The organism is Paenibacillus alba, from assembly GCF_013204855.1.
Classification (GTDB): domain Bacteria; phylum Bacillota; class Bacilli; order Paenibacillales; family NBRC-103111; genus Paenibacillus_E; species Paenibacillus_E alba.
Map to the genome: position 1 here is coordinate 1 of NZ_JABMKZ010000042.1, position 57,671 is coordinate 57,671.

The 57,671-nt window shown below is 48.9% G+C and carries 43 protein-coding genes, 2 pseudogenes and 2 riboswitches (1 of these 47 running past the window's edge); of the genes and pseudogenes, 35 read left to right on the forward strand and 10 right to left on the reverse strand.

Features of this window, described 5'->3' with window-relative positions; genetic code table 11:
• Positions 1-367: 367 nt before the first annotated feature.
• Positions 368-652: a hypothetical protein gene (locus tag HQN90_RS32180; RefSeq protein WP_079414745.1), complete on the forward strand. Its 285-nt coding sequence runs from the start codon at positions 368-370 to the stop codon at positions 650-652.
• 49 nt (positions 653-701) lie between these two features.
• Here the strand turns inward: HQN90_RS32180 and HQN90_RS32185 are convergent, their stop codons facing one another.
• Complete coding sequence (locus HQN90_RS32185) at positions 702-3,026, reverse strand: helix-turn-helix domain-containing protein (protein WP_173226693.1); 2,325 nt, start codon at positions 3,024-3,026, stop codon at positions 702-704.
• Positions 3,027-3,179: 153 nt separating this feature from the next.
• Here HQN90_RS32185 and HQN90_RS32190 point away from each other — a divergent pair, with 153 nt between their 5' ends.
• The 16 genes from HQN90_RS32190 to HQN90_RS32265 all read left to right on the forward strand — a co-directional run bounded on the left by HQN90_RS32190 (position 3,180) and on the right by HQN90_RS32265 (position 26,131).
• Positions 3,180-4,697, forward strand: a complete 1,518-nt coding sequence (locus HQN90_RS32190) for an extracellular solute-binding protein (protein ID WP_173226695.1) — start codon at positions 3,180-3,182, stop codon at positions 4,695-4,697.
• A 1,192-nt stretch (positions 4,698-5,889) separates the two neighbouring features.
• Positions 5,890-6,618, forward strand: a complete 729-nt coding sequence (locus HQN90_RS32195) for an amino acid ABC transporter ATP-binding protein (RefSeq protein ID WP_173226697.1) — start codon at positions 5,890-5,892, stop codon at positions 6,616-6,618.
• Positions 6,619-6,638: 20 nt separating this feature from the next.
• Entirely contained in the window at positions 6,639-7,517 is an 879-nt protein-coding gene (locus tag HQN90_RS32200; protein WP_246362945.1) for a transporter substrate-binding domain-containing protein, read from the forward strand.
• A gap of 63 nt (positions 7,518-7,580) precedes the next feature.
• Positions 7,581-8,231 carry an amino acid ABC transporter permease gene (locus tag HQN90_RS32205; RefSeq protein WP_173226699.1) on the forward strand — a complete coding sequence of 217 codons (651 nt, stop codon included), beginning with the start codon at positions 7,581-7,583 and terminating at the stop codon, positions 8,229-8,231.
• 4 nt (positions 8,232-8,235) lie between these two features.
• A complete protein-coding gene (locus HQN90_RS32210; protein ID WP_173226701.1) occupies positions 8,236-8,886 on the forward strand; it encodes an amino acid ABC transporter permease in 651 nt (216 codons plus the stop codon).
• Between the two features lie 95 nt (positions 8,887-8,981).
• Positions 8,982-10,235: a sensor histidine kinase gene (locus tag HQN90_RS32215; RefSeq protein WP_173226703.1), complete on the forward strand. Its 1,254-nt coding sequence runs from the start codon at positions 8,982-8,984 to the stop codon at positions 10,233-10,235.
• A 5-nt stretch (positions 10,236-10,240) separates the two neighbouring features.
• Positions 10,241-11,143: a response regulator gene (locus tag HQN90_RS32220; RefSeq protein WP_173226705.1), complete on the forward strand. Its 903-nt coding sequence runs from the start codon at positions 10,241-10,243 to the stop codon at positions 11,141-11,143.
• 243 nt (positions 11,144-11,386) lie between these two features.
• Positions 11,387-12,922 carry an extracellular solute-binding protein gene (locus HQN90_RS32225; RefSeq protein WP_173226707.1) on the forward strand — a complete coding sequence of 512 codons (1,536 nt, stop codon included), beginning with the start codon at positions 11,387-11,389 and terminating at the stop codon, positions 12,920-12,922.
• 106 nt (positions 12,923-13,028) lie between these two features.
• Positions 13,029-13,979 (forward strand): ABC transporter permease, encoded by a 951-nt coding sequence (locus HQN90_RS32230; RefSeq protein WP_079410245.1) that lies wholly within the window; start codon positions 13,029-13,031, stop codon positions 13,977-13,979.
• Between the two features lie 26 nt (positions 13,980-14,005).
• Entirely contained in the window at positions 14,006-14,881 is an 876-nt protein-coding gene (locus HQN90_RS32235) for a carbohydrate ABC transporter permease (protein ID WP_079410247.1), read from the forward strand.
• Positions 14,882-14,891: 10 nt separating this feature from the next.
• A complete protein-coding gene (locus HQN90_RS32240; protein WP_338042415.1) occupies positions 14,892-16,028 on the forward strand; it encodes a hypothetical protein in 1,137 nt (378 codons plus the stop codon).
• Between the two features lie 14 nt (positions 16,029-16,042).
• Positions 16,043-17,245 carry an MFS transporter gene (locus HQN90_RS32245; RefSeq protein ID WP_173226709.1) on the forward strand — a complete coding sequence of 401 codons (1,203 nt, stop codon included), beginning with the start codon at positions 16,043-16,045 and terminating at the stop codon, positions 17,243-17,245.
• Between the two features lie 20 nt (positions 17,246-17,265).
• Positions 17,266-18,360 (forward strand): glycoside hydrolase family 88/105 protein, encoded by a 1,095-nt coding sequence (locus HQN90_RS32250; RefSeq protein WP_173226711.1) that lies wholly within the window; start codon positions 17,266-17,268, stop codon positions 18,358-18,360.
• 92 nt (positions 18,361-18,452) lie between these two features.
• On the forward strand, positions 18,453-23,723 hold the full coding sequence (locus HQN90_RS32255; RefSeq protein ID WP_173226713.1) for a bacterial Ig-like domain-containing protein: 5,271 nt from the start codon (positions 18,453-18,455) through the stop codon (positions 23,721-23,723).
• A 682-nt stretch (positions 23,724-24,405) separates the two neighbouring features.
• Positions 24,406-25,119, forward strand: a complete 714-nt coding sequence (locus HQN90_RS32260) for a metallophosphoesterase family protein (RefSeq protein ID WP_173226715.1) — start codon at positions 24,406-24,408, stop codon at positions 25,117-25,119.
• Positions 25,120-25,210: 91 nt separating this feature from the next.
• Complete coding sequence (locus HQN90_RS32265) at positions 25,211-26,131, forward strand: AraC family transcriptional regulator (protein WP_173226717.1); 921 nt, start codon at positions 25,211-25,213, stop codon at positions 26,129-26,131.
• 226 nt (positions 26,132-26,357) lie between these two features.
• Here HQN90_RS32265 and HQN90_RS32270 read toward each other — a convergent pair whose 3' ends face one another.
• Together HQN90_RS32270 and HQN90_RS32275 are read right to left on the reverse strand one after the other, a co-directional pair.
• A complete protein-coding gene (locus tag HQN90_RS32270; RefSeq protein ID WP_173226719.1) occupies positions 26,358-26,714 on the reverse strand; it encodes a DoxX family protein in 357 nt (118 codons plus the stop codon).
• A 31-nt stretch (positions 26,715-26,745) separates the two neighbouring features.
• The gene (locus HQN90_RS32275; protein WP_173226721.1) at positions 26,746-27,513 is read right to left on the reverse strand and encodes a DODA-type extradiol aromatic ring-opening family dioxygenase; all 768 of its coding nucleotides are present in this window, start codon (positions 27,511-27,513) and stop codon (positions 26,746-26,748) included.
• A 163-nt stretch (positions 27,514-27,676) separates the two neighbouring features.
• Here HQN90_RS32275 and HQN90_RS32280 point away from each other — a divergent pair, with 163 nt between their 5' ends.
• On the forward strand, positions 27,677-28,009 hold the full coding sequence (locus tag HQN90_RS32280; protein ID WP_275942641.1) for a winged helix-turn-helix transcriptional regulator: 333 nt from the start codon (positions 27,677-27,679) through the stop codon (positions 28,007-28,009).
• Positions 28,010-28,068: 59 nt separating this feature from the next.
• On the opposite strand, the gene HQN90_RS32285 is transcribed toward HQN90_RS32280, so the two are convergent.
• The 4 genes from HQN90_RS32285 to HQN90_RS32300 form a co-directional block, all read right to left on the reverse strand.
• Positions 28,069-28,452, reverse strand: a complete 384-nt coding sequence (locus HQN90_RS32285; protein WP_173226723.1) for an ArsR/SmtB family transcription factor — start codon at positions 28,450-28,452, stop codon at positions 28,069-28,071.
• 1 nt (position 28,453) lies between these two features.
• Positions 28,454-28,879 carry an SRPBCC family protein gene (locus HQN90_RS32290; protein WP_173226725.1) on the reverse strand — a complete coding sequence of 142 codons (426 nt, stop codon included), beginning with the start codon at positions 28,877-28,879 and terminating at the stop codon, positions 28,454-28,456.
• 25 nt (positions 28,880-28,904) lie between these two features.
• Entirely contained in the window at positions 28,905-29,285 is a 381-nt protein-coding gene (locus HQN90_RS32295; protein WP_173226726.1) for a VOC family protein, read from the reverse strand.
• A gap of 193 nt (positions 29,286-29,478) precedes the next feature.
• A complete protein-coding gene (locus HQN90_RS32300) occupies positions 29,479-29,811 on the reverse strand; it encodes a histidine phosphatase family protein (RefSeq protein WP_246362946.1) in 333 nt (110 codons plus the stop codon).
• A 253-nt stretch (positions 29,812-30,064) separates the two neighbouring features.
• Between HQN90_RS32300 and HQN90_RS32305 the strand changes: the two genes are divergently transcribed.
• The 9 genes and pseudogenes from HQN90_RS32305 to HQN90_RS32345 form a co-directional block, all read left to right on the forward strand.
• The gene (locus tag HQN90_RS32305) at positions 30,065-31,051 is read left to right on the forward strand and encodes a Gfo/Idh/MocA family protein (RefSeq protein ID WP_173226728.1); all 987 of its coding nucleotides are present in this window, start codon (positions 30,065-30,067) and stop codon (positions 31,049-31,051) included.
• Positions 31,052-31,712: 661 nt separating this feature from the next.
• Complete coding sequence (locus HQN90_RS32310; RefSeq protein ID WP_173226730.1) at positions 31,713-33,014, forward strand: LLM class flavin-dependent oxidoreductase; 1,302 nt, start codon at positions 31,713-31,715, stop codon at positions 33,012-33,014.
• 24 nt (positions 33,015-33,038) lie between these two features.
• The gene (locus tag HQN90_RS32315; RefSeq protein WP_173226732.1) at positions 33,039-33,881 is read left to right on the forward strand and encodes a sulfurtransferase; all 843 of its coding nucleotides are present in this window, start codon (positions 33,039-33,041) and stop codon (positions 33,879-33,881) included.
• A 111-nt stretch (positions 33,882-33,992) separates the two neighbouring features.
• A complete protein-coding gene (locus HQN90_RS32320; RefSeq protein WP_173226734.1) occupies positions 33,993-34,613 on the forward strand; it encodes a thioredoxin family protein in 621 nt (206 codons plus the stop codon).
• Positions 34,614-34,625: 12 nt separating this feature from the next.
• The gene (argH, locus tag HQN90_RS32325) at positions 34,626-36,131 is read left to right on the forward strand and encodes an argininosuccinate lyase (protein ID WP_173226736.1); all 1,506 of its coding nucleotides are present in this window, start codon (positions 34,626-34,628) and stop codon (positions 36,129-36,131) included.
• A gap of 114 nt (positions 36,132-36,245) precedes the next feature.
• Positions 36,246-37,187, forward strand: a complete 942-nt coding sequence (locus tag HQN90_RS32330) for an amidohydrolase family protein (RefSeq protein ID WP_173226738.1) — start codon at positions 36,246-36,248, stop codon at positions 37,185-37,187.
• The gene (locus HQN90_RS32335) at positions 37,184-38,557 is read left to right on the forward strand and encodes an extracellular solute-binding protein (protein ID WP_173226740.1); all 1,374 of its coding nucleotides are present in this window, start codon (positions 37,184-37,186) and stop codon (positions 38,555-38,557) included. Before HQN90_RS32330 ends, HQN90_RS32335 begins: the two co-directional genes overlap by 4 nt.
• On the forward strand, positions 38,557-39,426 hold the full coding sequence (locus HQN90_RS32340; protein ID WP_173226742.1) for a carbohydrate ABC transporter permease: 870 nt from the start codon (positions 38,557-38,559) through the stop codon (positions 39,424-39,426). Before HQN90_RS32335 ends, HQN90_RS32340 begins: the two co-directional genes overlap by 1 nt.
• Before the next feature lie 83 nt (positions 39,427-39,509).
• Positions 39,510-40,166 (forward strand): annotated as a pseudogene (locus HQN90_RS32345) (carbohydrate ABC transporter permease); the annotation flags it as partial.
• Here the strand turns inward: HQN90_RS32345 and HQN90_RS32350 are convergent.
• On the reverse strand, positions 40,103-41,521 hold the full coding sequence (locus tag HQN90_RS32350; protein WP_246362947.1) for an APC family permease: 1,419 nt from the start codon (positions 41,519-41,521) through the stop codon (positions 40,103-40,105). The pseudogene HQN90_RS32345 and the gene HQN90_RS32350 sit on opposite strands and share 64 nt — an antisense overlap.
• Before the next feature lie 88 nt (positions 41,522-41,609).
• A riboswitch (guanidine-I (ykkC/yxkD leader) is annotated at positions 41,610-41,712 on the reverse strand.
• Between the two features lie 160 nt (positions 41,713-41,872).
• A riboswitch (guanidine-I (ykkC/yxkD leader) is annotated at positions 41,873-41,976 on the forward strand.
• A 70-nt stretch (positions 41,977-42,046) separates the two neighbouring features.
• On the opposite strand from HQN90_RS32350, the gene HQN90_RS32355 reads away from it, so the two are divergent.
• From HQN90_RS32355 to HQN90_RS32370, 4 genes and pseudogenes are all read left to right on the forward strand, one after another.
• Complete coding sequence (locus HQN90_RS32355) at positions 42,047-42,766, forward strand: urea amidolyase associated protein UAAP1 (protein WP_173226744.1); 720 nt, start codon at positions 42,047-42,049, stop codon at positions 42,764-42,766.
• Between the two features lie 22 nt (positions 42,767-42,788).
• Positions 42,789-43,439, forward strand: a complete 651-nt coding sequence (locus tag HQN90_RS32360) for an urea amidolyase associated protein UAAP2 (protein WP_173226746.1) — start codon at positions 42,789-42,791, stop codon at positions 43,437-43,439.
• A 31-nt stretch (positions 43,440-43,470) separates the two neighbouring features.
• Complete coding sequence (gene uca / locus HQN90_RS32365) at positions 43,471-47,091, forward strand: urea carboxylase (protein WP_173226748.1); 3,621 nt, start codon at positions 43,471-43,473, stop codon at positions 47,089-47,091.
• 15 nt (positions 47,092-47,106) lie between these two features.
• Positions 47,107-49,216: pseudogene (locus tag HQN90_RS32370) on the forward strand (allophanate hydrolase).
• A 1,749-nt stretch (positions 49,217-50,965) separates the two neighbouring features.
• Here HQN90_RS32370 and HQN90_RS32375 read toward each other — a convergent pair.
• Both HQN90_RS32375 and HQN90_RS32380 read right to left on the reverse strand, forming a co-directional pair.
• Positions 50,966-52,153, reverse strand: coding sequence for an MFS transporter (locus tag HQN90_RS32375; RefSeq protein WP_173226750.1), 1,188 nt, complete (start codon positions 52,151-52,153; stop codon positions 50,966-50,968).
• A 151-nt stretch (positions 52,154-52,304) separates the two neighbouring features.
• Positions 52,305-52,586 carry an ArsR/SmtB family transcription factor gene (locus HQN90_RS32380; protein ID WP_173226752.1) on the reverse strand — a complete coding sequence of 94 codons (282 nt, stop codon included), beginning with the start codon at positions 52,584-52,586 and terminating at the stop codon, positions 52,305-52,307.
• Between the two features lie 370 nt (positions 52,587-52,956).
• On the opposite strand from HQN90_RS32380, the gene HQN90_RS32385 reads away from it, so the two are divergent.
• From HQN90_RS32385 to HQN90_RS32400, 4 genes are all read left to right on the forward strand, one after another.
• On the forward strand, positions 52,957-55,632 hold the full coding sequence (locus HQN90_RS32385) for a YhgE/Pip domain-containing protein (RefSeq protein ID WP_173226754.1): 2,676 nt from the start codon (positions 52,957-52,959) through the stop codon (positions 55,630-55,632).
• Between the two features lie 118 nt (positions 55,633-55,750).
• Complete coding sequence (locus HQN90_RS32390; RefSeq protein WP_173226756.1) at positions 55,751-56,269, forward strand: hypothetical protein; 519 nt, start codon at positions 55,751-55,753, stop codon at positions 56,267-56,269.
• A 495-nt stretch (positions 56,270-56,764) separates the two neighbouring features.
• Positions 56,765-57,445, forward strand: a complete 681-nt coding sequence (locus HQN90_RS32395; RefSeq protein ID WP_173226758.1) for a phosphatase PAP2 family protein — start codon at positions 56,765-56,767, stop codon at positions 57,443-57,445.
• Positions 57,442-57,671, forward strand: partial view of an MGDG synthase family glycosyltransferase gene (locus HQN90_RS32400; protein ID WP_173226760.1) — the start only. The gene runs 952 nt beyond the window's last position; 230 of the gene's 1,182 nt are visible here — the first part of the coding sequence; its start codon is at positions 57,442-57,444; its stop codon lies off the right edge, out of view. The genes HQN90_RS32395 and HQN90_RS32400 overlap by 4 nt, the downstream gene beginning before the upstream one ends.

Genomic DNA, 57,671 nt, shown 5'->3' on the forward strand with positions numbered 1-57,671 from the left:
TTTTTTTGTGCATCGTCCAGATAAATACATCAATTAATCCCATATTTAGGTAGTAATTATAAATTATTTAGACGATACTTTTTTCGGATTTCCATGTTAGGTTTGATGCAAAGCTATTGGCGATAGGGCTGAAAAACAGCCCTAAAGCCGCCGCAGAAGCGCGAGTCCCACCCGTAAGGCCGAAAAACAGCCTTACAGAGGGCTAAGCCCAAGAAATCGCCCGCGAAGCGAGCCTGCTATACGCCCCTGCACACCCCCAAAAAACAAGTCGACAAAACTTCTCATCATTCACCCCCAGCATGTGACAACCTTTGCAGCCAATCTCCGCTACCATTTTGATTAAAAATGATAGAGAGGATACGACATCATGCAAATTAAAAAGAAGAATGATATTGGCTTGATTTTGGACAACTTTTCTTCATTTGCCAAGTGGGATGCATCAGGGAAAAAACTATATTTGGTGTTTGCTGACAACAAACGCGGAGGACAGCTCACCCTTATGAATTATGGGGATGATCGTTTCAGCGTTCATGGACTTGGTGAAGACTATTTGGACCCTAAGGAGTCTTTTTTTGAAGAACGAAACAGCGTGGTTTCCTTCTTATGGAATCATCGTGCAGCGCTGAAAGCGGCGGTACAGCCAACAACCTAACTGTTGTCAGCCATCATCTGGGACAAGCAGGTAAAAAAGGGCAAGGGACCTACGAAGTTGTAGGCTCCTTGCCTTCTTTATGCTTATCCCGATACTGGCCGGGCGTAAGACCCTCCTGTTTGCGGAACGAGCGAATAAAGTTCTGTGAATTGTTGTAGCGCAGCTTGGATGAGATGTCTTTAATCGGCATATCGGATTCCGACAGCCATTTCTTCGCCATGTTGAAGCGGTACGCAGATAGATAGTCGCTGAAGGAACAATTCGTTTCTTTCCGGAAAATACTGCTTAAGTAATTCGCGTTGTAGTGCAAACGGGATGCACAATCTTCTAAAGTCAGGTCTGTATCGTAATATTTTTGAACGAGATCAATAATTTTTTCGGAAATATTGTGGTACTGGGCATCCTGACGATCGCGGTAAATTCGGATTAGAGGATGGATAACCTCGGTCCAGAACCAATCTTCGATTTCGGCCGTCATATGCAGATTCAGGAGCTCCTCGAATAGGGAGCCTTTGTTCGGATGAATCTGATTGAGGCCAATGCCCGATTCCTGCATCACCATCAGCAGATTATTGAGCAGGCGTGCCAGTGGAATTTGGTACTCCTGCGGCGTAAGCGGAGCTGCGAATACGGCTTGCAGCAGCTGGCGCAGCAGCTCTTTGGTTTTATCCTTTTCAGCTAGCTTGATGGCGTCTATCAGTTCATTTTCGATTGGCTTTGGATAGTTTAAATTCAAATAATGCTTGCCGGAATTAATATTTTCATATTGAATAATGATGCCTTCACCCAGCTTGATGCGGTGTCTTAAAGCCTCCAAACCTTCTCTGTAGGCAATAGCGATCTGGCTGAAGGTATGGATGGGAAGACTGATCCCAATGCTGACATGCAATTTCAAATAGTTGAAAATGTGCTGCTGCAGCTGCTCTGTCAACGCATAAACCGTATTGCGGAAAGCGTCCGCCTCACCATCAGCGCTGCCGATCAAGGTAACGACCGTCTGATCCATGATGATCGGCGCAAGCCGCTGATCGGAAGGGATAAGCTCCTCGATAATATTATGCACAGCGAAGAGAAGCAGCTCCATGTCGCGTTTCTCATAACGCGTATTGTCAATCGAGTCAATCTGCATGGTGATGACGGACATCGTTTTCCATGTCTCAATATGCTTCGTGTAGCCGAATTGTTTCAGCTTCTCAAGCAGCTCGCTTTGCTTAATGTGCCCCTGAAATGCCTTGATCAAGAAAAACGTCCGCACCTGCCCGATGTGCTGATGAACCTCTCGTTCCAGCTGAGACTTAGATTGAAATAACGTATGGACGTGCTCGCCGATCATTTGGAATTCGTTGGCTTTGCGCTTCTGATTCACGGTTACGAGGCCGCCGATTTGGTTCAAAAGGAGCTGAATCGGCGAGTACATTTTACGCGAACCCAGCCAAGCCAGCAGCATGGAGAGAAGCAGCATCAGTACGCAGACATAAATGGTATAGGTCCCGATTTTGCCGGACTCTTTGGTCAAGCTATCGATTGAAGTTAGTGATAAATAGGTCCAGTTATTCAAATTCGAGTGCAGGAAGCTTACCGCATAGCGTTTATCACGAATATCTGTCGTGAATTGGCCCGTGGGCGTGGCAAACTGGCCCATATCGGTCAATCCCGCCTCTGTGATAGGCTTGCCTATCAGATCAGGATCCGGATGCATAATGATCTGGTTGTGCTCATCCATAATCAAGATGTCATCCAGGTACTCCGTATCGTTGCGGAACAGATCCTGCAGGCTGCAAGCCGGGATATTCGCTATCGCCATACCATATTTCTCAAGACCAGTGGTCGGCAGCTTTTTCACCAAGGAAATGCTATAATCGCAGCTTACGCTCCGCGAGTTTTCTTCGGTGTAGAACCATTTGGACGGATTCATGACCCAAGTGCTGTTCTCCTGCGTGTTCATTTGGTTCAGAAGCTTATCGTAAAACGGATAACTGTCAAAACGATACAAGCCTGAATTCTTAATCATCCAGTTCTGCCTAGCATTAATCAGGATGACATCCTCCAGCTTCGTGTCGAAAGATTGCATATACCGGATCTCGCTGCGCAGGTCGTCATACATCATGAAATCGTTTACAGTTAAGGGCATGTCCATCGCTTTTTTGAGCACGGTCGAATTAATAACCTGATTAAGTGTATGGTTGACAGTCGTTAATTTCTGCTCTACATTGGAATTGATTTGGGTGATGAGTTGCATTTTGCCTTCGTTGACATTTTTTTGGATCTCGCTCGACGAGGTTACGAAAGCAAAAGCGCCGATAAAAATAACCGGAAGCGTGCTGAGCAGAAATCCGAAGATGGTCATTTTGCTAAGAAAACTTAAAGAGCGCATCGCATCCAACACCTTATCTGCCTAGGATGGTCGTGATAGACTATCTATGTATTGTAGTCAAGACTTACGATTAGAGCAATAATCATCTGAAGAAGGGATAATCATTATCTCTGATTTCCATGACAAACATGGCTGCAGCAAGGGGGAGTTCATATGAGAGAAGCTAGACATAGCAAGGGTTTCAAGGTTTATGTGCTTGTGTTTGTGGGGCTGTTGATGATAATGCTGCTAGGTGCTTGTCAGAAGAGTACTGCAACGAAGGCAACGGAAGTCAACGACAGCCGTCCTGTTGTTTCGATTATGGCGCCGCTGCATTTTCCGCACCCGCCTATCCCTGAGCTCATTGGAGAAATTGAGAAGCTTACGCAAACGAAGCTGGAATTGAATTGGGTTCCTGACGGTATCTACACCGACAAAATGAACACAGCACTAACCACCAACTCATTGAAAAAAGCCACCTACGTGAAATATACCGACTATATGCTGATGAAAAATTCGATCCGTTCCGGCGCATTCTGGGATATCGGACCTTATTTGGATGCCTATCCGAATTTGAAGCAGCTGAATAAAGAGATTTTGGGACAGGCAGCGGTGGATGGCAAAATATATGGCTTGTACACCGAGCGGCCGTCCTCCCGTCAGGGGATTATTATTCGCGAAGATTGGCTGAACAATCTGAAGCTGGCCAAGCCAACGAATCTGGATGAGCTGTATCAAGTTTTAAAAGCGTTTACTTACGGTGACCCCGATCGCAACGGGAAGGACGATACCATCGGTTTGACGGACCGAAATGATTTGGTTTTTGGCGCTTTCAAAACAATCAGCTCCTACTTCGGCACGCCGAATAATTGGGGCTTAATAGACGGCAAGCTTGTTCCCGAATTCGAAACTGAGGCTTATGTGGACACCATGAATTACATGAAAAAGCTGTATGAGGAGAAGCTGATCAACTCCGATTTTGCGGTAACGAGCAAGGACGTGCAGCGGGACAAAATAATTCGTGGCGTTGCCGGAGCCTACATCGGCAGCATGCAGGATGTGCAGCGGCTTTCCGACGAGGTTCAGCTGGCGAATCCGCAGGCGAAACTTACGCTTATCAACCATATTGAGGGGCCGAAGGGCTTTCAAATCTGGTCAATTCCCAACTACAGCGCCCTCTATCTGTTTTCCAAAAAGGCGATTCGCACGGAGGCTGAGATGAAGCAGATGCTGCAGTTTTTTGACCGGACGATGGATAAGGATATTGCCAATTTGATGAAATACGGGCTGGAAGGACGGCATTACACGACCATTGGCGGCAAAGTGCAGTTAACAGAAGAGACGTCCAAGCTTCGTGTAAATGAAGTGAATGCGCTGTACGCGCTAATGATTGCGGATTTAAATAATCCGCAGGTGAAACAGCTCGCGGAGAGCGAGTCCTTGTCCCAGTTTGCGGATAAACTGAGCCTGGACAATGAGAAATACGTGGTCAAGGACCCGACCTTAGGTCTGGAGTCAAAAACGTATGACGAGCGCGGCGTTGAATTGTATAAAATAATATCCGACGCAACGTACAATTATATGCTCGGCAAGCTGGACAAAGCAGCCTTCCGGCAAGAAATCGAACGGTGGAAACGCAGCGGCGGCAGCCAGATTATTGTCGAGTACAATGAGGCATATGGGAAGAAGTAGCGTTGCGTTGGTACCACGAAAAAGAGTATAAGTTTAGGGTGAGGTTGCACAGCTCCTTTTGCCAAAAGTTGATGCACTGCGATAAGGTGTGCGGAGGTAGCTGGTGCTGGCGGTGACGGCTGAAGCCGGCTGCCAGCTCAACCAAGGGAATAAGAGCCCCCAGGGGCTTCTATTCCCGCTGAAAGCAGCGGAAATGGAGAGATAAGAGTCCTTCGGGACTCTTATTTGTTGTTCAAGGTGGCGGAGGCGGCTCCATGAGTAGAATAAGAGCCGCTAGGGGCTTCTATTCCCGCTGAAAGCAGCGGAAATGGAGAGATAAGAGTCCTTCGGAACTCTTATTTGTTGTCCAAGGTGGCGGAGGTGGCCCCATGAGTAGAATAAGTGCTCCCAAGGGCTCCAATTTCCGCCGAAAGCAGCTGAAGCGGAACTGGGTTCCGCTATTTGGGTGAAATAGCGACAATTCCTGTGCAAGCGGAACTACGATACGCTATTTGCTTCGTTTCCCGTCGGGAACGTGCATTTTGGAAGGAATAGTGGAGCATAGTTCCTTTTCGCTGCTATTTTGCTCCTTTTGCTGGAAATAGCGGACTGTAGTTCCGTTTCGAGTTTGTGTGTGGAATGCCCCTTAGAAAAGTGAGGGAACAGGGTGCGAGGGTGTAAATGAGGAGGGGGCTGCCCGACGATGAATAGCAAGGACTCTGACTCCTTACCAGTGGGCTCTTACTCCCTGCCAGTGGCGGCGGGGGGAGGCTCTACCAGCAGAATAAGACGCCCAAGGGCTCCAATTTCCGCCGAAAGCAGCTGAAGCGGAACTGGGTTACGCTATTTAGACGAAAATAGCGACTATTCCTGTGCAAGCGGAACTACGGCAAGCTATTTGCTTCGTTTCTCGTCGGGAACGTGCATTTTAGACAGAATAGCGGACCATTGCTCCCTACCTCTAAGCCTCACACTACAATCGCATACGAACACGAACAGATCACCTTATTCCGCGGTTCCCCCCTCCATAGCAGGGATGCCCAAATAAAAGCAGGTGAATACAGCGCCTTAACAAAATTTTAATTATTTTTTCCGGCTGCATGTCGGATTTCATAAGATTACATAGTTTTATGGTAAGATTTAAATACATAAAATGTTAGTTAACATGACAAATAGTTAACATTGTTAATAAGTGGGCGAAGGGGGGGTTCGATTGATCTCATTCCAACAAGTAGAGAAGCATTATGGCGATTTTCATGTTCTCAAGGGCATTAGCCTCAGCATTAAGCAGGGGGAAGTGGTTGTTGTCGTCGGCCCGTCAGGTTCTGGCAAAAGCACGCTGCTCAGATGCATAAATCGTCTGGAAACGATCACCAGCGGCGAGCTTACCGTGAACGAGTGCAAAGTCAGCAATAAGAAGGCGGATATTAACAAGCTGCGTCGGGATATCGGAATGGTTTTCCAGCATTTTAATCTGTATCCGCATAAAAAGGTCATCGATAACATCACGCTTGCGCCGGTGAAGGTACTTGGCCTCTCGAAGAAAGAAGCGGAAGAGACGGCAATGTACTATCTGGAGAAGGTGGGCATTCCGGACAAAGCCAGTAGCTATCCCTCGCAATTATCAGGCGGCCAGCAGCAGCGGGTAGCCATAGCCAGAGGGTTGGCTATGAAGCCGAAAATCATGCTGTTTGATGAACCCACATCAGCCTTGGACCCCGAAATGGTTGGCGAGGTTCTGGATGTCATGAAGGCACTTGCCCATGAAGGAATGACGATGGTTGTTGTCACGCACGAAATGGGTTTTGCCCGTGAGGTGGCGGATCGGGTTGTTTTTATGGACAAAGGGCAAATCGTCGAAGAATCGCCTCCGGAGGCATTTTTCGTCAATCCGAGAGAAGAGCGTGCACGGCTATTTCTTAAGCGTGTGCTTCACCATTAAAAATGAGGAGATGAATGAATATGATATCAAAAAAGTGGAATTTTGTGGTTATGATGGCAGCCGTATTCGCATTGGCAGGATGTGCATCCACATCTACAACATCCACAGGCGGAGCATCGAGCTCGCCAGCTAGCTCTACAGCAGCAAGCAGCGCACCGAGCACGGCCAAGCCGGCAGGCGGTTCATCGGTTCTCGATGAGATCAAGAGCAGAGGCAAGCTGGTGGTAGGTGTTAAATATGATACGAAGCTGTTCGGTTTGAAAAATCCGGCCGGCGGCGAAGTAGAAGGCTTCGATGTGGATATGGCCAAAGCGCTTGCCAAAGAAATTCTCGGCGATGAGAAGAAAATCGAGCTCAAGGAAGTCACGTCCAAAACACGTATCCCGATGCTTGACAACAAGGAAATCGACATGATTGTGGCAACCATGACGATAACGGAAGAGCGTAAGAAGCAAGTTGAATTCTCCGATGTTTATTTCAAAGCGGGACAGTCTCTGCTCGTTAAGAAGGGCAGTTCGATCAAGAGCGTAGCGGATGTTAAAAAAGGCACCAAGGTTTTGGCGGTAAAAGGCGCCACTTCGGTTGCCAACATCAAAGCCAAAGTGCCGGAAGCCACAGTTCTGGAGTTCGATAACTACCAGGATGCATTCAGCGCACTGAAGGCGGGGCAAGGAGACACGCTAACTACCGATAATGCGATCCTTTACGGCATGATGGCGCAGGACCCGAACTTTGTCGTCGTCGGGGAGCCGTTCACGGATGAGCCTTATGGAATCGCGATGAAAAAAGGCGAAACGGCCCTTCAAACAGCGGTCAATGACAGTCTGAAAAAGCTGCAGTCGAGCGGTGAGTACGCCAAGATTTATAAGAAATGGATCGGCGAGGCGCCATCCAAATAACAAGGAGAAGATGGGTAGCCGCAAGCTGCCCATCTTCTGTCTATGAGGGAGGAGCATAAGGCGATGCCGGATTTCTCGATTTTTACCGATTATTTCGATATCTACATGAAGGGCTTTGTTAACACGATCTGGGCCAGCCTCATCGCATTAGTCGGCAGCTTTATTCTGGGAACGATCATCGCCATTTTCCGTATCTCTACCGTAAAGCCCTTGCAGTGGATAGGTACGGCTTATGTGGAATTTATTCGGAACATCCCGCTTTTGCTCGTCGTCTTTGTATTCTTTTACGGCCTGCCGTCGCTGGGGATTACCTTGAGCGGCTTCGTCTGCGGAACTTTGGGTTTAACGGTGTATACGGCTTCCTTTATCGCTGAAGCGATTCGCGCCGGCATTATGTCGGTCCCGGTGGGCCAGTCAGAGGCGGCAAGATCCTCAGGTCTGTCCTATCTGCAAACGATGCAGCATGTCGTGCTTCCACAAGCGCTTAAAATCGTCATACCTCCGCTAAGCAACCAGTTTATTAATCTGGTTAAGAATTCGTCGGTGCTGGGCGTATTTGCCGGCTTCGATCTGATGTATTTTGGGGATCAGGTTGCCAGTGAGACGTATGCGACATTCGATACGTATATTTTCATCGCTGTGCTTTATTTGATTTTAACACTGCCGCTGAGCTACGGCGCTCTGCGTCTAGAACGTAAGCTGGCAAGGGGGTGAACGAATGGATATCGTGCATGCTTTTTCCATAGATAATATAAAATTTATTATTGAAGGCTTTTATATGACGCTCAAAGTTGCCCTGATTTCTATTATTCTAAGCTTTATCGTCGGCTGTGTCGTGGGTACGCTTCGATATACGAAAATGCCTGTCATTTCCCCTATTTTGGGCATAGGGGTAGAGCTAATCCGCAACTTGCCTTTATTGCTCATCATTTTTTTTGCCCGGTTTGCTTTGCCGGATATCGGCATTAAGCTGGGGTCTATGAATGCGACAATTGTGGCGCTTACGCTTTTTGAAGGAGCGATGATTGCGGAAATTGTGCGAAGCGGGCTCCTTTCGATTGACAAAGGGCAGATTGAAGCGGCTCGTTCTTCCGGACTGGGCTATGTCCAAACCCTATGGCATATCGTGATTCCACAGGGGCTGCGCCGCATGATGCCACCGCTGGTGAGCCAGTTTATCTCCCTGCTCAAGGACACCTCTCTTGCTATTGTTATTTCCTTGCCTGAGTTGATGCATCATGCGAAAATAGTAATTGGACAAAGCTATAGCTATACCATGCCGATTCTGTTTCTCGTGGCTGTGCTCTATTTCGCAGTCAACTATGCATTGTCGTTAGCAGCGCGTAGGATGGAAGCGAGAATAGTATAGTGAAGTGCGATGTGCATACTCCTTATTGGCAAGCAGATATAGGATTTATTGTAGGGGGTGATCGGCTGCGACGCTTAAAAAACGAAGGATTACAAATGATTCTCATCGCCATTGTGACGGCAATCGCCGGCGAGTTCAAAATCACGCCCTTCAGTGGCGAAGTATTTCGGATCGGTCTAGGCAGCAGCGCCTTCCTCTTATGCCTGCTTTTACTCAAACATTTGCCTTATATCTACACAGGCATTGTCACCGGAATTACCGTTTTGCTGTTTCGTTCCTTAGGGGACGGGATCATGACGCATGGAGTTGTGTCTCTCGGCTGGAGCATGCAGACCCATTTGCCCGCGATGCTGTATTACATGGCTTTTGCGGTAGGCATGAGCTTGATGAAACAGAAATCGGGAAAATTCCATCCCCTTGTGCTTGGTTTATTCCTGTCGCTCACCGATCTCATGTCCAATGAGATTGAACTGCTGGCGCGCAGCTTCATTTTCGATACACCCTACAAATTTTCGCAGCAATTAGTGTTTATTGCCTTGACCGCACTTGTGAGGAGCTATTTTGTGGTCGGCATCTACAGCAGTGTCACCATTCATCAGATGCGGGTCCTCCACAGTGAGCAGCAGAAGAGTATGGAACAGATGTTGAATACGAACAGCGGGCTGTATGGCGAAGTATTTTATTTGCGCAAGTCCATGGAAACGATTGAGCAGCTAACGGCCAAAAGTCACGATTTATACGAAAGAGTGAACGGTACGGGGCTGAAAAGCTATGCCCGAACGATTTTGGAAATTACGCAACAAATTCATGAGGTGAAAAAGGATTCGCAGCGCATCCTAGCCGGTTTATTGAAGCTGTTCGATCGGGAATTCGCTACGGATATGAGGCTGGCGGAAATCGTAGAGCTCGCGATCAAGTCCAATCTCGGGTACAGCGCGATGCTAGGCAAACACATTCAATTCTCCACTGATCTGCGAATCGATTATGATTCGGATCATTACCTTCCTTTGCTAACCGTCATGAATAATCTGTTGTCCAATAGCGTGGAGGCTATCGAAGATCAGGGGGCGATTCACGTCAGTGCGAGCGAGCATGGCGCAGAAACAATTCTGACTGTATCAGATACGGGGACGGGGATATCCGAGCTGGAGAAGGCGATGATTTTCGAACCTGGGTTCACGACCAAATTCAATCAAGAAGGCTTTGCCGCAACCGGAATCGGACTATCCCACGTGCGGGATATTGTTCATTCCTTGGGCGGAGACATCCATTTGCGCTCTGACGAGATGAGCTCCCGGACAACTTTTGTGATTACCTTATTGACCGATACGGTGAAAAAAGGAGCGTAGAGATCATGCTGTCTTTTGGCATTGTGGACGATGATGCGGTGAGCAGGCTGATGCTGCACATGATTATTGAAAAAGGCGGGCTAGGCGAAGTCGTAGGAACAGCAGGCAGCGGGAGCGAAGGGGAAAAAGTGCTGCTCGAAACGACTCCTGATGTCGTTGTTATCGATCTGCTGATGCCGGATCAGGATGGTATTGAGACGATTATTCGGCTCAAGGAGCAAGGATTTCAAGGGAAGTACGTCATGATTTCGCAGATTGAAAATAAAGAGATGATCGGCAAAGCATACCAGGCCGGCGTCGAATACTATATTCAAAAGCCGATTAACAAAATCGAAGTGGAGGCAGTGCTTTCCAAGGTCAACGAGCAGTGGAAAATCAGCCGTTCCCTGAAGGAGATTCAGGACTCTTTAACCAAACTGAGCCTGTTGAACATTAGTCCGGAAAACACTCGCAAAAAGCGCAGCGTTCGCGAGATTCTGCAGCCCATTCTCATGGATATGGGGATTGTCGGGGAGAGCGGGAGCCGCGATGTGACGGACATTATGGAGCATCTAACGAAGCACCACAGAGGTGACGGCATACCGCAGCTGAAGGAGTTATATGAAACGGCAGCCCGCTGCCACAAGCTGAAAGAAGCTGATGTGGAAAAAGAAGGAAAAGCTGTCGAGCAGCGGATTCGTCGGACCGTCATAGCTGCCCTAACCCATTTGGCGAGCATCGGTTTGACAGATTACTGCAATCCGAAATTCGAGCATTATGCGCCGCTCTATTTTGAATTCCAGGATGTCCGGTTGAAAATGAAAGAAATCGATGAGAATTTGAAGTCGGAGAAAAGCAAGATCAATATAAAAAAATTTCTCCAGGTTCTGTATCTGGAAGTTACGGATAAAATGCGGAGCGAGCATTGAGTCTGGATAGTGGCGGTTTCTGGTTCTTTAAGGTCGTCTCCCGTATAGGTGAGTGTGGCCTTTTTTTGTTTTTCGTTTTTGCGGAACAACACCTCCCGATAATCATCTACTGACCCGATAATCATCATCTCAGAACCCTTGTCCAGCAAGGCCGAAATGAGCAAATGATTATTTCGGTACCTCCCTCCGCCCCTGTAATGTGGAAGTTGTAGCACACCACAAATTTACGGAGGTCTATCCCATATGAAGAGAAAGTTAGTTTCGATTCCGCTTAGCGTCCTGTTAGTTTCCAGCTTTGCTCTGGCAGCATGCTCGGATGGAGGCAAGGCTACTCCTGCCGCTACGACCGGTACAGCTGGAACGGCAGCGCCGAAAGCAACAGCCGATAACACGCCAACGGCGATTACGATCATGGCTCCGCTCAACACGGCACAAACGCCGCCAGATACGATTATTAAGGAGCTGGAGAAATTAACGAATACGAAGCTGACGTATCAATTTTTCCCGGCAGATACGTATGAAGAGAAATTGAACACAACATTTGCGACAGGCGCACTGCCGCAGGTGACGTACCTGAAAAACCAAGCGACCTTCATTCAGATGAAGTCAGCGATTCGTGATGGACAATTCTGGGAGATCGGGCCGCTGCTCAAGGACTTCCCGAATCTTAGCAAATTGAAATCCACAACCAATGACAACACCAAAGTGGATGGAAAGCTGTACACGCTGTATCGCGGTGTCGATATTGCGCGTCAAGGTCTTATTTATCGCAAAGACTGGGCTGACAAGCTGGGATTGAAGCCGCCGGCTACGACCGAAGATCTATATGCCATGATGAAGGCATTCACCGAGAATGACCCTGACGGCAATGGGAAAAAGGATACGATCGGCTTAACGGATCGGAATGATCTGATCTATGGTGCTTTCAAAACCGTAGCGACTTGGTTAGGCGTGCCGAACAACTGGGGCGAGAAAGACGGCAAGCTGCAGCCGGAGTTCATGTTCCCGGAATATGTAGCGACGATGGATTATTTTAAAAAGCTGCGCAACGAAGGGCTGATCAACAAAGATTTTGCCGCAACGAGCAAAACAGACCAGCAAAAGCTCTTCACCAACGGGACTGCCGGGATGTATATCGGAGCAATGACGGATGTATCTTCACTTAATAAAGATTTGATCAAAAACGTTCCGACAGCCGTCGTCGATGTACACAGCATGGTGGCAGGACCAAACGGCAAATTCGCTTCATGGGCGCTTCCAGGCTTTGCGAACGTGGTGCTCTTCCCGAAATCCGCAATCAAAACAGAAGCTGAATTGAAGAAAGTTCTAGCTTTCTTTGACAAGATGATGACGCCTGAAGTGGCTAACCTCGCAAACTGGGGCATCAAAGATGCGAACTACAGCGTCATCGATAACAAAGCGAAGAAGCTGGATGAGGAGAAATGGACGCGTGAAGTGAAGCCGTTCACGGATGCCGCGATTGGCGATGAAGATACGACGGGAAGATACTTGGGCATTCCTACGATTCCGGCGCAAGGCAAAGCAGATGAGCTGAAGATCGCTAACCTGAAGTTCGCTGTGCAGGATCCGGTAGCTGCGTTGGATTCCAAAACTTATTTGGAAAAAGGGGTTCAATTGCAAGAAGTCATTAAAGACGCAACAAACAAATATATCTACGGAACAATCGATAAAGCTGGATTTGACAAAGCGATTGAGGATTGGAAAAGCCGTGGAGGCAGCAAAATTATGGAAGAATACAACGCTTTGTACAAAAAATAAAAAAATGAGCAGTCCGTCACACTGGTTGAGGTTGAATGTTGGGAGGGCTGCTGCACGAGCAGCAGTCTTCTCGTTGGTATGAATGACCCGGAAAGGAAGAAGTGATATGCAAGAAGTGAATGTGGCTAGGCGTGTGGTGGCGAGGAAACAAAGCAGTGAGCTGAGCAGGCGGCTTTGGAAAAATAAATGGATTTACGTCATGCTGCTGCCGGGCGTGTTGTATTTTCTGATTTTCAAATATATTCCGATGTACGGACTCATCATTTCGTTTCAGAATTATAAGCCGTTCAAAGGGATTAGTGGAAGTGAGTGGGTTGGGTTTGAGCATTTCCATCGGCTGTTCACCGAACCGGATTTCTTCAACATTTTAAGCAATACACTGATCTTGTTTGTGATGAATCTTGTGTTTTATTTCCCGATTCCGATCATTATGGCGCTGATGCTGAATGAAGTGAAATCGGATTTTTTCAAAAAAACGTTTCAAACGGTTGTTTATTTGCCTCACTTTATGTCCTGGGTAATTATTGTTTCGATTAGTTTTGTCATGTTTACGATGGATGGCGGGATTATCAACGATTTGATTGAGTATTTCGGATTCGAGAAGATTAACTTCTTGCTGGCTCCTGAATGGTTCAGACCTATGTATATTCTGCAAGTCATTTGGCGGGAAGCTGGCTGGGGAACGATTATTTATTTGGCGGCGATTGCTTCCATTGACCCTCAACTCTATGAGGCTGCGCGTATGGATGGTGCGGGACGAATCAGACAGATGTGGCACATTACGCTGCCGGCGATTCGCAGTGTCATTATTGTTTTATTAATTTTGAAAATTGGTGCGGTTCTCGAACTCGGTTTTGAACATGTCTACTTGCTCCTTAACTCCATGAACCGAAATGTTGCGGAGATCATTGATACTTATGTATATACGGCTGGTTTGAAACAAGGTCAATTCAGTTACAGCGCGGCAATCGGACTGTTCAAATCGTTTATTGGACTGGCGCTAGTCATGCTGGTGAACCGAATTGCCAAGAAGATGGGCGAAGAGGGCGTTTATTAAATGGTAACGCTTAGGAGGTTAACACCATGGTTGAAGATAAAACATTAGGCGGCAGGATGTTCGGGATCATCAATTATTTGTTATTAACGATTATTGGTCTCGTTACGGTGATCCCTTTCGTACACGTTGTTGCAGGTTCGTTTACGACCAGCGCGGAAATGGCAGCTAAAAAGTTCGTCATCATTCCGACCGAGTGGAGCATTGAGGCTTATCGCTTCATTTTCTCAACGAATACGATTTTCAAAGCGATGGGCGTCTCGATTGGTACTACGCTTGCTGGGACGATCATCAGTATGTTTATCACGGCTTTGATGGCTTACGGCCTTTCCCGAAGAGACGTGGATGGCAGGAAAGTGATTATGTTTCTGGTCGTGTTCACGATGTTGTTTCACGGCGGCTTGGTTCCGACCTTCTTGGTGGTCAAGGAATTAGGCATGATTGATACCTATGCGGCGCTTATTCTGCCTTCGGCGATCAGTGCGTTTAACTTAATTATTCTGAAAAATTTCTTCCAGAACATCCCCGAGGGATTAGAAGAGTCGGCGAAAATTGACGGCTGCAGCGACTTTGGCATCTTGTTCCGGATCGTGCTGCCTTTATCCATGCCGGCGATCGCAACGATTTCGTTGTTCTACGCCGTAACGTATTGGAATACGTACCTTAGCGCAATTCTGTACTTGAATGAGAGCGCCAAATGGCCGATTCAAGTTCTTCTGAGACAGATTGTTGTGCTCGCCAGCGGGATGGACCACAGCGTTGATTTGGATAGTGTGACGCCGCCGCCGGCACAATCGATCAAGATGGCGGTTATCGTCGTGGCGACGCTGCCGATTTTGGCGGTGTATCCTTTCTTGCAAAAGCATTTTGCTAAGGGAGCTATGATCGGTTCGATTAAGGGATAGAGGGAAGGAAATGAACATGCAGACACAGCAGACAGACAGTACGGAGATTCGCCGGCTTCTCACTGAAATGGATGGTTTGTTTGATGGTTATATAGCTTGGCTGGGCGGTCAGTATGACGCGGCGAGCGGCGGATTTTATTATGCCGCCAGTTCAAGAGGTCTTGCGAACGCCGAGCCGGACATCGAATCTACGGCTCAGGCTTTAAATATCCTTGAGCGATTCGGCTTGCTGGGCAATCTGCCAGGCGAGATGCGACAAGGATTGGTCCGTTTCTTTCAGCAGAAGCAGGACGCGGCTTCGGGCTATTTCTATGACGCTAATCCGCTGATGCGAAATGATGAAGTGATGGTGGCGCGGGCGATCAGCTACAGCCGCAACGCGCTGAGGAAGCTAGGCGGCCAGCCGCTCTATCCGCTGCCTTATGAGGCGCAGCAAGCGCCCGCTTACATGAGCTCGCCGGAATCCTATCTGGCGTGGCTGCAATCCATCCCGCTGGTGAACAGCTGGCGCGGCTGTGATCGATTATCTACGTCCAGTGTGTACGTAGAGCAGGTTGAGCCTGCTGAGCGCAGAGCGGACTTCGCGCGGACTGCGTTTGATTTCTTTGCACGGAGTCAGGATATCCACTCGGGTTTATGGGGCGAGGGCTCCCATTATGTCCGGATTTCCGGCACGTTCAAGCTGCACATGTTCTATGACCGCTTCCACGTGCCCCTGCCGAAAGAGGACCGCATCTATCAGAGCATCCTCTATGCGCTCAGGCATGAAGAAGCGGCGGATATGTGCTATATCCGCAATCCGATTCACTTATTATCCTATATGAAATTGGATATTCCATCCCATGAGCTGCGCGAAATCATTGAGATTACGCTGGTGAATATGAAACGTCTTCTGCGCGCAGACGGCGGATTCTCCCGGGAGCTCGCCCACTCGCCGACAGCGCCGAATGTGGCGCAGGTCAAGCCGGGCGAGTACTACCCGGAGATGCCGCAGGCCGTTCATATCGGCGGCGGCAAGGTGGAGGGCGATATGAATGCAGGGACGCAGGCGCTGCTCATTCGTTCCGTCTGCTACCAGCTAGCTGGCATTGAAGCGCCGAGTTTGGAGGCGAGCCAGCATGTTTGGTACGCGAACACGAAGCTGTAAGCCGGTGGTTTAGGATGCCAGGGACAGCATCTTCCACGCCTAGAAAGTTATCCACAGAAGCCAAGAACACGCTATGGAATCATGGCATTTATCAGTTTGGCAATGCCTTGGCCGGCGTCTTCATCAGCCTTTATTTATGGAAGCTGACGAACGACCTCTGGATCAATGGCGCGTTCCAATTGATTATGCTGCTGTCTGCGCCGATTGCAACGGTGTATATCGGCAGAATCGCCAAAATCAAAGATCGCTTATACGCCTATCGGGCAGGCATTTATTTAACGGCCTTATTTTATGTGCTCATCTTGATTGTGCAGGAACGCATGGTGGATTACTATATCTGGTTTGCCTGCTTGAAGGGGGTTTCTACAGCTTTCTACTGGCTGGGCAACTTCACGATGATTTCCGATGTGACAAATAATGAGAACAGGCATAAGTATTTAGGCTGGAATGCCATGGTCACGCATGTAGCGAATTTGTCAGGACCTGCCTTGGCGGGTCTGATCATCGCAAGCTTTTCGGAGATGAAGGGGTATATCCTTGTGTTTGGTTTATCCTCATTGATGTTTGTTTTGGCCTCTGTACTTAGCTTGCATATCAAGAAAAAGCCAACACACCACACGGCTTATTATCTCAAATATACGCGCTTAATTTTGAAAAAACGCCCGGACTTCACAAGGTCGCTGGTGGGATGGTTCATTATTGGGCTTCCGCAAGGCATCATGATGTATGTGCCGGCTATCTTGCTTTTTCAAGTGCTGCCCCAAGAGTCGTGGGTCGGATATTTGAACGCTTTTTTCCTCAGCTTATCCATTATTTCGAGTTATATCTTGTCTGTCAAAGGAAACGAAGCGTCAACGAATGCCTATTTATCCTTGGCGGCTTGGGGTTTTGTTGGTTCTGCGATGGTTTTATTATGGGACATCTCCCTATGGACTGTTATCGTGTTTATGTGTGTTTCGTCCTTGTTCAAGCCGCTGCAAGCGAATACGTACACAGCCCATTATTATCAACTGATCGGCGATATGCCGCTCAAAGAGAACTTTCGGATCGAATCCATCGTTATTCGTGAGTCCGTTATCAACTGCGGCCGTGCTGCAGGCGTACTGCTTTTCATGCTGACAGCGGGGCAAATTGATCATGTGTGGCTGCCTTGGATCCTCGTATTTATCATGCTTATGCAAGTGTTTATAAGACCGTTGATTCATAAAACAATTTAAGGATAGAGAGGGAATTCATTATGACGCAACACGATGTAAAATCACCTATCGAATGGGCCCAAGCTGCCTGCGATTCCATTATGAGCACCTACACACCTATGGAGCTGCCGCCTGCGGGGCGCTGGCATTACCATCAAGGTGTATTTTTGTGCGGTATGGAAATGTTGTGGGAAGCTCAGCAGGACGATCGTTATGATGCCTATATTCAGGCGTACGTTGATGGCTTAATTGATGAGAACGGCAATCTTTACTTCGCACGGGATGAGCTCGATGCGGTGCAAGCGGGACTGCTTTTGTTCCGATTAGAGAAGAAGACAGGCCGCAAGAAATATCGGCTTGCTGCTGATAAGCTAAGAAGCTTGCTGAACACGCTGAATCTGACGTCTGAAGGTGGATACTGGCATAAAGACAAGTATGCCTACAACATGTGGCTGGATGGTTTGTATATGGCAGGCGTGTTCTCTTTGAAATATGCAAACGCCTACGGAGACCCTGCTTTGCGGGAAACTGTGCTGCATCAGGAAGCCTTGATGCGCAAATATATGAAAGACGAAGAGACGGGGCTGTACTACCATGCCTGGGACGAAAGCCGAGCGATGCCTTGGGCGAACCAAGAAACCGGATGCTCGCCGGAATTCTGGGGACGTTCGCTTGGCTGGTATGGTCTGGCTGTGGCGCAATTTCTCGATGAGCTGGCAGCGGATGACCCAGGCCGCGAAACCTTAGTGAACTCGCTGCATGATTTCGTTCATGCGTTGATTCGTTATCAGGATGCGGAGAGTGGACTGTGGTATCAAGTCGTCGATAAAGGGGATCAGCCTGATAACTGGCTCGAAACCTCCTGTACGAGTCTTTTCGTCTACACGATTGCCAAAGCGATTAAGCATGGCGTTGTCGGTCAAGAGTGTGCGGCTGCTGCTGTGAAGGGATACGAAGGACTAATCCGCACGTTGCAATTCGATGAGCAGGAGCGGGTGATATTGCCGCTGATCTGCATCGGAACGTCGGCTGGGGACTACGAGAACTATGTGACGCGTCCGACCAGTGAGAACGATCTGCATGGCGTGGGAGCTTTCGTTATGGCGTGTGTAGAAGTGCAATCATTAGTCGATTAAAGCTTTCAAGAAACGAACAGACGCAACAACTGATCACACAGCTGTTAGTCGTCTGTTCTTTTTTAAATAAAAATAAGAAGGAGCAATGAGACTTGATTAAGCAAAAACGGTGGATGGCATTTCTAATGTCAATGGTATTGTTGTGTTCGATGCTTCCAATGGCAGTGTTTGCTGCTGGACCAGCGATAAGCATTCCAAGCGGCAGCAGCTGGCTGGGAAGCGTGTTTGGCGATCTTGGCGGAGCGCCGACCGATACGAATTTTGCAATTACAGAAGATGCGGCCAAGGGAACGGTAGTCCTGAAAAGCACTGGCGATAAAGGTAAAATTGCCACTAGTACAAGCGCCTCCGAAGGAATGGCGTATTATTATCAAGGCATTAGCCAAACGGATAACTTCGAGCTGTCGGCCAAAGCTACAGTCAATACGTGGACAGCCAACGGTCAAGTTTCCTTCGGTATCATGCTGCGCAGCAATAAGCTGGATAATGCCTCTCAGTCATCCTACACGGGTGATTATGTCGCCGTAGGCGCACTGGACCAGAAGATGGAAGCTTTTTATAAACAAGGCGTTTTCAATAGCTCGACGAATCCGGTGAAGAAGATCACCAATTTCAGCGCAACTGCTCCGGGAGTAGGCATTGGCTATGAACTCAGCATCAAAAAATCCGGCAATGTCTTCGTCGTGAGGATTGATAACGAAACAAGGGTTATCGACAATTTTACGGGAAGCCTTGCGTATGCGGGTCTTTATGTAGCCAGAAATACGACGGTTACCTTCAGTGATGTCACGTTCACCAAGGATACGAGGTCTCCAATCCAATTAAAACTTGATTATTCCGCAATGAAAACCGATTATTTCGTAAGTGACAGCCTGGATCTAACCGGATTAAAAGTTACGGCGGTATACCCGGATAACCTTGAGAAGGAGCTTACGGCAAATGATTATATTGTCTCTGGATTTGATAATACCAAGGTAGGAACCAGTTCCATTCTTGTCCATTTCAATGGACAAACGGCGGCTGTTCCCTTACAGGTTAAGCCTTTAATCGTTACGGCTTTGGACATTCAATATCTCCCTGCCAAAACGGATTATTACCTTAACGAGGCTTTTGATCCGCAAGGCCTGACGGTGCTTGGACAGTATAACTATGGCAATGAGTGGGTGGTGCTGGGAAGCGGCCAATACGCTTTTTCCATTCCGGCTCAAGATGCAACCGTTTTCAATTCTACGTATCAATTCAAAACGGCTGGTCTAAAAACGGTAACAGCGAGATCCACCGTCACTTCAACCACCTATAAGACGTTCGATGTTACGGTTAGAAATGCACAATTAACAGGTTTGGATATCCAGCCTCCGCATAAGACGATGTATTTTGTCGGGGATTCCTTTGTACAAGACGGTTTAGCCGTAACGGGGAATTATAGCGACAATTCCAAGGAAAGGCTTCTGCGAAGCGAATATACGCTGACAGCGCCTGATATGAGTTCAGCAGGAACGAAAGTTATCGAAGTTTCTACCTATAAAGGTGCGCCCAAAGGCACTTTCAGCATCACAGTAAATCCCCAAGCGATCGTAGGCAGCCAAGTTACAGCGTATCCGAAAACGACCTATCTGATTGGCGAAGCTTTTGACCCAGCGGGCTTGGAGATATCAACGGTGTACAGCAGTAAGCTGGAGAAGCTGCCAGTTGGCCAATATACGCTAAATCTCGATGCTTTCGACAATACGAAGGCTGGTGTATACGAGATCCCGATTGTTCCTGTTCATACAGCGATTCCGCCAACCGTGCTTAAAGTAACCGTGGCTGAACCAAAGGAGTATGCGTGGAAATCGATCCGGTTTGGTCAATCCACGTCGAGTACGAATAACACGGTCACATTGAATGAAGATGGTTCTGTCAAGCTGGTGGCCTTAGATGGGGGCGGTAAAATAACCGGCGATCACGACGGTATCACCTTCTACTACACAGAGCTGGACGCGGTAGAAGATAACTTTGAATTATCGGCAGATATTAAAGTAATCGCTTATGCCAAAGAACCGCATGACGGTCAAGAATCCTTTGGAATTATGGCGAGGGATGCCATTGGTATGCCTGGGGACTCCAGTGTATTCGCTTCGAACATAGCGGCTATCGGCGGCTATAGTGGTGGCACGACTAAACCGAACGGGACGCAGTTGTTCGTCAGAACAGGCGTTACCGCTCCGAATGGCGGCAGCCAAGGGATACAAAACAGCATGCTAAGCTCAGTTAAACCAGCCTTAAGCAACACCTATCCCGCAGCCAATTATAAGCTCACGCTGATCAAAACGAACAATGGTTTCACGGGCCGTTTAAATAATGGGACTGAGGACAGCTTCTATGTGCCGGATATTATGACGGTGCAAGATGGCAGCAAGATGTATGTTGGCTTCTATACAGCACGTCTTGCGACGATTGAGGTAAGCAATAAGCAATTGAAGGTGACGGCTGCTGAGACTGATGCTCCGAGAAAAGAACCGGCTAAATCAGCGGTCACACCTGATGTTAACTTTGAAGGGCTAACGCGGACTTCCTTGACGGCCTACTCGTTAGGGCTTAAGTCGAATGTAGACGGCAAGGTTACAATCAAAAGAGGATCGAGCTTTATCGCGCAAGAAGCGGCTATGCAGGCAGGGAAGACGTTAGCCTTGGATACAACGGTTACCGCCAATACGTATACGAACTTTAGCGCGGTTTTTGTACCTGACGATACGCAGTCTCTGACTTCCTATGATAAAATCGTCAAAAACCTCACGGTGGATATGAAATCCTTCGATAACGGTGACATTTATGTTTCGCCGGCAGCAACCTCCACAAGCGGTGGTGATGGTACAATGGGCAACCCGCTTGATCTGGATACGGCGATTGATTACGTCAAGGCAGGCCAACACATTCTCCTGTTGGATGGGCATTACGTGCGAAGCACCAAAATCAACATCCAAAAAGGCAACGACGGGACAGCCGAAGCGAGGAAGTACTTGATCGCAGCCCCAGGTGCGAAGCCAATCATTGATTTTGACAAAAAATCAGAGGGTGTTGTGCTGAGCGGCCATTACTGGCACGTAAAAGGTATTGATTTTACCCGTTCAGCGGCTAATACCAAAGGCTTTACCGTTGGCGGCAGCAACAATATCGTGGAAGGCAGCAGATTTTATGACAATGGAGACACAGGTCTGCAAATTAGCCGTACAGATGAGTCGGAGTCGAACAAGGCGCTGTGGCCTTCCAACAATCTTATTCTTAACTGCGAATCCTTCGATAACGTGGATCCCTCCAATAATAATGCGGATGGCTTTGCTGCCAAGCTGACATCGGGTACGGGCAACATTTTCAGAGGCGATATTTCGCATAATAATATTGACGATGGCTGGGACTTGTACACGAAGGCAGGTACGGGCGCTATTGGCTCCGTTCTCATCGAGAACAGCATTGCCTATCAGAATGGCACTTTAACGAACGGCCGTGTCGGTGAAGGTGACAAAAACGGCTTTAAACTTGGAGGTGAAGGCATCCATGTACCGCATGTTATTCGTAACAGTCTGGCTTTCGGCAATGGCGCATATGGCTTTGCGAGCAACAGCAACCCGGGTGTTAGAGCGGAGAGTACGAACATTGCGTTCAACAATGCCAAAGGGAATCTGAATTTTACAACGTACTCGGGCATTCAGACCGATTTTAGAATTGATGGCTTTATTTCTTATCAGAAAGATTACACAGCCAAAGATAACTATCCAGCACAATTAAACTCAGCTGCGAATTACTTCTTTAATGGAACAAAATCACTCAATCAATTAGGGGATCAGCTAACCGATGCTAACTTTGCGAGCTTGGTGCCGGTGCTGCCATATTTGAGAGATGTTGACGGCAGCATTATTCGGGGGGATTTCCTTAAATTACTGACAGGCAAGCCAGATACGCCGGATACGCCGGATACGCCGGATACGCCAAACACGCCAGACACACCGGATACACCGGATACACCGGATAAACCAGACACACCGGATACACCGGATACACCGGATAAACCAGACACACCAGACACACCGGACACACCAAGTACCACAAACACCTCTTCGGGATCATCAGGTGGAGGCGCGGGTTCGGGTTCTGTGGGTACAGTGGAAATTGTGCCTGGCGGAGTGTCTATCACAAGGCAGGCGATCAACATGGTAATAGCTGGGAAAACCGTAGCTACCGTTGTGATTGACAGTGAAGCTTTGACCAAAGCTATCAAGGCGCTGGAGAACAATGAGGTTGCGAACCGGACTGTCTTTATTGAAGTGAACAGCACCGAATCAGCAGCCCGGGTGGAAGTTCCGGCAAGTGTCTTGCGCGGAGCAGCGGTGACACTCTCGATAAGAGCGAATGGTGTCGCGTACCATCTGCCTTCCCAAGTGATCGATGTCGATGCTTTAGCCAAACTGCTGGGAATCGATGCGGCGGGCGTGACTTTGGCTGTTGAAATCGAGCGAGATGCAGCCTCGGATTCATTACTTGCGAAGATCAAAGATCAGGGTGTTGCCCTTCTTTCCAACCCAGTTGCCTTTCATCTTTCGGCTGAAGGCAATGGCAAGGCGATTGCGGTGAACGATTTTGGGCGTACCTATGTAGCCCGCAGCCTGATGTTGGATCGAACCGTTGACGCTGATCAAGCGACGGCGGTACTGATTCATCCGGAAACAGGGGAATTGACGTTTGTTCCAGCTATTTTCCGCGAGGCAAACGGCAAAACAGAAGTGACCCTGAAGCGCCCTGGCAACAGTCTGTATGCGGTTGTTCAGTCTTCGGCAAGCTTCGAGGATGTGAAAGGACATTGGTCCCAAGCCGATGTGGAATTGCTGGCTTCGAAGCGGGTCATCCAAGGCGTATCTGCCCATAGCTTTGCGCCGAATGCTCAGATTACGCGTGCTGAATTCGCAGCCCTTCTAGCCCGGGCGCTTGGCTTAAATGAAGAAACATCCACGCGCTTTTCGGATGTGCCAGCAAACAGCTGGTACGCAGGGACCGTGGGTGCATCGGCTAAGGCTGGCATCATTGAAGGCTTTGAAGATAGCTCGTTCAAGCCAAACGAGCGGATTACGAGAGAGCAGATGGCAGTCATGATCAAGCGAGCAATGTCGTTCGCAGGTAAAACGACTGTAGTAGATCTCAAGCAGCTAGACAAATTTAGCGATAGCAAGGAACTGAGCGCATGGTCGAAAGATGCTGTAGCTGGGGTGGTAAGCGTAGGGATTGTCAATGGAGCAACGGCAACAACCTTTGTCCCGGCAGCTCTTGCGACCCGTTCGGAAGCCACTGTGATGCTGAAAAGACTATTGCAACATATTCAGTTTATTAATTGATTGGAAGAGGGCGCCCATGGGGCGTCCTTTTTGCTGCTTCTCTGAGAGGGGCGAAGTTTCCCGCTCGTAGGTGTGCTGAGCCTGCCGAAAAGACAGTCTCAGCGGAAGAAAGGCCTTCTTCGCGCGCCGAGCCGGCGAAAAAGGCCGTCTCACCGCGGGAAGGAGGCGGAATTTGCGCAAATGCCCGCTGAGCCCGCCGAAAAGGCAGTCTCCGAGGCAGAAAAGCCGCCGCCGCGCGCCGAGCCTGCGAAAAAGGCCGTCTCGCCGTGCGAAAGAGGCGGAATCCGCGCAAATGCCCACTGAGCCCGCCGAAAAGGCAGTCTCCGAGGCAGAAAAGCGTCCGCCGCGCGCCGAGCCTGCGAAAAAGGCCGTCTCGCCGTGCGAAAGAGGCGGAATCCGCGCAAATGCCCACTGAGCCAGCCGAAAAGGCAGTCTCCGAGGCAGAAAAGCCGCCGCCGCGCGCCGAGCCTGCGAAAAAGGCCGTCTCACCGCGCGAAAGAGGCCTAATCCACGGCCATCACGAATAATCCTCTGTCAGGGGAATCTGTATCTAGCAAAATAAGGAATCCCGCACAAAGCAAATTATGATAAGATATACTATTAGAAAAGCTAATTTATAGTGTTAGGTCCTGCTAGAAAAAGGGAATCTTGGTCCAGAACTCACTATCAGGAGGTACCAGATATGAAACGAACGTTAGTCATCAGCGATATTCATGGCTGTGTGGAAGAATTCAAACAATTGCTGGATACAGTAATTTTTAATGCGGATGAGGACAAGCTTGTATTGCTTGGCGATTATGTAGATCGAGGGCCGGCTAGCCGGGAAGCGGTAGAATTCGTTATGCATTTGGTGCGGGAAAAAGGCGCCATAGCGCTCAAAGGAAATCATGATCAGCGATTTGTGGATGTTCTGGGAGGCGTAGACTCGCTTACAGAAATGAAGTTTTTCGAGCATGGCGGTATTCAGACGTTTAAAAGCTTCAGCGGTGCGGATAATCTGGATATTAAGCAATCCAAAGAGCGGATTATTGCTAATTGCAGCGACCATATTGCCTTTCTGAACAATCTTCCGCTGTATTACGAGGACGAGACCCATATTTATGTTCATGCTGGACTGAACCCTGCCTATACGGATTGGAAAACCCAACCGGAGCGGGACTTTTTGTGGATTCGGGCGCCTTTTGTCCAGCAGCGGACCGTCGTTAAGAAAACCGTCGTATTTGGGCATACGACCACCAAGGATATTCATGGCAAAGCCGATGTATGGTTTGATCGTGATAAAATCGGCATTGATGGCGGGTGCGCTTACGGCATGCAAATCAATTGTTTGGAGATTAAAGGTAAAAACAACTATAAGACCTATTCGGTTGCTTCCAAAGGCAGCTGGAAATCATAGATAGCGGCTTAAGTACTTTTTAGCAAGAAACATCAAGAAGCATGAGTTGAAATAGCGTAAACTTTCTATAGAATGCTGGAGGGGGCGCAGGATGGACGCCGATTACTATGTGCGGATTCAGAAGACTTTGGACTATATCGAAGATCATCTTTCGGCGCCTTTGTCTTTAGAGTGCTTGGCACGCGTGGCTTGCTTCTCTGAATTTCACTTTCATAGAGTCTTTCAAATCATAGTAGGAGAAGCTGTGATGGAGTATGTTCGGAAAAGAAGATTAGCCAAAGCGGCCTATCAAATTGCACATACCGATACAAGGCTCATCGATATTGCCCTCGACAATGGGTTCCAGTCCCACGAGAATTTCACTCGAGCATTCAAAAAAATGTTTGAACGCACGCCGCTTGCCTACCGCAAACAAGGTATTGTGACGCCTGTTTATGCCAAGGTGAATGTGCTGCAAAAGAAATTCAATCCCTATTTAGGAGGAATACGAATGGAATATCAACTGAAGACAAAGCCTGCTTTCAAGCTGATTGGGTATGAGCTGCGAACGACCTGTAAAGATGGGCAGAACCTCCGTGAGATTCCGGCTTTCTGGACCTCATATATCCAAGAAAATAAAGGAAGCCGCATCGGCAATCGTGTCCACGCAGACTCGCCAATTGAGCTGGGGCTTTGTACGGATTTCGATATGGAATCAGGGGCATTGTCTTATATCATCGGGATGGAGGCGACAAGCTTCGAGGGTGTGCCTGCCGATTTGGTATGTCGGGAATTTCCGGAAGCGAACTATGCTGTGTTTACGACGCCGAAGGTTGCGAAAGAACAGTTCGCGGCTTCGATACAGAGCACATGGAAGGCTATTTTCGCAGAGTGGTTTCCTCATTCAGGTTATGAGCATGCAGGCGGAGTGGAGTTTGAACTGTATGATGAGCGCAGCGATCCATTCCAAAATGAGCAGGTCGAAATGGATATTTATATCCCGATCAAGAGCAAATCAGATACATCCGTGTAACGAAACTAGCATGATTTGTCATAGAAATGAAATCTTGTTTTCATCTTAGTTTAAGGTTCGGAGCCTATAATGAAATTCGACCCCCTTTTAAATATATATATACTTAAGACCTGCGGCCCGTTGCTGTGGGTCTCTTTTTTTGCTTGATCAGCTGTACAAAATAAAAAAGGCTTCTCCCACGCACCTCACCAGAGGATCGCGGGAAAAGCCTGCAAAACGTCTTGCATTAAGCGCGCTTGGAACGCCCAATGACGACAATCAAAGCTAGGATAAGGAGGATCAACGGCATCGCTGCTACGCTCATGCCTTGGCCTGACTTCAGATGCGTCAGCATAGCTCCGGCCATAATGACGACAATCACACCTGCGGAAGAGAAGGCGATGCGCGGCTTCCAGAAGCCGATGACAAGCCCGATGCCAGCGAGCAATTCAATCGTTCCGACGACGTACATGAAACCAATTCCGTACCCATAGGTCGTGGTGAAAGCTTCCACCTGCATCGGAACTGCGGTTACTTTCATAAATCCAAACATTAAATAACTAAGGGCTAAGATAGCCTGAAGAATACGAGTAACCCACTTCAATGCAGAAACACCTCAATTTTCATTTGATTCCTTAAAAGGAAACGGATAGATAGCTAAGCGATCCAACTTCATAGCTGCGATGAATGACCTGCGGTGTGCGAGACGGATCTCCGCTCCCCATAGCCATATAAAGCGGAATGAAATGCTCCGGTCTTGGTACGGCCATTCGAGCATTGGGAGCTTCGCTGGCGTAGTTGAACAAGGCTTCCAAGTTCTGAGCTTGCATGTTGGTTATGAGCCACTCGTCGAAATCAACAGCCCAAGCATCCGGCTCTTTGGCTTCCCAATTAAGAGCGCGCAAATTATGCACGGTAGCGCCGCTTCCGATAATCAAGATATCTTCTTGATCCAGGCCGCGCAGCGCTTCGCCGATGCGGTATTGCTCCGCCGGAGGCAAATACGGATTGACGGAGATTTGAATAACCGGAACGGCAGGTGTCGGGAACATTCTTAGAAGAGGAACCCACGAGCCGTGATCAAGCCCGCGTGCAGCGTCCAGATTCACAGCGATGCCCTTGGCTTGAAACCGTGCGGCAATGTGGCTGGCCAGCGCTTTATCGCCTTTGGCTGGGTATTTGATTTGAAACAGCTCGTCCGGGAAGCCACGGAAATCGTAGATCGTTTCATACACATCGTCGGAAGCTGAAATCGTCAGAACCTCTGTTTCCCAATGAGCGGTGAAAATCACAATGGCTTTCGGTGAAATGGATTTGCCATATTCGAGCAAAAATTGCGTACAGGCGGTATCCTGGATAGCCATCATAGGTGAGCCGTGCCCAACAAAAATAGGTGAAATCATAAGTAAACACTCCCCTTTAAGTTACAATTAATCACTTAGTTACTTTATGTAACTGATATTACGATATAATTTAGGTTTCGTCAAGTAACTAAATTACTTTTTGTAACCTTGTATATGGATGGCAACTTCCTCTATAATAAATAAAGATATAGAGGTGATAATGATGGAACAAATACCAATGCCAATGCCAATGTGTCCCCGTTTCGAGAAAGCTGTCGAAATTCTCAGCAAACGCTGGACATCGCTCATCGTTTTTCAATTGCTGTCCGGCCCGCAGCGGTTCGCCCAGATCGACCATGCTCTGCCGAATATTAGCGGCAAGGTCTTATCGGAGCGGTTGAAGGAGCTGGAGCATGAAGGTATTGTACGAAGAGTAGTATTCCCGGAAATTCCGGTCCGTATTGAATATTCCCTATCTGAGAAAGGGCGGGCATTAGCTCCGATTTTTGGAGAGATCGCGAAGTGGTCTTCCGAATGGCTGCCGGCTCCGGAATAAGGGCAACGATAAAAAAAGGTCATCCACCTGCTCAGCAGCAGGTAGATGACCTATTCGTCTTATTCAGGTTGATTCGGGTCAACGATTTCCAAAGCAGCAAAAGAGTTTCCGCCGCTGGTTTCATCGTCAGCTTCCACAAATCGTTTCAGCACGTTTAATTTATTTTCCCAATAACGCTCATAATAAGCTAACCAACGCTTCAATTCCATGAGAGGCTCTGCCTCCAGCCTATAGCGGGTCTCGCGGCCAACCTTGCGCTCTTTCACGAGGCCGGCATCGGCGAGGATGCGAAGATGCTTGGACACCGCGGTGCGGCTTATGGGAAAATGCCCGGAGATGACCGTGACCGGCATCTCTTGTTCACCTAACAGCTGCAGCACCTGACGGCGTGTCGGATCAGCAATGGCCTGAAAGACATCATGTTTCTGCGATGGGACAGCCATCTTAGGCCTCGACGTAAGCGGTAAGCGCCTTCGCCAGTCCGCCCCAGCCCTGCGACATAATCTCGCGAACAATCGTGTGTGGTTGACCAAATTCAGTAACCTTGTTCACATCCCAGCCGGAGTGAGTGAGCGTGAACTCTGTTTGGCCGTCCAGCTCTGTTAATTCGAACGTGAGGGACCAGTCTTTGCCCCATTCGAACGACAAGCGGTTCGGAGGAGTGACTTCTGTTACTTTACAAGGAGAATTGCCGAATGGACCAGCTTCCAAAATGAATTCATAGCCAAGCTCAGGCTTGAAATTATTAGGCATGAACCAAGCCGCAATGCCTTCCGGCGTTGCAACGGCGTTCCAGACCTTTTGAATAGGCGCGTTGAAAACGATCGTTTGCTTAATATCCGGCAGTGTAGGTTGTGTTTGATTTTCCATAAGTTGAAAAGCCTCCAATGAGTGATTAAGATTTTGTTTTAACCTTGTCTTGATGACGCAAACGCAATGCAGACCATTTCTCGTCTACGGCGACATTGCTTACAATTGTGTAAGGGGAAATCTCTTCAATTCGTCTAAGCAAGCTGTCACGGTTGATGTCTGTCTTCACCTTCGAGCTTTGCTTCGGATACGTAATCCAGACGACAGCATCCTCGTTCAGATAAGAGATCACTTGCGGTGTAAGTTCTATGACTTCAGCCGCATTATTGACGAAAAACTGAATGAAATCGTAAGTTCCGCTCGGCTCCTCGGAATCTTCAATGCCAAGCTTGTAGCCTTCCGGTGCATGAAGCACGAGGGCTCGTCCTTGCTTATAGCGCAGCTTCTTCAGTAATTCCTCTTGCATCGTTCGTCATTCCTTTCGTTCATTCACAACGCGTATTGTACCCAGAATGAAGTGATGTGTTGCATTGAAGTGAGAATGCGAAACCTTTTGGTTACACAAAGGATTATACGAAACCTTTTGGTTTCGTGTCAAGAGGGTTTTTCACCGCCAAAGCCGATCCGCTTTAACGAAGATCAGCTCCTGAAATTCTATTTTATAAATATCCGGCATGGCCGTTTCGCAGTACTTTAATGGCTCTTTTTTGAGCGGAGAAAGTTGATTCACCCTCAGGGAATGCATAATGAATATCCGTATATAATTTCAGTTTTGCGTCCTTGAACGTCCATTCGCTGATCTCACCGAGTTCTCGTTCCTTTAGATCTTCAAATAAGAGAATCTCCTTCTCGCCAGCGGCAGCTTGAATCGTTTGGATCGCTCTTTCATACGGACTTGAACAGAAAACGTCAATGTCTTCCTTTTTCAAAATTTCGCTTACTTGAAGGGAGTCTAATCTTCCTTTCTCAGATAATCCTCGCGTTCTCTCCATACCTTCTATGTAAAGTGACTCTGCATGTCTTACGAAGTAAACAAACGTGTTTATTTGTAATCCCTACCTTCAAATGTAGTGGTGAATCACTTCGTTATCCCGAATCGGTTCTGCCACACCGCTTTTACTACAATCATTGGGCATTTCCGGCAAAATGTCTATAGTAGAACTCATGAAACAACGCCAAGTTTTTTCAACACCCTCTGAATCATGATATAGTGAGAGAAACATAGAGTGGAGTGAGGGAGAATTTATGATACGTTTTGCTGTTATTGGTACCAATTGGATCACAGAAGAGTTCATTCACGCTGCCCGTGAGACGGGAGAGTTCGACTTAACTGCTGTTTATTCGCGTACGGAGGAGAAAGCGGCGGAGTTTGCTCAGAAATTCGACATTACACATCGATTTACGGATCTGGATGCTTTCGTGCAGAGTGAGGAATTTGATGCTGTTTATATTGCTAGTCCTAACTCACTGCATGCGGAGTATGCAATTCATTGTATGAACCATGGCAAGCATGTGATTTGCGAGAAGCCCGCGGCGTCGAATACGGCTGAGCTAACGGCGATGATTCAAGCTGCGCGCAGCAATGAAGTTGTGTTCATGGAGGCGCTTAAGTCTACACTGCTTCCGAATTTTAAGGCTATTCAAGACAATTTACATAAGTTAGGTAAAATACGGCGTTATTTTGCAAGCTATTGCCAATATTCCTCACGCTATGATGCGTATAAGCAAGGGACCGTGCTCAATGCGTTTAATCCGATTTTCTCTAATGGATCGATTATGGACTTAGGTGTCTACTGTATTTATCCGTTAGCGGTTCTCTTTGGTGCGCCTGACCGTGTGCAAGCTAACGGCGTTTTGCTGGAATCGGGCGTGGATGGCGAGGGCAGCTTGCTGCTGAGCTACAAGGAAATGGATGCGATTATTATGCACTCGAAAATTTCGAGCTCCTACCTGCCGGCAGAGATTCAAGGTGAGAACGCGACAATGGTGATCGACAAAATTAACCAGCCTGAGAAGGTGGAAATCCGCTATCGCGACGGTTCTGTCGAAGATCTGACACAGGTGCAAGCCGCTCGCAATATGCGATATGAGGCAGAAGAGTTTATCCGTTTGATTAAAACCAAAACGTTGGAATCTGCAACGAATTCCCATGCGAATTCGCTGATTACGGTGGGGATTATCGATGAGGCGCGGAAGCAGATGGGCCTTGTGTTTCCGGCTGATCGGAAATAAAGTCTGCTGAGGTCTGCTGGGGATTCGCGGTTGTGATTTTCTCGCGGGAAGAGAACAGGTCTTACCTACGCTGAGAGGGAGGGAACCGGAACTATGATCCTCTATCTCGGGGAAAAGGGGCATGTAGGTGGGTTAGGCGGAACTGAGATCCTCTATTTGAGAAGAATAGAGCGTTTTGGAGGTGAAAGCCTGGGAATAGGGGAACGTAGTTCCCTATCAGTCGATATTTAGGCAGTTTAGGCTGATTTAGCGTACTGTAGTTCCGTTTGAGCTGGAATTCAGCTGAAAGGTGATTGCGGGAGAACGCTTCGCCAGTCTCAGGAAGTAATTATACCGGAACCTTCAACTTCCACTTTTAAAGTGGTGGTTGAAGGTTTTTTTTGGATTTTACGCAGAGAGGAACAGCGAATATTCTATGCGAGGCAATAGGGTCTAAAGGGTGGCATAGGCGGAACTGTTGAGACGACTATATTGTGTGGTTTTCACAGAAACAGCGGATCTACGATCCCCTGGAGCCGAATTTGTCTGGTTGACGGAGTAGGATAATTCCGACTATTCCACTAAACTTTGTTTACAAAGCGAGTGGAAATATTTACAATTAAAGCACGAGGGATCTTTTCACTCTGATAGTCCATTTCATTTACAGGCAAAGGTGATGATTATGAGTACAACAAATCGAAGAATGATTCTGAATCTCATGCTGCACAATGCCGGATCACATCGGGGAGCATGGCGTCATGCGAGCACGAAAGTTGAGGAGATCCATGACATCAAGCATTTCCAGCGGCTGGCGCAAAAGGCGGAAGCTGCACGAATCGATTCGCTTTTTCTGGCCGATGGCTTGTCGGTTGAAGTCAAAGCTGTTCAGCATGGCCCCATATTTGGTTTTGAACCGTTAACGTTATTATCTGCAATTGCGGCGGTGACAGAGAACATTGGATTGATCGCTACCATGTCTACCAGCTTCAATGAACCGTATAATGTGGCGAGATTGTTCGCATCACTTGATCATATTAGCGGAGGGCGCGCGGGGTGGAATATGGTGACGACGGGGGTGCAGCGAACAGCGCATAATTTCGGGATGGAGCAGTTGCCGTCTCATTCTCAACGCTACGCGAGAGCGCAGGAATTTGCCGATGTCGTGCTCAAGCTGTGGGATAGCTGGGAAGAAGATGCCCTTGTTCAAGATAAGGTATCGGGTATTTATGCGAATGCCAATAAGGTCCATGATATTCATCATCAGGGGACCTACTTTACGGTGCGAGGTGCTCTTAACATTATGCGCCCGCCGCAAGGCAGGCCTATTCTTGTGCAGGCAGGCGCTTCAGATGAAGGTAAGAATTTGGCTGCGCGCTATGCCGAGCTTATTTTTACGGTTCAGCATACGATCGAGGAAGCCAGGCTTTTTTATCAAGATGTGAAAGCAAGGACGGCGAAGGAGGGGCGCTCTCCGGGCAGCATCAAAATTTTACCTGGTTTGCATGTCATCGTGGGGGCAACGGAAGCTGAAGCCAGGGAGAAGGCAAGCGAGCTAAGTGAGCTGGGCTCCATCGAACGTTCCGTAATGTCCCTGTCCAACCTGCTGGGAATCGACTTTTCGGTGTATGCGCTCGATGACCCTTTCCCTGAACTGCCGGAATCAACTCAAGTCAATGCGTATCAAACTTTCTATCAAATGGTGCTTAAAATTGTGCAAAAGGAGCAGCTGACGCTGCGGGAATTTTTGACGAAACATTGGATCGGAAATGGTCAGCTCTGTATTGCGGGTACGGCCGAGCAAATAGCCGACGTGATGGAGGAATGGTATACGACCGGTGCGGCGGATGGCTTTAGTGTGATGCCTCAGCTGTCTTTTGGGGGCGTGGAGGATTTTCTGGATCGGGTCGTCCCAGAATTGCAGCGAAGAGGCTTGTTTCCGGAATCCTATACGGGCCGTACATTGCGTGAGAATTTAGGTCTATAATAGGGAAAAAAGGGGGAATTAGCTATGACCATTGCTAATGAGTACGAACAGTCCGGTTATCCTAACCAACAGTTGCTGGTCGATGCCCAGTGGGTGAAAGATAACAGCAGCAACCGAGATATCGTTGTTTTGGATACGCGAACGCAAGGCTATGAATCCGGGCATATCCCTGGAGCTATCAGCTTGCCTGTGAAGGTAGTAAAGGATGCAGAACGTTCTGCCTTCGCTGCTCCAGAAATTATTCAACGCGAGCTTCAGAAACGCGGAGTTAGTGGGGATACAACGATTATCGTGTACGACGATGGAGCGGGTGTTTTTGCGACGCGCATCTTCTATGTGCTGGAATATTTCGGGCTGAAGGATCGCGTGAAATTGCTGCACGGCGGATACACCGCTTGGCTTGCAGCAGGCAATGCGGTGTCAACACAAGCTGCAGAGGTAACAGAAGGAAGGATTAATCTGGCTGCTCAAGATCAGCTAGTCGTTACCAAAGAGAGTATACAAAAGGGTGTGGATAACGCCATTTTATTGGATGCTCGCTCAGCGCTCGAGTATACGGGTGCCGATCAGCGTACGAATCGGAAGGGCGGCCATCTCAAGGGCGCGGTTCATAAAGAGTGGAAGGATGCGCTAGGCCCTGCCGACGGCAACGGTATTGTGCATTTCAAGGATTACACAACATTAAAGCAAGAATTCGAAACGCTTGGCGTGCGACCAGGCCATACGATTATTCCTTATTGCCAATCGAATCAGCGGGGAGCACACACGTATTTTATTTTACGATTAATGGGTTATCCAGATATTCGCCCCTATGAGGGTTCATGGGATGAGTGGGGAAATGATGAGCATACGGAATGTGTCCGATGAAGGTTGAATAGAGAAGATCTATTTGACAGAATTTAGGGGGCGGTGTTACCATTCGTTAATAACCAAGTAAACAAATTGGAATTTAACAAATTGGCAACAGGAGGATGACCGATGAGCATTCAAAAAGTAACGGGCATTTCGCAAGAACGCAGGGAAAGAGCGTTTGGGGAAGCTTTGTCGTATCCGCAATTTATTGCAACTGCCCAAGTAAATGTCGACAGGCTGCAAGACAATTACGATCATTATGCATTAAGTGAGCAAGAGCTTGCCTATTTCGCAGGGCTGGCTGAGCCTGTTCATGTGTTGGTTCTGGCTCATGACTGGTGTGGAGATGTTGTTGCCAATTTGCCGCTGTTTGCCAAGATTGAACAAGTGACAGGCAAGCTGAAGCTGCATATTTTGCTGCGTGACCCGGATAACCAAGATATTGCCGCCGCTTATTTGCAAGAGGATGGAAAAAATCATATTCCTACTTATGTCTTTTTTGATGAAGCGGGGGAAGAACTTGGCGTATTTATTGAACGCCCTGATGTAATAACGGCTCGTATTCGAGATTGGAAAGATGAATTCTGGGAGCAGCATCCGCAGTGGCAGGGGCGGAATCTATCGCTTGCAGAATTAGATGAAGATGTGCGCAAAGCTTTTCTCGATTATTTGAAAGAGCAGCGTCCCAAAGAACGCAATCAGGAGCAAACGGCCATTATTGAATTTTTGCGCACGATTCTTAACTAGGAGGAGTTTCCGATGCCTAATCCAGCAGCTCCGGCATTAGATCAGAATCATGCTTTCCCAGGCAAAACGTATGCGGAAGTGGTGTTAAGTCCTGCCTACGACCACGCCAAAGAGCAATTGCTAAGCCCGATGCTGGACATTCACAGAGCCCATTTGATTATGCTTCGCGAACAATCTTTAATTGATGAACAAGATGCCGACGCCATTGGGCGCGCTCTCCAAGCGTTAGATGCCGAGCGGCTTCGCGGAGCTTCCTATACGGGGGAATTTGAGGATCTGTTTTTTGAAGTGGAGCAGGAGCTTCACTTGTTGGCTGGCGAAGCGGCAGGCAATCTGCACATCGGGCGCAGCCGCAATGATATGGGGATCGCGATTTATCGGCTCACGCTAAGAGAAAAGTTGCTGCATACGTTGGAATCCGCCTTATTTCTGGAAGAGCATCTGCTGCAGTTTGCGCGTTCGCATGTGGATACGATCATGATTGGCTATACGCATACCCAGCAAGCTCAGCCAACAACGTTAGGCCACTATACGGCAGCTGTATCGGATAGTTTAAGTCGCGATATTCGCCGCTTGCAGAATGCGTATGCGAATTGCAACCGCAGCAGCATGGGAGCGGCAGCGTTAACGACATCCGGATTTCCGCTTAACAGGCAGCGGATGGCCGAGCTGCTGGCTTTCGATGGTCTGATCGAGAATGCGTACGATGCCGTGAGCGGAGCCGACTATGTCGGTGAAATCGCCACGAGTGTGCAGCTTGCAGCGATTAATCTGGGTCGTTTCATTCAAGAGCTGCTGCTGTGGAGTACGCAGGAATTCGCGGTGCTGCAGGTGGCGGCGCCCTATGTGCAAATTAGCTCGATCATGCCGCAGAAACGAAATCCGGTTTCGATTGAGCATATGAGGTCACTCTTGTCCAGTTGTGTTGGTCTTACACAAACGGTTTTAAGTATGATACATAATACACCTTTCGGCGATATTGTTGATACGGAAGACGATATGCAGCCGTACGCCTGGAAAAGTCTTGCCGTTCTCTCATCGGTGTATCGGCTCTTGGCGAATGTGATTGTAACGCTATCCATCAATAAGGAGGCGCTGGAGGCCAGAGCAGAAGCAAGCTTCTCTACCGTCACGGAGCTGGCAGATACTTTGGTGCGGGAGGAGAAGCTTTCCTTCCGCACGGCCCATCATATCGTCAGTGCTTCTGTGCGCAAAGCGCTGGCTAATGGCAATGACAAACGATTCTTGACCTTGGATGTGCTGAACGAGTCAGCGCTGGAGGTCATTGGCAGGAAGTTGTCATTCAACGAGGAGACACTAGCGCTGGCATTGAACGCCAAACATTTCGTTCAGATCAGGACATTGATCGGAGGACCCAACGCCAATGAGGTGGAGCGGGCCTTGCATGGACAGACACAGCGATTAAATCATGATCAAGCTTGGCTCACCGATAAAAGAAGAGCCATACGCGCCGCACAAGAGGACGTTGAGCGCGAGCTTCAAAAGCTGTTCCTATAAGAATTGACCGGACACCCGGAGATGAGTTTTCTTCTGTTGAGAAGATAGGGCACATCTCCTTTTTGTTGTCCAAACCTACCCTTATGACCAAGAGACACAGAAGGAGGAAATACCATGTTGTTTAAAAATGGTTTCAAAGTGTTTGATTTGCACGCTCATCTGCCTTACCCATGGCCATGGGCGGCGCGAAACGAATTTATTGAGCTTCACAAAGCGGAGCGCAACGAACGCATGCGGCTCACCTGGGATTTCCCCAACCAGCCTGATTCAGAAGAGGAAGCGAGCCGTCCGCTCGTTGATCGCTGGATAGATGAACTAGATCGCCATCAGATTGGCGGAATCAATTTCCTTACGGCCTGGAGCAATGATGACCTCGCTGCGCAAATACAGCAATATCCAGATCGCATGACGGGCTTTGCCCACCATGCGATAGAGGAGCCGAATGCGGCTGAGGAGCTCCAGAGAGCCGTGGACGAACTTGGCTTGAAAGGCTACAAGCTCTTTGGTCCTTTAGTGGAGCTTCCTTTCCATGATCCGAAACTGACCCCGGTTTGGCGCTTTTTGGCGGAAAGAAAGCTGCCGGTGTTGATCCATTTTGGATTATTAGGTCATACGGGGGGCATTGCGCAGCATTTGAACATTAATCCTTTAGCGATCTTCAATGTAGCCAGGGAATATCCAGAAATTCCATTCATTATTCCACACTTTGGAGCTGGTTACTTCCAAGAGCTGCTGCATTTGTGCTGGAGCTGCCCCAATGTGCATATTGATACTTCGGGGTCCAATCAATGGATTCGCTGGAGTCCTTATGAATTGACACTGGAGACGTTATTTCGCAAGACGTACGAGCTAATTGGCCCAGAACGTATCCTTTTTGGAACGGATTCCAGTGCGTTTCCGCGAGGTTTCGTGAACCGTTATTTGCAGGATCAAGTAAGGGTAAGCAGAGATCTGCGTTTTTCGGAAACAGACATCGAGCTTATTTTTGGAAATAATGCCAGAAGACTGCTGAATATCAATCAACAAACACTTGTAAGTGGAGGAGAAAGAAGATGACAATCCATAACCGCGCAGCCAAGGGTGCGATCGTTTCATCCCTGGGTTTTGTAATTTTGTTAACCGGATGCTCAGCAGGAGGCAGTAAACCAGCTTCGACGTCAGTCGCATCCAGCGCTGCTCCTAGTGCAACTCAGAGTGCTGCGGCAACCGCATCCAGTTCAGCTGAAAAGGTGACCATCGAATACTGGCAGTATCAGTTTCCCGCAAAGGTCGACCTGATCACAAAACTAATCGCCGATTTTCAAAAGCAAAATCCGAATATAGAGGTCAAGCAGACGAACTTCCCGTATGATCAGTACAACGAAAAAGTAGCCACGCTCGTTCCAGCGGGGAAAGGTCCGGATGTTATCAATCTGTACTATGGCTGGCTGCCCAAATACGTTGCATCCGGCTATCTGCAGCCTTTGCCGGACAGCGCCTTCTCCGAGGATAAAATCAAGGCAGAGTTCTTCCCGTTCGTGGACACAGCGAAGCTGAACGGCAAATATTATGCGATTCCGACAGCCGTTCGGACGCTCGCTTTATTTTACAATAAAGATCTATATACCAAAGCTGGGCTTGATCCGAACAAACCGCCTGCGACGTGGGAAGAACTGGTTTCACAGGGCAAGAAGCTGACGGAAAAGGATAAAAACGGCCAATACGTCGTAGAAGGACTTGCTTGGCAGCCGAACGCTCAATTGCATCACTGGTACCGCGATGCGCTCGTTTATCAGGCTGGCGGCAAAGATATCAGCGATGATCGACGCAAAGTTTTGTGGAAAGAAACGCCTGCTGGCCTAGAAGCATTCAAATATTTAGTTGACCTGTCATTTGTCCATCAATTGGGCACCAAAGACTTCTACAATGATGATATTACAGCGTTCAAAGGCGGCCATGCGGCAATTACCATTGACGGCTCCTTTCAGCTTGGATCTATCAAGAAGGATGCCCCAAACTTAAATTATGCCATTGCCCCTCTGCCTTCGTATAAAGATAAAGCGACACAGGTGTCCTTCTGGGCGAATGCCATCACCAAAAACGTGCAGGGCAAAAAGCTTGAAGCCGCAACGAAGTTCTTGCAATTTCTGACAAGCAAAGAAGTACAGGAGCAGTGGGTTGAGAAGGTGGGGGAACTCCCGGCCAAGAAAGATGTAGCTCTGCAAGATATCTATAAAAAGGATGAGAAGCTGGGGCCGTTCATTAGCCAGCTGTCTTATGCGCATGCGCACTATTTTGTAGATGAGAAATTGGAAAAAGACTATTTCACGGATGCTGTCGATCAAGTGGTATTGAACAAAGTGCCTTACGACAAAGCTTATGACGAGCTCGTTGCCAAAACGCAAAAGCTATATGACGAGTATTGGGCCAAACAGGATAAAAAATAATGGTCAGGCATAAGTATGTCTTCGTCTACAGCTGCTTGCTGATTCCATTATTGTTTTTTCTATGCATTCGTATCGCGCCTATCCTGTATTCGTTCAACATCAGTCTGCGGGAGTGGGATATGCTGTCGGAAGAAAAGCCCTTCATTGGGCTGCAAAATTTTGTTCAGCTGTTTCACGATGAGATCTTTCTCATTGCCTTGCGGAACACGGTTAAATACGTTGTGATTGGTGTGCCGGTACAGCTGCTGGCCGGTCTCGCTATTGCGCTTTTGCTGCAGCGGGTGAATCGGTTTAAAGGTTTATTTCGCACCTTGTATTTTATCCCTTATGTCACGAGTGTTGTAGCTGTTAGTTGGGTGTTTCGCTGGACGCTGTTGAAGAATGGCATTGTGAATGCTTGGCTGATTAAGCTTGGTTTGGAACCGCAGCTCTTTCTCGGTTCGCCTTCCCAGGGGATCTATGTCGTCATAGCCGTTATGATTTGGCAAAGTGTCGGTTTCCAAATGCTGATTTTTCTAACAGGCTTGGAGACGATCCCCAAATCCTATGAGGAAGCGGCGGCCATTGATGGCGCGAATAGTTGGCAGCGATTGTGGCATATCACCTTGCCTCTGCTGAACCCAGTCATTGTATTTTCGGTTGTCATCGCTAGTATAAGTTTCCTGCAATCTTTTACGCAGATCTTAAATATGACGGGCGGAGGGCCGCTGAACTCCACCATTTCTATGGTGCTTTATATTTATAATTTGGCTTTTAAGCATTTCAAAATGGGGGAGGCCGCTGCAGCAACCATCATCCTGTTCGTCATCATTCTCTCGTTGTCCCTAATCCAAATGAAAGTGCTGAACAGGCGAGTTGATTATGAGTAAAGGAGGCGAGGGTTCTGCGTAAAGCAGCTTGGTATTTGCTGTTGAGTGTGGGCAGTATCGGGATGATTTTTCCGCTGGTTTGGATGATTGCTACGTCGTTGAAGGATTCAACGGACGCTTTCTCGCTAAGCGTGATACCGACGGGGCTGACACTAGACAATTATGTGGAAGTGTTTAAAAAGACCCCGTTCACCCAGTGGGTTCGAAACAGCTTAGTTGTCGCTGTGATCACAACGTTAAGTGTTTGTCTTTTTGATACAGTCATCGGCTATGTATTGGCTAAATTCACTTTTGTCGGCAAGAAGCTGATTTTTGTTGCGATCCTTAGTACGCTGATGGTCCCTACCGAAATGTTGATTATTCCTTGGTATTTGCTGACGGTCAAGTTCGGGTGGGTAGATTCCTATGCGGGCATTTTATTTCCGGGCTTGATCTCGGCGTTTGGTATCTTCCTGATGAAACAGTTCTTGGAATCGTTGCCTAGCGATCTATTGGATGCGGCCAGAATTGATGGCATGAACGAGTGGAGCATCATGCTGCGCATTGCCGTTCCACTTGTGAAGCCGGCGCTCGCTACCTTGTGCATCCTGTCCTTCTTAGGCAGCTGGAACGCGTTTATTTGGCCGCTGATCGTCACGCAAACTCCGGAGCATTTGACGATTCCGGTAGGGATTTCTTATTTCTCCAGCGAGCTGAAAGACCGCGCCAGCTGGGTGTTGGTGATGACGGGCGCCTCTTTGTCGGTCATCCCGCTCATTGTCTTGTTTTTCATTTTCCAGAAACAGATTATTCGGGGAATCGCTTTAACGGGTTTTAAATAAGTGAAAAGGACCAGATGATACATAATGCCCAAGGCGAGCCATACGCCGCCCATCCATTGCGCGTCTCGATCCAGCAGTGAAAGCAAATAACCAATGAAGCCAGCGCCCAGCAGCGGGAGAACCAAGTACAGCATAGTTTGCTGCGGGGAACGCTGGCTTTCTTTGATGTACTTTTGTGCGATGACGGAGATGTTGACGAAGAAGAAGGCAGTTAGGGCGCCGAAATTAACGAATTTCACTGCGTTGTCCAGCGAGATAACGAGAGCGAGCAGCGAGACGCAGCTGACGATCACGATGTTGATGACAGGTGTGTTGAACTTCGGATGAAGGAAGCCGAACACCTTTTTTGGCAGGATGGAATCGCGTCCCATGACGAAGAGCAGCCGGGAAACGCTGGTCACCGAGGATAAGCCTTGGGTAAAAATGGCGAGGATAAGCACGGTGATGAACACAGAACTAAGCGCTGCGCCTCCGACTAGCTGGACAATTTCGAAGCCGGCTGAATCTAGGTTGACGAAGGTGAGGTGTGGGTAAACGAGCTGTGTCAGTACGGACGGAACCAAGTAGAGTATGCTCGCTGTAAGGATAATAATCAGGATCGCCCGAGGGATGGTTTTCTCTGAATTCAGCGTCTCTTCAGACATTGTCGTAACAGTGTCAAAGCCTAGGAAGGAGAAGCAGATGATGGACGCCCCAGCCAGGATGGTGGAGAAAGGCACATCCGATTGCAGGAATAGCTGCAGGGGATGAGCATCCCCGGTCAGATTCCGGAACAGGAAGACACAGAACACGGCAATAAACAAGATTTGAATCCAAACGAAAAGCTTGCTGATGTTAGCTGAGAATTTAATGCCGACGATATTCACGAGTGCGAGAACGATATTGAGGCCGATAATCCAGACAAAAGCCGGAACCGACGGGAACTGCGCATGCAGATAAATGCCGAAGGTGAGACAAGCGATAATAGGAGAGAAGAAATAATCGAGCAGAAGCGCCCAACCGACTAGGAAACCTAAGTAGGGATGGATGCTTTTTTTCGTATAGGTGTAAGCTGAGCCGGATGTGGGAAAGGTTTTGGACATGACGCCATAGCTGTAAGCCGTGAAGAAAATAGCAATGAAGGCAAGCAGGTAAGCCTGCGTCAGCATTCCATGGGCGTTCTCGTAGGCAATGCCATAGATGGAGAAATAAATCATAGGCGTCATCCAGGCTAGTCCCATGTAAACGACTTGGAATAAGCTTAAGGATTTACGGAGTTGGACTTCGGTTGTCATGTTGGTAACACTCCTTTTTTGTTGGTTTCTTTAATCGGGCAGACATCTTATATGCAAAAAAGCCAAGGAGATATCTATGAAACAGATATCCTCCCGGGCTTTTGTCCCTCCGTGAACACAGGGTGAGCTGTGCGTTTTCTCTTGGACCAGACCGGCGTATGTACAACCACGGAACCCTAGAAAACAATGTTATGTGATGAATCATTAGTTATGTTAATTATCCCTCTTTTGTGTAAGTTAATATAACATTAAATTCGTGTTTTGAGAAGTATTTTACGTTAAAAATACAAATTGACTAGAATTTATTGACACGTATTCATATCGATGTTATGTTTGATAACACAAAAGAATACGATTGTTTACTAGGGTTCCGCCGGATGTTTAAACACCGGGCTGGTCCGAGAGTAAACCGCTCTTCTCGAAGGGCGACACGGAAGGATAAAAACCTGGGAGATATCACCAAGACACCCAAAGTCTTGTGATGTCTCCCTTTTTGTTTAATTACATGGCAAAGGAGTGGTCAGCATGACAACGATTTGGAACAAGACAGTAGGCCCTGGAGGCAAATGGTCGGGTGCGATTGGCAGAGGGAAGTTAATTCGTTTTACAGCGCTGGAGGCGGGCGCGAATGTGTCCCTACAATTGTTCCACGCCAAAGATTTGACGGAACGCTACAATATGCCCGATACCCTGAAGGCTCAGTATACGGCTCATTTGACCAAGGGCAATGTGCTCATGAGCGACAATGGCAGAGCGCTGGCGAGTGTCGTGGAGGACAGCATTGGCTGGCATGATCCGCTAAGCGGCTATACAAGTCGTGAAGCAACGGACGCCAAATATGGCGCTACGAATTACCAAGAGCTGCGAAATGATTGGCTGCGGAGCGGGCAGGAGAATTTCGCAGTGGAGCTGGTCCGCAATGGACTCAGCATGCGGGATATGATGCCAGTCGTGAATTTGTTTTCCAAAGTGTTTTGCGATGAGCAAGGGAATATGCATTTTAGCCAGGATCATTGTCCGGCAGGTGCAGTCGTTACACTGCGAACGGAGCTGGATACGCTGCTTCTCGTTTCGAATACACCAAATCCGCTTGATCCCAGAACGATCTATCCATCGGTGCCTGTCCAAATAGAAGTACTCATGGCTGAGCCTGTGAATGAAGATGATTATTGTGTGAATTATCGTTCGGAGAATCGCCGGGCATTTGAAAATACATGGGAATACCACACATTGCTAGGCCTATAAATCAGGCGGAGGAGGAACGAATATGGCGGTATTTAATCGAGTTGAAAGCTCTCGCAAGGTTGAGGATGCTGTGCATAGTGAAGTGATACAGGCAGGAGACGGCTGGATGCATGTTTTGAAGCCAGGGCAAGTGCTGCGTATTGTCGATCTGGAAGGAAACCAAGCGGCGGATACGCTGTTTTATGATGCTGATCATCCCGAGGATCATTATAGTGCGGTTGCCACGATTGCAGGCCAAGGCAATATATATCTGAGCACAGGATCGGTGCTGCGGGCGGAATCCGGCAAGGCTCTGCTGAGGATCGTCGCAGACACTTGCGGTCGTCATGATACCGTCGGAGGTTCATGTTCAGCTCAAAGCAACACGGTGCGCTACTCGCACGATAAGCTGGCTATGCACAACTGCCGGGATACTTTTATGCTGCAGCTGGCCGGGCAGGATGGTGCGTACACGAAGCGCGATTTGGCGCCTAATATCAATTTCTTTATGAATGTACCCGTAACCGCAGACGGCGGGCTCAAGTTCGATGATGGCGTATCCGCTCCAGGATGCTATGTGGAAGTGGAGTCGCTAGGCAGCTCCGTGGTGCTTATCAGTAACTGCCCGCAGCTGAATAATCCATGCAATGCTTACAATCCAACACCGATTCAGGTGCTTATTTGGGAGAAATAGATGTAAAGAAACTTGAAGGAGTGTGATGACGATGTTCACAAAAGTGCTAATTGCCAATCGCGGTGCGATTGCCGTGCGCATTGAGCGTACACTGCGCAAGCTCGGAGTTGCCTCCGTTGCTGTTTATACACAGGCAGATCAAGATAGCTTGCACGTGGATGGCGCGGACGAAGCTGTTCTGATTGGTGAAGGTCCAGCCAAAGAAAGCTACCTGAACGCAGAGTTGATTATGAAAATAGCGCTGGAAACCGGCGCCCAAGCGATTCATCCGGGCTATGGCTTCTTGAGCGAAAATGCCGACTTTGCCCGCGCTTGCCGCGAAAATGGACTTGTGTTCATTGGACCTACACCGGAGCAAATGGAGCTGTTCGGACTTAAGCATTCAGCGCGCGAAATCGCGGAAAAAGCCGGCGTACCGATGCTGCCGGGCACTTCGCTTATAACGGAGCTTGAAGCGGCCCTTTCGGAAGCGGCGCGGATTGGCTACCCGGTGATTCTCAAAAGCACAGCAGGCGGCGGCGGGATCGGCATGCGCGTATGTGCGGACGAAGCATCCTTAAGCGCTGCATTTGACGGCGTACGCCATTTGGCCGAGACGAATTTCAAAAACGGCGGGATGTTCCTTGAGAAATATATCGCAAGAGCGCGCCATGTTGAGGTGCAGATCTTCGGCAATAGCTTCGGTGAAGTTGTAACGTTAGGCGAGCGCGACTGCTCGATTCAGCGCCGCAATCAGAAAGTGATTGAAGAAAGCCCGGCTCCGAACTTGTCGGATGAAGTACGCGAAGCGATGTTTGCTTCGGCAAAAAGGCTTGCCGCGGAAGTAGGTTACCGCAGTGCTGGGACGATTGAATATCTCTATGATCCGCAATCGTGCGAATTTTATTTTCTGGAAGTGAATACGAGGCTTCAAGTTGAGCATGGCGTGACGGAGGAAGTGCTGGGCGTTGACCTCGTGGAGTGGATGGTGCGTGAAGCGGCGAATGAGCTGCAGGACATCCAGTCTTTGATTCGGAAGCCGCAAGGGCACAGCATGCAAGCGCGGATTTATGCAGAGGACTGTCTCCAACAGTTTCGTCCAAGTGCAGGGCAGCTAGACCGTGCGGTATTCTCGAGTCAGTCGCGCAATGAGACGTGGGTGAGGGATGGATTGACGGTAACGACACTTTATGACCCGATGCTGGCCAAAATTATTGTCCACGGCAAGGACCGCATGGACGCTATTCGGAAGCTGATCGAAGCGTTAGGCGAGACGCGCATGTATGGCCTTACGACGAATCTGCAATATTTGCAGGCTCTCCTTCAGGAGAAAGATTGCGTAGACGGGAACGTCTTCACGCAATTGCTGCATACATTTGAGCCTGTGGAACAGGCTCTGGAGGTTGTGGATGGCGGCATCCAAACCACAGTGCAGGACTTCCCAGGCCGCATCCGTCACTGGGATGTGGGAGTGCCGCCTTGCGGGCCGATGGATCCGTTCTCGTTCCGAATCGGCAATAAGCTGCTGGGCAACCCTGACGATGCCTGCGGGTTGGAGATGACGCTGCGTGGAGGCTCGTACAAGTTCCGCAGCGATATGTGGTTCTGTGTCACCGGCGCAGATATGCAGGCGGAGCTGGATGGATCGGCGATTGCTACCTATAAGCCAGTGTTTGCTTCCCGTGGGCAAGTGCTCAGCTTTGGCCAAGCCAAAGAAGGTATGCGCACATATCTTCTGATCAGCGGCGGCTTGGATATGCCGACAATTCTAGGCAGCTCGTCCACATTTACACTAGGTGGCTTCGGTGGTCATGGCGGCCGAGCCCTGCGGACTGGGGATGTACTGGGCGTGAACAAGGGTGAAAGCCCTGCTCAAGAGGCTGTAGAGCTTCCCGCGCAGCATCGACCGGCAATGACGCGCGAGTGGACGATTGGCGTTATCCCTGGGCCGCATTGTACAGGTGAGTTTTTGCACGCAGAGTATTTGGACCAATTAACCGAAACAAGCTGGGAAGTGCATTTCAACTCCTCGAGGACGGGCGTCCGCTTGAAAGGGCCTGCCCCGCTCTGGACGCGTGAAGATGGCGGCGAAGCGGGGCTTCACCCCTCCAATATTCATGATAATGCCTACGCCATCGGAACGCTTGATTTGACCGGTGATATGCCGATTCTGCTTGGTCCGGACGGTCCGAGTCTTGGTGGGTTCGTTTGTCCGGTGACGACGGCGTCGGCTGAATTCTGGAAGCTCGGTCAACTGCACCCCGGAGATACGATTCGTTTCCACTTGCTGACGCTTCCGGAAGCCGAGGCTTTGCGTGATTTGCAGGAAAACAACTTGCGGGCAATCGGTGAAGGCGATCTGGAACGGTTGGTGCACGTGCAGCTGCCTGCCGTGAATGAAAAGATTACGCCGGAGTATCCGCGCCTGTTCCATGAAGCGGCTAATCGTCGATTCCCAATCACCATCCGCTGCTGCGGCGATCAGAATTTGCTCGTGGAGTACGGGGAGCTTGAGCTGGATTTGCTGCTGCGGTTCCAAGTGCAGGCTTTGATGCAAGCGATTGTGGAAAGAGGCTCGATTCCCGTGTTGGATCTGACCCCGGGAATTCGCTCCCTGCAAATACACATTGATCCTTCTCAAATTACGGTCAGCGAGGCGTCCGGCAAAGTCGTTGCTATTGACGCAGCGCTGCCACCGCTCGAGGAGTTCCGTGTTCCTTCGCGGATCGTCCGTTTGCCGCTTTCTTGGGATGATCCTGCTACGCAGCTGGCGATTCAACGCTACCAGCAGGGTGTACGCCCGGATGCGCCGTGGTGCCCGAGCAATCTTGAATTTATTAGGCGGATTAACGGATTAGACACGATAGATGATGTGAAGAAAATTGTTTATGACGCTAACTATTTGGTGCTTGGATTAGGCGATGTTTATCTCGGGGCTCCCGTAGCTACGCCAGTTGATCCGCGTCATCGTTTGGTCACGACGAAGTATAATCCTGCGCGTACATGGACACCGGAAAATGCCGTTGGCATCGGCGGAGCTTACATGTGTGTGTATGGGATGGAAGGTCCAGGCGGATATCAATTCGTAGGACGGACGATTCAAATGTGGAATCGGCTGCGCTCCACCCAGAGCTTCAAAGCAGGGAAACCGTGGCTATTGAGATTTTTTGATCAAATTCAATTCTATGAAGTCAGTGCTGAAGAGCTGCTGCAATTGCGCGAAGACTTCCCGAGAGGGCGGTACGAAGCAGATATTCAGGAAACAACCTTCGATTTGGGCGAATATCTAGCATTCCTAAGCGCTATTGAGGAGAATGTGCGAACGTTCCGATCGCAGCAGCAGATTGCTTTTAAAGAAGAGCGGGAGAGCTGGAAGGCAAAGGGCTTGGCGGAGTATGTATCCGAGCAGGAAACGGTGAACGAAGCGCCTGAGGATGAATTGCCGGCAGGCACGGTTGCTGTACGTGGCATTATGCCCGGAAGTGTGTGGAAGGTGCTCGTTTCGCCGGGTGAGCAAGTCAAGAAAGGCGACCAGCTGGCCATTCTGGAAAGCATGAAGATGGAATTTCCGCAGCATGCCCCTTGTGACGGCATTGTTTCAATCATTCAAGTGAAGCCCGGAGATCAGGTTCATGCCGGACAATTGATTCTGGGTATCGCACAATCTGCTTAAGGGAGGGTTCAGGAGATGGGAAATGCAAATGAGTTCATTGTTGATTTACCCGAGGAACTAACTATTCCTTGGCTGAGGGCTCAGTATAAAAGCCAAGCGTTGACCCCGCAAGGTGTGGCGGCGGCTATTGTGCGGCGCTCTGCTGCGGATGCTGGGATGAATATATGGATTACCGCGCCTTCTATGGAGCGAATTCAGCCATATTTGGACGGATTGGCGCTGATTCCGATGGAAGATGCTCCGCTTTGGGGGATTCCTTTTGCGATCAAGGATAACATCGATCTGGCGGGGGTGCCGACGACAGCCGGCTGTGCGGAGTATGCTTATACGCGGGCGGAGCATGCGGGCGTCGTAGAAAGATTGATTGCCGCAGGAGCGATTCCGCTCGGCAAAACGAATTTGGACCAGTTCGCGACGGGGCTCGTCGGCGCGAGAAGCCCTTACGGCGACACGCATAACGCGCTGCGCCCGGAGCTGATCAGCGGCGGCTCGAGCTCAGGCTCGGCCGTCTCGGTCGCCCGCGGCCAAGCGGCTTTCTCGCTTGGCACGGATACGGCAGGCTCAGGCCGCGTGCCTGCCGCCTTGAACCGCTTGGTTGGCTATAAGCCGAGTCTCGGCGCTTGGCCAACCAAAGGCGTAGTGCCGGCCTGTGCGAGTCTAGACTGTGTAACCGTCTTCGCGCACAGCTTGGAGGACGCGCTCACCGTAGACGGCGTGGCGCGCGGGGTTCATGCTGATGATCCGTGGTCACGAAGTGTGACGAGGGATTCATCCGCGCTTCCGAACCGGCTGCTCCTGCCGGACGGTCCGCTCCGTTTTTATGGCCCTTATGCCTCGGAGTACAGCGCTGCTTGGGACGCGGCGGTGGCGAGGTTGCAAGGGCTGGCGGAGAATACGAAGGGGCATCTCCATTGAATATGTAGATGTTGCGTTGTTCGCTCAAGCGGCAGCGATTCTCTATGAAGGGCCCTGGGTGGCCGAACGTTGGGCGGCCTTGGGCAGCTTTATTGAGGCGCATCCGGGAATTGCCTATCCGGTAACAGAGAAGATCCTTCGTTCCGGAGCTGCGGCCGAATATGATGCTGCGTCTGTGTTCACTGCTATGCACAAGCTGCAGCAGCTCAAGCTGGAGGCCCGCCAACTGTTGAAGGGTGCAGTGCTTATGATGCCAACTTGCGGGGGCACATGGACCCGCGAGCAAGTGCTTGCTGATCCGATAAGCACGAATCGGGACATGGGGCGCTACACGAATCATTGCAATCTACTTGATTTGTGCGCGGTGGCTGTTCCGGCGGGTGAGGCGGCTGTGCGGACGCCTTTTGGTATTACACTCTTCGGGCTTGCCGAAGAGGAGAGTTTGATTTGCGGCGCAGCCGAGCTGATCTTGGCGAGCGCGACGCGTGGCGCTGGGGCAGATGATAGCGCAAGTGATACGCGCAGTGTGGGGAGCGGTACTGGAGGAAGTGCAGTGATTGATGCATCGAGCTTCCGCACAAGTGACATGGGGAGTATGGCGAGCGGTACTGGAGATGCAACGAGCTTCTGTGCAAGTGACATGGGGAGCGTTGCGAGAGGTACCGGAGAAAGTGCTGCTGCAGGCATTCGCGCAAATGACACGGGGAGCGTAGTGAGAGGTGCTGGAGAAAGTGTTACTGCAGGCATTCGCGCAAATGACATGGAGAGCATGACAAGCGATATTGGAAAAGGAGTTCCGAATGTTGAGGCGAGATTTGCTTCTGCACCAGCGGTGACGCTGGTTGCGGTTTGCGGTTTGCACATGCGCGGCTATCCGCTGGAGAAACAGATGCTTGGCTGTGGCGCGCGTTTCATCCGGGAGGATGAAACGGCGGCGAAGTACAGCCTCGTGAAGCTGCCAACCACGCCGGCGAAGCCGGGGTTGATTAAGCAGCGGCAGGGCGGATCCGCCATCCTGCTGGAGGTTTGGGAGATGCCGCTGGAAGCATTCGGCGGCTTCGCGGCGGCGATCCCGGCTCCGCTGGGAATCGGCAAGGTTGAGCTCCGGGACGGCACGGAAGTCCCGGGCTTCGTTTGTGAAGCTTACGCGGCTGCGGACGCGGAAGATGTCACTTCACTTGGCGGCTGGCGCCAAGTGGTTCCTTTATAAAGCCTGCGCAGCTGAGGCTTGCACCTCGAACCATAGCGTATCTTAGTATCGTTCTCCCGGTGTGGGAGAGTGAGGCTGCGATACGCTATTTGCAATTCCGCTGATGAAGCGGAACTAGGATAAGCCACTTCGGGGGACTTAGCAGCCCCCTGAATAAGCGTGATTCAACACGCTGAAATGAAGCTTCACCTCGAACGAATGCTAAGACCGCTGAAATTGACACATAGGTGATCTGGAGTAGCTAACTACCTCGAGAGGCAGGAGAACCCGGCTCAACACACCCCAATGACGCTTCTCCTCAAACGAATGCTAAGACCGCTAAAATTGACTCATAGGTGATCTGAAGTAGCTAACTACCTCGAGAGGCAGGAGAACCCGACTCAACACACCCCAATGATGCTTCACCTCGAACAAATGCTAAGATCGCTGAAATTGACTCATAGGTGACCTGGAGTAGCTAATTACATCGAGAGGCCGAGAAAGCCGATTCGTCACGCCCCAATGATGCTTCTCCTCGAACGAATGCTAAGACCACTGAAATTGACACATAGGTGATCTGGAGTAGCTAACTGCATCGAGAGTCCGCAAAAGACGATTCAACTCGCTTAACACTCTGAACCGGTAGATTCGCCAAAGCCTGCAAATGTGCAGGAATTTTCACTGAAGTCGTGTGAAAAGTGGAAATTCCTGCGATTATGCAGGAATTTTTGGCATTTCCGTCTTATGATCCAGAAAAGCCAACGAAAAGATGCACAATCGCAGGAATTTAATGATTTTGGCTAGTTCAAGGCTGAAAAAGATGCATAATCGCAGGAATTTAGCGATTTGGGTTGGCGGAGGGGGCGTAATCGGGTATGCAATCAAGGCTGGGCCATTTCCAATGGAATCAAAGTATATCCTTAACGGGAATGTCATCTGTAATTATGCGGTTTTTCTTCATCTGAATCACTGGCGTTCTTCTTCGGACATCTGGCTAACTACATCGAGAGGTAAGAGAACCCGACTCAACACGCCCCAATGATGCTTCTCCTCGAACCAATGCTAAGACCCCTGTGATTGACTCATAGGTGATCTGAGGTAGCTACCATCGAGAGTCCGAAAAGGCGACTCAACACGCCCCAATGACGCTTCACCTCAAACGAATGCTAAGACCCCTGAGATTCACTCATAGGTGATCTGAAGCAGCTACCATCGAGAGGCAGGAGAACCCGACTCAACACGCCCCAATGATGCTTCTCCTCGAACAAATGCTAAGACCCCTGTGATTGACTCATAGGTGATCTGAAGTAGCTACCATCGAGAGGCCAAAAAAGCCGATTCAACTCACTTAACCGAACCGTTAGATTCACCAAAGCCTGCAAAAGTGCAGGAATTTTCACCGAAATCGTGTGAAAAGTGGAAATGCCTGCGATTATGCAGGAATTTTTGGCATTTCCGTCTTATAATCCAGAGAAGACCTCGAAAAAGATGCATAATCGCAGGAATTTAATGACTTGGGCGAGTTCAAAGCTGAAAAAGATGCACAATCGCAGGAATTCAGCGATATGGGGTTGACGGTGTACACAACATCGCGCACACATCGTGTAGGCAATGGAGTATGCTATTGGGGATGCACCGTAGAGCATTGATGCCCAAAAGCGTTCCGCAAATTGCAGCTTGGGTCGCTGAATCCGGTAACACCAATGCACATAACAAAAAAGGACTGTCCCAGCAGCTTCTCTGCATAAGTGACAGTCCTTTTTCACTAAGTTAAACGCGTTGTGACGAACCCGTGGTAACAGGCTTGGCGGCGACGGTGGATCGCCTAGACGACAAAATCGTGATGACGAGTGCGATCCCAACGCCGATCGCGCCCATCCAAGTGACGGCGGTCAGGGAGATCTGGCTAACGACAACGCCGCCGATGCCGGCTCCGGCCGCCATGGCCAGTTGCATGACAGAGCTGTTCAAGCTAAGCATGATGCCTGATGACTCTGGAGCTAGCGTTATAAGGTTGTATTGCTGCGTAGGGCCAGAAGACCAAGCAGAGAAGGACCATAAGAGCAGCAACAGAAATACGATGCTCGGCGAATGGGCAGCCAAAGTCAGGAGAATCAACGTAATCATGTGTAAAAGCATACCTGATCGCAAGGTGCGTTGGACGCCCCAACGATCTGCACTGAAGCCTCCAAGCTTGGAACCGACTAGGCTGGCAATGCCGAAGGCGAACAGCGAGATACTTAATGTTTTATCGCTCATTCCCGTGATCGACAAGAGGTACGGAGAAATATAGGTGTAGGCGATGGAGTAACCGCCGAGCCAGAAGAAGCTGACGGCCAAACCCATGGCCATTTTCGGGTTTTTCAACAGTGCTAACTGTTTGCGGAGCGGAATGGCAGCTTCACTTTGCAAGGCGGGAATTGTCAGCGCAATGACAACTATAGCCAATAAACCGAGAGCGCCGATTCCGCCGAATACGACTTTCCAATCGTAGGCGGTAGCCACCATTCGCCCCAGTGGGACACCGACGATTAATGAAGCGGTGAAGCCCATGATAACCGTAGCGATGGCGCTTGCTTGTCTGCCTGAAGGAGCGATCATTGCCGCTATGCTCAGCGAGGTGACGACAACAACCCCGGCGCCTAGCGCCATCAATACGCGAGCGCTAACGAACAAGCCGAACCCAGGCATGATGAAGGCGAGGATGTTGGCTAGAATGAAGAGGCTGAGCGCATAGAGGAGCAGCTTTTTCCGATCCCAACCCGAGGTAAATGCCATGATAATCGGAGTACCGAAGGCGTAGACGAGGGAGAATACAGTGATCAGCTGGCCTGCAGCCACTAGCGAGATGTGCATGGAGTCAGATATTTTATCCAAAATTCCAGCGATAATATACTCGGATGTTCCAACCAAGAAACTAAGAAGTGCTAACATATAAATTCGCCAAGTTGTTGACATGGGAAAACCTCTTTCTGGTTACTATTTTTATTTTTCTAAAATCATCGAAATATATAGTTGCAGCTTGAAAACTGTTGACTGTTGACTGGAAATGCGACAGTTAAACTTCTATATTTCTAAATATATAGAATTATTAATCAAAAAAGTAAAGCTAATGACTCAAATAAGGGACGAATTTATTCACGGTTTCCCAGTTCACGCTGAAGTGGACGAACGTGCCTCTTTTCTCGGAATTCAACAGGCCGCAGTCAGTCAATTGTTTTAAATGATGAGACAGTGTGGATAAAGCGACCGATTCCAATCGGTTTTCCAGCTCGGCAGGGCATAAGTTGCTTTCTTTGATCAGCATTTCGAGAATTGTGTAGCGTGTTGGCTCGCCTAAAGCTTTATGAACCTTGACCGCTTGCTTGGCTTCCAGACTGACGTCGACCATTCAGATGGCTCCTTTCGTTGCATTTAGTATTTCTATACTTGTCGAAATTAGAATAGCATGACTTTGGCTAATTGTAAATAAGGCTATGTTGCGGTCCCTCCCTCTTTTTGACCATCTTCAACCCTTCATCCTCCTGGCTTGGGCAGCTTATTCACGCTTTTTCTAACTTATCCACATAGTTACCCACAGTATCAACATGTCCACAGAAGGGTCTGTGCATAAGAATGTTCTATGTTTGTGCACATATCCACAACTTAACTTATCCACACCTGTGTAATGATAAGGGTTGCAGACTTTTAAACAATTTTGTATGGTTATAAGAATGTCAGGTTACATTAACTACCAAATGCGAAGGGACGGTGGAGCATCGATGAAGAAGATTTTCAGTATTTATCGAACAGATCTTATGAACTTGTGGAAAGTGCCCACAGGTCTTTTTCTCATGATTGCACTTGCTATCTTACCATCTGTTTATGCATGGATTAACCTTGAAGCGATGTGGGACCCTTATTCGAATACGTCGGGTATCAAAATTGCGGTGACGAGCAATGATCTAGGAGCTACGGTTGAGGATAAGTCCATTAATATCGGAACCGAGGTTGTGGATAATCTGAAAAATAATCATACGCTCGGTTGGACGTTCGTGAATGAACAGGACGCGCTCGAAGGTGTTGAACGTGGGGATTATTATGCAAGTTTAATTATTCCAGCGGATTTTTCCAAGAAAATTACGAGTATCGTAGATGGCACTATGGAAAAGCCAGAAATTATTTACACGGTTAATGAGAAAATCAATGCGGTAGCGCCCAAAATCACAAGCAAAGGCGCCTCGAATGTCACGCAGCAAATCAGTGAAAATTTCATTAAAACTGTGAGCAGCTCGATCCTTACACGAATGAAAGCGCTGGGCATCGACTTCGAGAAAGAACTGCCAACGATTCGCAATATGGAGACGAAGGTATTCGAGCTGGAGAAGCGTTTGCCGGATATTCAGGAGATGGGGAACAAGGCGCTTGAGATTGAACAAAAGCTGCCCGAGATTAAACAAAAGGGCCAGAAGATTATCGATCTAGAGCAGAAAATTCCTGATATTAATCGTGCGGCAGACACTATTCTGAAGATTGAGGAGCGCTGGCCGAAAATTCAATCTGTGGCGCAGGAAGTTCTGCTCCTTCAGCAGAAGCTCCCTGAGATTCAGAAAGCAGCCGATCGCATTGCGGAGCTGGATCAGAATTTCGATAAGGTCGGAGAAGCGCTGAATACGGCGATCGATAAATCTCGGAAAGCGGATGAAATCGTGAATGCGGCGATCAGCACATTGCCGAAGATTGACGCGATTGCTACGCAGGGCGGAGCTTTTGCCGATCAGCTTGCCGACTATTTACAGAAGAATGACGCGGCTTTCCAGGCGCTGATTCCTGTGGTGAAGCAGAATTTGATTCTGCTGCAGCAGACGGCAGATGCCGTTACCCAGTTGACGGGACTGCTTCAGGACGTCAATATAGACCCGCAAAAGGTGCTCCCGGTGATGGCGGTGCTTAGCAAGCAGCTGACAACCGGCGTAGCGGTGATCGACAGAACGATTGACCTCTACACGCGGTTAAATACCTATTTGCCGAATGCGCCATTCAGTGACAATATCACAAGGCTAACAAGCATTAAAACGAATATGAACAACCAAATTCAAGCGCTGAGCAAGCTGCAAAACGCCATTGAACGCGGCGAGAAGCCTGCTCAGGATTTGGTGAATAACCTGAATACGTTGTCCAAAGAGGCAAGCGGCGCTATCGGAAGTTTGCTAGCCAGATACGATAGCGAAATTGTGCCGAATATGACGAAGGCTTTGGCTCAAATCAAATCGGTCGCCCAGAATGCGGCGAGCGTGCTTCAAACGCTGAAAACCCAGATGCCGAATATCAAAGAAATATTGCTGGATGCGCAGAGCGGGATTCATTTCGCGCAGACGCAGCTAGACGCGCTGCAGAAGGATTTGCCGGACATTCGCGCGAAGGTGCACGAAGCGTCTGCCACGCTGCAAAGCAAGCTGGCAGCGTTCACGACAGGGATTAACGAGGCTGTGCCGTTCATTCAGAACGATCTGCCCAAGGTTGAGCAGAAGCTGCATGAGGCATCGAACTTTGTTCGCAACGATCTGCCTGCCGCGGAGGATGAAATCCGCAAGGTTGCCGATCTCTACCAGACGAAATTCCCTGAGGTGGAGGATGCGGTGCATCTGGCTGCCAATCTGGTGCGCAGCGATTTGCCGGAATTCGAAGCGGCGGTTCGTAAAGCAGCTGATCAAATCCGCAAGGTGGAAGGCGGAGGCAGCATCGAGGAAATTCTTCGTTTGCTCCAGAACGATATCCAGAAGCAAAGTGATTTCTTATCGAATCCGGTATTGATTAAAGAGGATAAAAGATTCCCCATTCCGAATTATGGTTCGGCGATGTCGCCTTTTTACACAACACTGTCCCTGTGGGTAGGTGCTATGCTGCTCGTATCCCTGATGAGAGTGGATGTGGATAACCCGGACGGGAAGCTCAAATCGTATCATATTTATTTTGGGCGGATGCTGATCTTCCTGACGGTTGGTTTTTTTCAAGCGTTGATCGTCACCTTGGGAGATCTGTATCTGCTGGGTACTTATGTCGTCGATAAGTTTTGGTTCGTTGTGTTTGCAGTGCTCATCAGTGCGGTGTTCATATCCATCACCTACACCCTTGTATCGGTTTTTGGGAACATAGGCAAAGGTGTGGCGATTATTTTCCTTGTGCTGCAGTTTTCCAGTTCAGGAGGAACTTTCCCAGTGAGCACGGCCTCGTCATTTTTCCAAAAGCTGAATCCTCTTGTGCCCTTCACCTATGCGGTTGGGGTGCTTCGCGAGACGGTGGGCGGCATGCAATGGTCTGTTGTGATTAAAGATGTCGTGTTCCTCTTTCTATTTATTGGGATTTGTTACGTTGTGGCATTAGCTTTGAAAAAGCCGCTTAGCGGCTATACGAAGCGAGTGGCGGAGAAAGCGAAGAAGACGAATTTGATTTCTTAGGTTCTTTAGGGCAAATACAAGTGAAACCTAGCCGATGGCTAGGTTTTTTTGTGAATTTTTCCATATCTTGCAACTATATGCGTTTTGTTACGTCATTGATGTAAGAGGGGTGACGTTAATGAAGGTAAGAAAGCTGCTTCTGCTATTGTTTGGACTCCTATTTCTGTTTCCGACGAATACGTATGCCCTCTCCTGTGCGCAACTGCCCTCGATCGAGCAAGCCTACGAGAACTATGATGCTGTTGTTATCGCTTATGTGGATGATATCGTTCGAAAACGGCAAAGCAACGAAATCCAGCTCACCGTATTGAACAGCTTCAAGGGCATTCAGGACCGAAAGCTTGTGATGGAAGAGGATATGACATGGGGAACAAGTGAGAGAGGTACGCAGTATCTGTATTTTCTAAGAAAAAAAGACGGCGGCGGGTGGGAGAATCCACTCTGTAGCCCTATGCAAAAGGTGACAAGCGCAGCTAAGGCGCTGGATTTTTTGAAGGAAAAAGAGATTGCCGTCAAGGACGCGGAGTTTCCCAAGGGAGCTGGGTCGACGAATTGGGTTGAGGTTTCCATCCTGGTCGTCGTGCTTGGATTATTGGGGTATGGACTGGTGCGCTGGGTAAAGCGGAGAAATGAGTAATCCGTTTTGAGGCGGAGCAGGGAAGATCGTGTTAACAGGCAGGCGTAGTCACGGGAATAGTCGGGGAGTATGGGGCAGATATGCGCAACATTGCGAAGCGCACCTGTCCAAACGGAACTGGAGTACTCTATTTTAGCTAAAATGGTTCAAATGACATCGTAAAGGGAAGTAGGGTGCGCTATTTTCTTTATTTTCCGGGTAAACTGACCAAATTTAAGCGAATATCGTACCTGAGTTCCATTTCACACAGATTTACGCCTGTTTTCTTGGAATATCGTATTGTAGTTCCCTTTGATGCCCAACCTCCAACTCGATGGAGGTTTTTGTATGTTCATTGGGGCGAACCGCCAAATGCTTGTTTTACAAATTAGAACAAGCCTTTAGTCTAGGTTTTTTCACGACCTTTGGCTAATGAAAGACAGTACCTAAGTGCGTTTAGAATACCTCTGATCTCTTGTAAGATGAATATAACGTAAAGGAGAGCGAGGAGTTCATGTGAGAAAAGGGTCGTGGTGGTCCTATGTAATGGCATGCAGTGCTTTGCTGTTGATTCCGCTTGTGGGTCTAATCTACGTTCACTTAAATCAGGCAACTGGCAGAGCTTATAGTCTAGTTACGGATTTGGATCGGCAAATTCCGTTTATCAAAGGGTTTATTGTCCCATACTTATTATGGTACGGATTCTTACTTGTTGGATTCTTGTATCTCGCTTATAAAGATCGCCGCAGATATTTTTTTACTATTTTGGAGTTCGTAGTGGGTCTTCTTCTGTGCTACGGGGTATATGCTATATATCAAACCACTATCCCTCGGCCGGAGCTAACCGCAACCGATTGGCTGCTGCGGATGGTAGAGTGGGTGTACCGCACGGATCAACCTTTCAACTGTTTTCCGAGTACGCATGTCTTAACTTCCTATCTCATGATGAGAGCCTATTTACGCTCGAAATCCATAAGGGTCGGCTATAAAATAGCCATTTCGAGCATGTCAGTGCTCATTATTATATCAACATTGTTTGTGAAGCAGCATGTTTTGTTAGATCTTGTAGGGGCTGTTCTAGTAGCAGAGGGCGTTATGTACGCCGTGGAACGAATTCGCAAAGGTTGGGGAGCAAAATCAATCGAAGTAAAAGTGCATACAAAGCAGCATAATATGGACAGGGGGCTTAGAAGATGAAACAGAGGGACAAACTATTAATCCTGACAGGCAGCTTAGGGGACGGACATAATAAAGCCGCACAGGCGATTCTGGAGGCGACACGGTTCTATAAGCCGGGTGTGGAAGTGAAGGTGGTCGATTTCTTGGAGTGGACCCATCCTTATCTCCATTCCGTAGGCAAATATTGCTACATGCAGTGGGTAAAAAGTCTGCCATCTGTGTATGGCTTCTTATATCGTAAAAC

Bases quoted from the DNA above. Each gene is read 5' to 3' on its own strand.
- HQN90_RS32355 (WP_173226744.1), top strand. From the start codon at position 42,047: ATGACAACGATTTGGAACAAGACAGTAGGCCCTGGAGGCAAATGGTCG.
- HQN90_RS32220 (WP_173226705.1), top strand. From the start codon at position 10,241: ATGCTGTCTTTTGGCATTGTGGACGATGATGCGGTGAGCAGGCTGATG.
- HQN90_RS32285 (WP_173226723.1), bottom strand. From the start codon at position 28,452: ATGGCTGTCCCATCGCAGAAACATGATGTCTTTCAGGCCATTGCTGAT.
- HQN90_RS32235 (WP_079410247.1), top strand. From the start codon at position 14,006: ATGGTTGAAGATAAAACATTAGGCGGCAGGATGTTCGGGATCATCAAT.
- HQN90_RS32225 (WP_173226707.1), top strand. From the start codon at position 11,387: ATGAAGAGAAAGTTAGTTTCGATTCCGCTTAGCGTCCTGTTAGTTTCC.
- HQN90_RS32320 (WP_173226734.1), top strand. From the start codon at position 33,993: ATGAGCATTCAAAAAGTAACGGGCATTTCGCAAGAACGCAGGGAAAGA.
- HQN90_RS32190 (WP_173226695.1), top strand. From the start codon at position 3,180: ATGAGAGAAGCTAGACATAGCAAGGGTTTCAAGGTTTATGTGCTTGTG.
- HQN90_RS32300 (WP_246362946.1), bottom strand. From the start codon at position 29,811: ATGGAGAGAACGCGAGGATTATCTGAGAAAGGAAGATTAGACTCCCTT.
- HQN90_RS32335 (WP_173226740.1), top strand. From the start codon at position 37,184: ATGACAATCCATAACCGCGCAGCCAAGGGTGCGATCGTTTCATCCCTG.
- uca (WP_173226748.1), top strand. From the start codon at position 43,471: ATGTTCACAAAAGTGCTAATTGCCAATCGCGGTGCGATTGCCGTGCGC.
- HQN90_RS32330 (WP_173226738.1), top strand. From the start codon at position 36,246: ATGTTGTTTAAAAATGGTTTCAAAGTGTTTGATTTGCACGCTCATCTG.
- argH (WP_173226736.1), top strand. From the start codon at position 34,626: ATGCCTAATCCAGCAGCTCCGGCATTAGATCAGAATCATGCTTTCCCA.
- HQN90_RS32240 (WP_338042415.1), top strand. From the start codon at position 14,892: ATGAACATGCAGACACAGCAGACAGACAGTACGGAGATTCGCCGGCTT.
- HQN90_RS32380 (WP_173226752.1), bottom strand. From the start codon at position 52,586: ATGGTCGACGTCAGTCTGGAAGCCAAGCAAGCGGTCAAGGTTCATAAA.
- HQN90_RS32205 (WP_173226699.1), top strand. From the start codon at position 7,581: ATGCCGGATTTCTCGATTTTTACCGATTATTTCGATATCTACATGAAG.
- HQN90_RS32275 (WP_173226721.1), bottom strand. From the start codon at position 27,513: ATGATTTCACCTATTTTTGTTGGGCACGGCTCACCTATGATGGCTATC.
- HQN90_RS32385 (WP_173226754.1), top strand. From the start codon at position 52,957: ATGAAGAAGATTTTCAGTATTTATCGAACAGATCTTATGAACTTGTGG.
- HQN90_RS32215 (WP_173226703.1), top strand. From the start codon at position 8,982: ATGATTCTCATCGCCATTGTGACGGCAATCGCCGGCGAGTTCAAAATC.
- HQN90_RS32375 (WP_173226750.1), bottom strand. From the start codon at position 52,153: ATGTCAACAACTTGGCGAATTTATATGTTAGCACTTCTTAGTTTCTTG.
- HQN90_RS32280 (WP_275942641.1), top strand. From the start codon at position 27,677: ATGGAACAAATACCAATGCCAATGCCAATGTGTCCCCGTTTCGAGAAA.
- HQN90_RS32360 (WP_173226746.1), top strand. From the start codon at position 42,789: ATGGCGGTATTTAATCGAGTTGAAAGCTCTCGCAAGGTTGAGGATGCT.
- HQN90_RS32180 (WP_079414745.1), top strand. From the start codon at position 368: ATGCAAATTAAAAAGAAGAATGATATTGGCTTGATTTTGGACAACTTT.
- HQN90_RS32200 (WP_246362945.1), top strand. From the start codon at position 6,639: ATGATATCAAAAAAGTGGAATTTTGTGGTTATGATGGCAGCCGTATTC.
- HQN90_RS32295 (WP_173226726.1), bottom strand. From the start codon at position 29,285: ATGCAAGAGGAATTACTGAAGAAGCTGCGCTATAAGCAAGGACGAGCC.
- HQN90_RS32245 (WP_173226709.1), top strand. From the start codon at position 16,043: ATGCCAGGGACAGCATCTTCCACGCCTAGAAAGTTATCCACAGAAGCC.
- HQN90_RS32185 (WP_173226693.1), bottom strand. From the start codon at position 3,026: ATGCGCTCTTTAAGTTTTCTTAGCAAAATGACCATCTTCGGATTTCTG.
- HQN90_RS32230 (WP_079410245.1), top strand. From the start codon at position 13,029: ATGCAAGAAGTGAATGTGGCTAGGCGTGTGGTGGCGAGGAAACAAAGC.
- HQN90_RS32250 (WP_173226711.1), top strand. From the start codon at position 17,266: ATGACGCAACACGATGTAAAATCACCTATCGAATGGGCCCAAGCTGCC.
- HQN90_RS32340 (WP_173226742.1), top strand. From the start codon at position 38,557: ATGGTCAGGCATAAGTATGTCTTCGTCTACAGCTGCTTGCTGATTCCA.
- HQN90_RS32305 (WP_173226728.1), top strand. From the start codon at position 30,065: ATGATACGTTTTGCTGTTATTGGTACCAATTGGATCACAGAAGAGTTC.
- HQN90_RS32290 (WP_173226725.1), bottom strand. From the start codon at position 28,879: ATGGAAAATCAAACACAACCTACACTGCCGGATATTAAGCAAACGATC.
- HQN90_RS32310 (WP_173226730.1), top strand. From the start codon at position 31,713: ATGAGTACAACAAATCGAAGAATGATTCTGAATCTCATGCTGCACAAT.
- HQN90_RS32265 (WP_173226717.1), top strand. From the start codon at position 25,211: ATGGACGCCGATTACTATGTGCGGATTCAGAAGACTTTGGACTATATC.
- HQN90_RS32315 (WP_173226732.1), top strand. From the start codon at position 33,039: ATGACCATTGCTAATGAGTACGAACAGTCCGGTTATCCTAACCAACAG.
- HQN90_RS32210 (WP_173226701.1), top strand. From the start codon at position 8,236: ATGGATATCGTGCATGCTTTTTCCATAGATAATATAAAATTTATTATT.
- HQN90_RS32390 (WP_173226756.1), top strand. From the start codon at position 55,751: ATGAAGGTAAGAAAGCTGCTTCTGCTATTGTTTGGACTCCTATTTCTG.
- HQN90_RS32260 (WP_173226715.1), top strand. From the start codon at position 24,406: ATGAAACGAACGTTAGTCATCAGCGATATTCATGGCTGTGTGGAAGAA.
- HQN90_RS32350 (WP_246362947.1), bottom strand. From the start codon at position 41,521: ATGACAACCGAAGTCCAACTCCGTAAATCCTTAAGCTTATTCCAAGTC.